The organism is Cyclobacterium qasimii M12-11B, from assembly GCF_000427295.1.
Lineage (GTDB): Bacteria > Bacteroidota > Bacteroidia > Cytophagales > Cyclobacteriaceae > Cyclobacterium > Cyclobacterium qasimii.
Genome location: NZ_ATNM01000064.1, coordinates 1 through 57,671 on the forward strand (window position 1 = coordinate 1; position 57,671 = coordinate 57,671).

At 38.6% G+C, this 57,671-nt stretch carries 50 protein-coding genes and 3 pseudogenes (1 of these 53 running past the window's edge); 13 read left to right on the forward strand and 40 right to left on the reverse strand.

Annotated elements, in window-relative coordinates:
* The 4 genes from ADICYQ_RS05370 to gpmI all read right to left on the reverse strand — a co-directional run.
* Positions 1-396, reverse strand: a 396-nt coding sequence (locus tag ADICYQ_RS05370) for a helix-turn-helix domain-containing protein (RefSeq protein ID WP_040414692.1), incomplete at its 3' end; no start/stop codon positions are given.
* A 112-nt stretch (positions 397-508) separates the two neighbouring features.
* The gene (locus tag ADICYQ_RS05375; protein WP_020888999.1) at positions 509-844 is read right to left on the reverse strand and encodes a hypothetical protein; all 336 of its coding nucleotides are present in this window, start codon (positions 842-844) and stop codon (positions 509-511) included.
* Positions 805-1,074: a hypothetical protein gene (locus ADICYQ_RS05380; RefSeq protein WP_152520466.1), complete on the reverse strand. Its 270-nt coding sequence runs from the start codon at positions 1,072-1,074 to the stop codon at positions 805-807. Before ADICYQ_RS05380 ends, ADICYQ_RS05375 begins: the two co-directional genes overlap by 40 nt.
* Before the next feature lie 5 nt (positions 1,075-1,079).
* Positions 1,080-2,609, reverse strand: coding sequence for a 2,3-bisphosphoglycerate-independent phosphoglycerate mutase (gene gpmI, locus ADICYQ_RS05385; RefSeq protein WP_020889001.1), 1,530 nt, complete (start codon positions 2,607-2,609; stop codon positions 1,080-1,082).
* A gap of 249 nt (positions 2,610-2,858) precedes the next feature.
* On the opposite strand from gpmI, the gene ADICYQ_RS05390 reads away from it, so the two are divergent.
* Both ADICYQ_RS05390 and nadC read left to right on the forward strand, forming a co-directional pair.
* Positions 2,859-3,260, forward strand: coding sequence for a DUF4783 domain-containing protein (locus tag ADICYQ_RS05390; protein WP_040414695.1), 402 nt, complete (start codon positions 2,859-2,861; stop codon positions 3,258-3,260).
* Positions 3,261-3,303: 43 nt separating this feature from the next.
* Entirely contained in the window at positions 3,304-4,158 is an 855-nt protein-coding gene (nadC, locus tag ADICYQ_RS05395; RefSeq protein ID WP_020889003.1) for a carboxylating nicotinate-nucleotide diphosphorylase, read from the forward strand.
* Here the strand turns inward: nadC and ADICYQ_RS05400 are convergent.
* The 7 genes and pseudogenes from ADICYQ_RS05400 to ADICYQ_RS25785 form a co-directional block, all read right to left on the reverse strand.
* Positions 4,139-5,949: pseudogene (locus ADICYQ_RS05400) on the reverse strand (ABC transporter ATP-binding protein). The gene nadC and the pseudogene ADICYQ_RS05400 overlap by 20 nt on opposite strands.
* A 13-nt stretch (positions 5,950-5,962) precedes the next feature.
* Complete coding sequence (locus ADICYQ_RS05405; RefSeq protein WP_020889006.1) at positions 5,963-6,322, reverse strand: DUF6787 family protein; 360 nt, start codon at positions 6,320-6,322, stop codon at positions 5,963-5,965.
* Positions 6,323-6,324: 2 nt separating this feature from the next.
* Positions 6,325-7,650 (reverse strand): aspartate kinase, encoded by a 1,326-nt coding sequence (locus tag ADICYQ_RS05410; protein ID WP_020889007.1) that lies wholly within the window; start codon positions 7,648-7,650, stop codon positions 6,325-6,327.
* Between the two features lie 41 nt (positions 7,651-7,691).
* Positions 7,692-8,168 (reverse strand): 6,7-dimethyl-8-ribityllumazine synthase, encoded by a 477-nt coding sequence (ribH, locus tag ADICYQ_RS05415; RefSeq protein ID WP_020889008.1) that lies wholly within the window; start codon positions 8,166-8,168, stop codon positions 7,692-7,694.
* Between the two features lie 76 nt (positions 8,169-8,244).
* A complete protein-coding gene (locus ADICYQ_RS05420; protein WP_020889009.1) occupies positions 8,245-8,967 on the reverse strand; it encodes a tetratricopeptide repeat protein in 723 nt (240 codons plus the stop codon).
* A 354-nt stretch (positions 8,968-9,321) separates the two neighbouring features.
* Complete coding sequence (locus ADICYQ_RS05425) at positions 9,322-10,731, reverse strand: alkaline phosphatase PhoX (protein WP_020889011.1); 1,410 nt, start codon at positions 10,729-10,731, stop codon at positions 9,322-9,324.
* 352 nt (positions 10,732-11,083) lie between these two features.
* Complete coding sequence (locus tag ADICYQ_RS25785; protein WP_020889012.1) at positions 11,084-11,365, reverse strand: exonuclease/endonuclease/phosphatase family protein; 282 nt, start codon at positions 11,363-11,365, stop codon at positions 11,084-11,086.
* 759 nt (positions 11,366-12,124) lie between these two features.
* Between ADICYQ_RS25785 and ADICYQ_RS25790 the strand changes: the two genes are divergently transcribed.
* Together ADICYQ_RS25790 and ADICYQ_RS05440 are read left to right on the forward strand one after the other, a co-directional pair.
* Complete coding sequence (locus tag ADICYQ_RS25790; RefSeq protein ID WP_020889014.1) at positions 12,125-13,240, forward strand: hypothetical protein; 1,116 nt, start codon at positions 12,125-12,127, stop codon at positions 13,238-13,240.
* Between the two features lie 319 nt (positions 13,241-13,559).
* Positions 13,560-14,492, forward strand: a complete 933-nt coding sequence (locus ADICYQ_RS05440) for an SGNH/GDSL hydrolase family protein (RefSeq protein ID WP_020889015.1) — start codon at positions 13,560-13,562, stop codon at positions 14,490-14,492.
* Positions 14,493-14,530: 38 nt separating this feature from the next.
* On the opposite strand, the gene selD is transcribed toward ADICYQ_RS05440, so the two are convergent.
* The 12 genes from selD to ADICYQ_RS05495 all read right to left on the reverse strand — a co-directional run bounded on the left by selD (position 14,531) and on the right by ADICYQ_RS05495 (position 23,754).
* Positions 14,531-15,571, reverse strand: a complete 1,041-nt coding sequence (selD, locus tag ADICYQ_RS05445) for a selenide, water dikinase SelD (RefSeq protein ID WP_020889016.1) — start codon at positions 15,569-15,571, stop codon at positions 14,531-14,533.
* 14 nt (positions 15,572-15,585) lie between these two features.
* Positions 15,586-16,587 (reverse strand): tRNA 2-selenouridine(34) synthase MnmH, encoded by a 1,002-nt coding sequence (gene mnmH / locus ADICYQ_RS05450; protein ID WP_020889017.1) that lies wholly within the window; start codon positions 16,585-16,587, stop codon positions 15,586-15,588.
* Positions 16,588-16,808: 221 nt separating this feature from the next.
* Positions 16,809-17,681: an ATP synthase F1 subunit gamma gene (gene atpG / locus ADICYQ_RS05455; protein ID WP_020889018.1), complete on the reverse strand. Its 873-nt coding sequence runs from the start codon at positions 17,679-17,681 to the stop codon at positions 16,809-16,811.
* A 45-nt stretch (positions 17,682-17,726) separates the two neighbouring features.
* A complete protein-coding gene (atpA, locus tag ADICYQ_RS05460; RefSeq protein WP_020889019.1) occupies positions 17,727-19,304 on the reverse strand; it encodes a F0F1 ATP synthase subunit alpha in 1,578 nt (525 codons plus the stop codon).
* A gap of 34 nt (positions 19,305-19,338) precedes the next feature.
* Positions 19,339-19,902: an ATP synthase F1 subunit delta gene (gene atpH / locus ADICYQ_RS05465; protein WP_020889020.1), complete on the reverse strand. Its 564-nt coding sequence runs from the start codon at positions 19,900-19,902 to the stop codon at positions 19,339-19,341.
* Between the two features lie 9 nt (positions 19,903-19,911).
* Positions 19,912-20,406, reverse strand: coding sequence for a F0F1 ATP synthase subunit B (locus ADICYQ_RS05470; RefSeq protein WP_020889021.1), 495 nt, complete (start codon positions 20,404-20,406; stop codon positions 19,912-19,914).
* A gap of 81 nt (positions 20,407-20,487) precedes the next feature.
* A complete protein-coding gene (gene atpE / locus ADICYQ_RS05475) occupies positions 20,488-20,745 on the reverse strand; it encodes an ATP synthase F0 subunit C (RefSeq protein ID WP_010854327.1) in 258 nt (85 codons plus the stop codon).
* Between the two features lie 41 nt (positions 20,746-20,786).
* Positions 20,787-21,812, reverse strand: a complete 1,026-nt coding sequence (gene atpB / locus ADICYQ_RS05480; RefSeq protein WP_040414698.1) for a F0F1 ATP synthase subunit A — start codon at positions 21,810-21,812, stop codon at positions 20,787-20,789.
* Between the two features lie 18 nt (positions 21,813-21,830).
* On the reverse strand, positions 21,831-22,220 hold the full coding sequence (locus ADICYQ_RS05485; protein WP_051160125.1) for a hypothetical protein: 390 nt from the start codon (positions 22,218-22,220) through the stop codon (positions 21,831-21,833).
* A gap of 46 nt (positions 22,221-22,266) precedes the next feature.
* A complete protein-coding gene (locus ADICYQ_RS26640; RefSeq protein ID WP_081652297.1) occupies positions 22,267-22,500 on the reverse strand; it encodes an AtpZ/AtpI family protein in 234 nt (77 codons plus the stop codon).
* A complete protein-coding gene (locus ADICYQ_RS05490) occupies positions 22,466-22,885 on the reverse strand; it encodes a bactofilin family protein (protein ID WP_020889024.1) in 420 nt (139 codons plus the stop codon). Before ADICYQ_RS05490 ends, ADICYQ_RS26640 begins: the two co-directional genes overlap by 35 nt.
* 2 nt (positions 22,886-22,887) lie before the next feature.
* Positions 22,888-23,754, reverse strand: coding sequence for a M23 family metallopeptidase (locus tag ADICYQ_RS05495; RefSeq protein WP_020889025.1), 867 nt, complete (start codon positions 23,752-23,754; stop codon positions 22,888-22,890).
* A gap of 110 nt (positions 23,755-23,864) precedes the next feature.
* Here ADICYQ_RS05495 and porW point away from each other — a divergent pair, with 110 nt between their 5' ends.
* The 4 genes and pseudogenes from porW (at position 23,865) to uvrC (ending at position 30,825) form a co-directional block, all read left to right on the forward strand.
* Entirely contained in the window at positions 23,865-25,250 is a 1,386-nt protein-coding gene (gene porW, locus ADICYQ_RS29555) for a type IX secretion system periplasmic lipoprotein PorW/SprE (protein WP_316929266.1), read from the forward strand.
* Positions 25,175-26,497 carry a tetratricopeptide repeat protein gene (locus tag ADICYQ_RS29560; RefSeq protein ID WP_316929267.1) on the forward strand — a complete coding sequence of 441 codons (1,323 nt, stop codon included), beginning with the start codon at positions 25,175-25,177 and terminating at the stop codon, positions 26,495-26,497. Before porW ends, ADICYQ_RS29560 begins: the two co-directional genes overlap by 76 nt.
* 8 nt (positions 26,498-26,505) lie before the next feature.
* Positions 26,506-28,815, forward strand: a complete 2,310-nt coding sequence (locus ADICYQ_RS05505; RefSeq protein ID WP_020889029.1) for a penicillin-binding protein 1A — start codon at positions 26,506-26,508, stop codon at positions 28,813-28,815.
* A 215-nt stretch (positions 28,816-29,030) separates the two neighbouring features.
* Positions 29,031-30,825 (forward strand): annotated as a pseudogene (gene uvrC, locus ADICYQ_RS05510) (excinuclease ABC subunit UvrC).
* 55 nt (positions 30,826-30,880) lie between these two features.
* Here uvrC and porN read toward each other — a convergent pair.
* From porN to ADICYQ_RS05560, 9 genes and pseudogenes are all read right to left on the reverse strand, one after another.
* Positions 30,881-31,705 carry a type IX secretion system ring subunit PorN/GldN gene (porN, locus tag ADICYQ_RS05515; protein WP_020889033.1) on the reverse strand — a complete coding sequence of 275 codons (825 nt, stop codon included), beginning with the start codon at positions 31,703-31,705 and terminating at the stop codon, positions 30,881-30,883.
* Between the two features lie 43 nt (positions 31,706-31,748).
* A complete protein-coding gene (porM, locus tag ADICYQ_RS05520) occupies positions 31,749-33,350 on the reverse strand; it encodes a type IX secretion system motor protein PorM/GldM (protein ID WP_020889034.1) in 1,602 nt (533 codons plus the stop codon).
* Positions 33,351-33,408: 58 nt separating this feature from the next.
* The gene (porL, locus tag ADICYQ_RS05525; protein WP_020889035.1) at positions 33,409-34,215 is read right to left on the reverse strand and encodes a type IX secretion system motor protein PorL/GldL; all 807 of its coding nucleotides are present in this window, start codon (positions 34,213-34,215) and stop codon (positions 33,409-33,411) included.
* Between the two features lie 62 nt (positions 34,216-34,277).
* Complete coding sequence (gene porK / locus ADICYQ_RS05530) at positions 34,278-35,372, reverse strand: T9SS ring complex lipoprotein PorK/GldK (protein ID WP_040414780.1); 1,095 nt, start codon at positions 35,370-35,372, stop codon at positions 34,278-34,280.
* A 114-nt stretch (positions 35,373-35,486) separates the two neighbouring features.
* A complete protein-coding gene (locus ADICYQ_RS05535; RefSeq protein WP_040414700.1) occupies positions 35,487-36,461 on the reverse strand; it encodes a PorP/SprF family type IX secretion system membrane protein in 975 nt (324 codons plus the stop codon).
* Between the two features lie 77 nt (positions 36,462-36,538).
* The gene (locus ADICYQ_RS05540) at positions 36,539-37,312 is read right to left on the reverse strand and encodes a uroporphyrinogen-III synthase (RefSeq protein ID WP_040414702.1); all 774 of its coding nucleotides are present in this window, start codon (positions 37,310-37,312) and stop codon (positions 36,539-36,541) included.
* Positions 37,313-37,326: 14 nt separating this feature from the next.
* Positions 37,327-38,438, reverse strand: a pseudogene (locus ADICYQ_RS05550) (DUF4271 domain-containing protein).
* Positions 38,438-40,174 carry a BamA/TamA family outer membrane protein gene (locus ADICYQ_RS05555; RefSeq protein ID WP_020889040.1) on the reverse strand — a complete coding sequence of 579 codons (1,737 nt, stop codon included), beginning with the start codon at positions 40,172-40,174 and terminating at the stop codon, positions 38,438-38,440. Before ADICYQ_RS05555 ends, ADICYQ_RS05550 begins: the two are co-directional and overlap by 1 nt.
* Positions 40,168-41,082: an SMP-30/gluconolactonase/LRE family protein gene (locus ADICYQ_RS05560; protein WP_040414709.1), complete on the reverse strand. Its 915-nt coding sequence runs from the start codon at positions 41,080-41,082 to the stop codon at positions 40,168-40,170. The genes ADICYQ_RS05555 and ADICYQ_RS05560 overlap by 7 nt, the downstream gene beginning before the upstream one ends.
* Before the next feature lie 280 nt (positions 41,083-41,362).
* Between ADICYQ_RS05560 and hemW the strand changes: the two genes are divergently transcribed.
* Both hemW and ADICYQ_RS29565 read left to right on the forward strand, forming a co-directional pair.
* A complete protein-coding gene (gene hemW, locus ADICYQ_RS05565; RefSeq protein ID WP_040414711.1) occupies positions 41,363-42,487 on the forward strand; it encodes a radical SAM family heme chaperone HemW in 1,125 nt (374 codons plus the stop codon).
* A 136-nt stretch (positions 42,488-42,623) separates the two neighbouring features.
* Positions 42,624-42,824, forward strand: coding sequence for a DciA family protein (locus ADICYQ_RS29565; RefSeq protein WP_316929268.1), 201 nt, complete (start codon positions 42,624-42,626; stop codon positions 42,822-42,824).
* Positions 42,825-42,964: 140 nt separating this feature from the next.
* On the opposite strand, the gene ADICYQ_RS28255 is transcribed toward ADICYQ_RS29565, so the two are convergent.
* The 3 genes from ADICYQ_RS28255 to ADICYQ_RS05580 all read right to left on the reverse strand — a co-directional run bounded on the left by ADICYQ_RS28255 (position 42,965) and on the right by ADICYQ_RS05580 (position 45,961).
* Positions 42,965-43,609 (reverse strand): aldehyde dehydrogenase family protein, encoded by a 645-nt coding sequence (locus ADICYQ_RS28255; protein WP_020889045.1) that lies wholly within the window; start codon positions 43,607-43,609, stop codon positions 42,965-42,967.
* Positions 43,593-44,414, reverse strand: a complete 822-nt coding sequence (locus ADICYQ_RS28260; RefSeq protein WP_020889046.1) for an aldehyde dehydrogenase family protein — start codon at positions 44,412-44,414, stop codon at positions 43,593-43,595. The genes ADICYQ_RS28255 and ADICYQ_RS28260 overlap by 17 nt, the downstream gene beginning before the upstream one ends.
* A gap of 293 nt (positions 44,415-44,707) precedes the next feature.
* Positions 44,708-45,961 carry a dipeptidase gene (locus ADICYQ_RS05580; RefSeq protein WP_020889047.1) on the reverse strand — a complete coding sequence of 418 codons (1,254 nt, stop codon included), beginning with the start codon at positions 45,959-45,961 and terminating at the stop codon, positions 44,708-44,710.
* Positions 45,962-46,123: 162 nt separating this feature from the next.
* On the opposite strand from ADICYQ_RS05580, the gene ADICYQ_RS05585 reads away from it, so the two are divergent.
* Entirely contained in the window at positions 46,124-47,020 is an 897-nt protein-coding gene (locus ADICYQ_RS05585; protein ID WP_020889048.1) for an NHL repeat-containing protein, read from the forward strand.
* Positions 47,021-47,227: 207 nt separating this feature from the next.
* Positions 47,228-48,232, forward strand: a complete 1,005-nt coding sequence (locus tag ADICYQ_RS05590) for an acyl-ACP desaturase (RefSeq protein ID WP_020889049.1) — start codon at positions 47,228-47,230, stop codon at positions 48,230-48,232.
* 210 nt (positions 48,233-48,442) lie between these two features.
* Here the strand turns inward: ADICYQ_RS05590 and ADICYQ_RS05595 are convergent, their stop codons facing one another.
* The 4 genes from ADICYQ_RS05595 to rho form a co-directional block, all read right to left on the reverse strand.
* Positions 48,443-48,802: a hypothetical protein gene (locus ADICYQ_RS05595; RefSeq protein WP_040414713.1), complete on the reverse strand. Its 360-nt coding sequence runs from the start codon at positions 48,800-48,802 to the stop codon at positions 48,443-48,445.
* Between the two features lie 424 nt (positions 48,803-49,226).
* The gene (gene recQ, locus ADICYQ_RS05600) at positions 49,227-51,350 is read right to left on the reverse strand and encodes a DNA helicase RecQ (RefSeq protein WP_020889051.1); all 2,124 of its coding nucleotides are present in this window, start codon (positions 51,348-51,350) and stop codon (positions 49,227-49,229) included.
* 342 nt (positions 51,351-51,692) lie between these two features.
* The gene (locus ADICYQ_RS05605; RefSeq protein ID WP_040414715.1) at positions 51,693-53,417 is read right to left on the reverse strand and encodes a fibronectin type III domain-containing protein; all 1,725 of its coding nucleotides are present in this window, start codon (positions 53,415-53,417) and stop codon (positions 51,693-51,695) included.
* 249 nt (positions 53,418-53,666) lie between these two features.
* Positions 53,667-55,505, reverse strand: a complete 1,839-nt coding sequence (gene rho / locus ADICYQ_RS05610; RefSeq protein ID WP_020889053.1) for a transcription termination factor Rho — start codon at positions 55,503-55,505, stop codon at positions 53,667-53,669.
* Between the two features lie 275 nt (positions 55,506-55,780).
* Here rho and ADICYQ_RS05615 point away from each other — a divergent pair, with 275 nt between their 5' ends.
* Positions 55,781-56,875 (forward strand): AI-2E family transporter, encoded by a 1,095-nt coding sequence (locus ADICYQ_RS05615; RefSeq protein ID WP_020889054.1) that lies wholly within the window; start codon positions 55,781-55,783, stop codon positions 56,873-56,875.
* A 563-nt stretch (positions 56,876-57,438) separates the two neighbouring features.
* On the opposite strand, the gene ADICYQ_RS05625 is transcribed toward ADICYQ_RS05615, so the two are convergent.
* Positions 57,439-57,671, reverse strand: partial view of a glycoside hydrolase family 43 protein gene (locus ADICYQ_RS05625; protein WP_020889056.1) — the end only. It continues 730 nt past the right edge of the window; only the last 233 of its 963 coding nucleotides appear in the window; its start codon lies off the right edge, out of view; the stop codon is at positions 57,439-57,441.

Sequence of the window (57,671 nt, forward strand, 5' to 3'; positions counted from 1 at the left end):
TCCGGGTAAAGACTTTTTTCTGATAGGAATTTTAAATTCTTCTTCAGCAATATCAATCATCATATCAAAGAAGATGGCTTTCTTGTCTGCTGTATGGACCTGCCTTTCAAGCTCCTTCTTCTGCTTTTCTAATAGAAGGACTTTCTGCTCGAGTTCTAACAGTTTCTGATCCTTAGTTTTAGGCATCTTTATAGTGGATTTGTTAATCCAATCAAAGTTACCATATTTTCTTAACCAGTTGGTAACTGTAGAATGTGACTGTATACCATACTTGCGAGCGGCGGCTTTAATTCCCAATTCCCCACATTCTATCTCAGATATTACTGACATTTTAAAAGCATAACTGTAATCGCGTTGGGTACGCTTAACATACTTACTCTCTTGGTCTTCTTTCATAGCTTTACTTTTTGTGTAACGCTATTTCAGGACGGGACATTTGTACCAAAAGAAAAAGCCAGGTAAGAATATCTTACCTGGCTTTTTTATTGCTTATTTTCTTAAGAACATGTCATTTTACTTTTCCTTCTACATGAAGTTTAGTACCTGATAAAAACCAAACTTTTTGATCTCCTGACATTTCATAGGAACTTACTTCCTCATTGTCATCCAGTGTTATCATGCCTTCAACAGTAGAATTGTAAAACATATTACTAATCACTGAAAGGATGGTAATACTAACCACCTTACCAGATTGTTTCCTGACCTTAATCGACTTAATGTTCCCTTTTTCATTGGGCTTAAGCTGATGTATCAATAGTCCAGCTTCCTCCTTGGTCTCATAAGATGTGGCCAAAGCCGCTTTGTTTATATCCGACTGAAAAAGAAATCCAATTCTTGCCTCCATGTTAAACTATCGAGGCTGAAGTCCACTATCTCAGTGTCGTCATTGAAATGAATTTCCTTTACTACCTCTGCAAATTCCAATTTCTCGATACTTTTTTGTAAGAAATCAGAAAGTGGGAAGTAGAGATCAATCTGAGTAGGATTAGCAATTGCTAATTTCTCATCCTTTTTACAGGAAACAAAGGTCCCTACCATAAGCAGCAGGCAAATAACTTTTTGGCACCTGCCCATTTTATTTAAGCTTTCAGAAGGACATTACCTGTCATTTCGACTGGCTTATCCACACCAATAAGCTTTAAGATTGTTGGTGCAAGGTCTCCTAGTTTTCCATCATTTACTTCAAGCCGATCATGTTTATCCACCATAATGCAAGGCACTAAATTGGTAGAATGCGCAGTATTCGGCGAACCGTCAGGATTGATCATAACATCACTGTTACCATGATCTGCAATCACTATAATCGTATAGTCATTGGCCAAGGCCACTTCAATAACTGAATTAGCACATGCATCAACCGCTTCACAAGCTTTCACTGCAGCGTCAAAAACCCCTGTATGTCCCACCATATCTGCGTTAGCGAAATTTAAGCAAATAAAATCAGCTTCCTTTTTAGGAAGTTCTTGATTGATCTTCTTCGCAATTTCAAAAGCAGACATTTCAGGCTGAAGGTCATAAGTAGCTACCTTAGGACTGTTACACAATATCCTGTTCTCCCCTTCAAAAGGCTTTTCCCTTCCTCCAGAAAAGAAGAAAGTAACGTGTGGATATTTTTCAGTTTCAGCAATTCGTATCTGATTCTTATGATTTCTTTCCAACACCTCACCTAAGGTGTTTTTTAGATTATCTTTCTCAAAAACTACTGCGATATCCTTGTATTTCTCGTCATATCGACTGAAAGTGACGTAGTCGAGATCAAGTTTTTTCATGTTGTAATCAGGGAAATCCCTTTGTGTCAACACTTCTGTAATCTCTCTACCTCTATCTGTCCTAAAATTAAAACAGATCACAGTATCTCCTTCTTCTATGGTTGCCAAAGGCTTGCCATCTTCGTCCACCTGTATTATTGGCCGAATGAATTCATCTGTAACTCCATTGGTATAGGATTTCCGAATAGCTGAAAGCATGTCCTTAGACTTTTCACCTTCACCTTTAACCATGGCATCATAAGCCAACTTGACTCTTTCCCATCGGTTATCTCTATCCATGGCATAATACCTACCTACTATAGAGGCCACTTTACCAGTTGAACCTTCACAGTGGCTTTTAAGATCTTCTAAATACCTTAAACCACCTTTAGGGTCAGTATCTCTTCCGTCAGTAAACGCATGAATGAACACATTGTCATCCAATCCATTTGCTTTTGCGGCATCACAAAGACCTTTCAAATGATAAATATGTGCATGGACGCCTCCATCTGAAACCAAACCTACGAGATGTACTTTCTTTCCATTCAATTTGGCATTAGAAAAAGCTTTCTTTAACACAGGGTGATCATTGAGATCACCTTCTTTTACTGCCTTATTAATTTTAACCAAATCCTGATAAACCACTCTACCGGCTCCGATGTTCATATGACCAACCTCTGAATTGCCCATTTGGCCTTCTGGAAGACCAACGGCCAAACCTGAGGCCTCTAATTTAGAGTGAGGATACTTTTCAAATAAACTGTCGATAAAAGGCGTTTTGGCTTTATCAATAGCAGAAACTTCGGGATTTGAGGCTATGCCCCAACCGTCCAGTATCATCAATAAAACTTTTTTATTCATGTCTTTTTCTATTGGTTTCTATCAAATAAAAATTCTGAGGAAATTGCTGTTTTAGTTTCGGGAATCTTTGCGAAATAAACATCCCAGCATTTTATCCATTATCACACAAATATAAGACAATTAAAGATAGGCCTCAGTAAATTGGAAAATAATCTACTCTTGTGATTGGCAAAAGTAAAACCATGGAATTTCATGAAATAAAACTTAAAAATTTTAATATATTGGTCTGGAATTTGATAGAGAATTAATATGTTACGCATTATTACTACATTTCTTTTGGCTGGTATTTTTATATTTTCAAAACCCATAGTGGGTCAGGCCCAAGACAAAGAAACACCCATTATTGTTGCACTTCAGCATGGTTCAAGTAAGGCTGTATCATCATTTTTGGGTGATATGGTAGAAATTCGTTTTGACAATGACAAAAGAGATTTTTCTAAAAATCAAGCTGAAATAGTCTTGGCCAATTTTTTCAAAGGAAATCCAGTAAGTAGTTTTGAACTACTAAAACACCAAAAAATTGATTCTGAAACCAGCTACCTCATAGGCACCTACACCTCCTTAAGCAATAGTTTTAAAGTATTTATTAAAGGCAAGGAATTAAATGACAAAAAATGGTTGGTCTACAGTATGGATTTTGTCAGGGAATAATTATTGCTGTTCGAAGCAAATAATTCATTAATTTTGGTTTATCATGATAGACTATATAACAGAAGATCGGTTAAGCCAATTTATGAAATCAGCGTTTATTGAAGACGTTGGCGAAGGCGATCACTCCACATTGGCGTCCGTACCTGCAAATCAACAAGGGAATGCAAAACTATTGATTAAGGAAAAAGGAATTATAGCCGGGCTAGAGATGGCCAAGAATATTTTCAATTTTTACGATCCTACACTAGAAGTAACCTTGCTATTGAATGATGGAGATGCAGTAAACCCAGGAGACATAGGCCTTACTGTTGCAGGAAGTGCTCAATCTATATTGACTACTGAAAGATTGGTTTTGAACTGCATGCAAAGAATGAGTGGAATAGCCACCAAAACCCACCACATCAATGAGTTAATCAAGCATACAGAAGCAAAATTATTGGATACTCGTAAAACTACGCCAAACTTCCGCATGATGGAAAAATGGGCTGTAGCCATTGGAGGTGGACAAAACCACCGTTATGCTTTGTACGACATGATTATGCTCAAGGACAATCATATCGACTTTGCTGGAGGAATAGCCGAAGCGATAAAAGCCACTCGTTCCTATCTGGAAGATAATCAGTTAGACTTAAAGATAGAGATTGAGACAAGAAATTTGGAAGAAGTTAAAACGGTCCTTGCTATTGGTGGTGTTGACATCATTATGTTAGACAATATGTCTCCTGCCGAAATGAAGGAAGCCGTATTATTGATTAACAATAAATATGTAACTGAAGCCTCCGGAGGGATTGATGAATCCACAATAGCCGCCGTTGCTGAATCAGGGGTAGATTTTATCTCAGTTGGTGCCCTAACCCATCAGGTTCAAAGCCTTGACATCAGTCTAAAGGCTGTTTAGTATCATCAGCAAATTGTAGTTTAACCAAGTGGGCATAATGTCCTCCTTCTTTAGCAGAAAGAGATTCATGATTGCCCTCTTCTATTACTTTACCATCCTTGATCACATAGATTCTATCCACTTTTCTAATTGTGGACAATCTATGTGCTATAATAATGGTGGTCCTCCCTTTCATTAATTTATCCAGCGCTTCCTGCACCAATGATTCCGTTTCAGCATCCAGGGATGAGGTAGCCTCATCCAATATAAGTATGGCTGGGTCTTTTAGTATTGCTCTTGCTATTGCTATCCTTTGTCTTTGTCCTCCAGAAAGCTTAATCCCTCTTTCTCCCACTAAAGTATCCAAACCTTCAGGGAATTTGTCTATAAATTCCAAAGCATTGGCCTGCCTGGCAGCTTCCAGCAATTCTTCGTCAGTAGCATCATGCTTGGCATAGCGAATGTTTTCTCGAATAGATCCTCCAAATAAAAGCACTTCCTGAGGGACCATGCCAATATTGTTTCTCAAAGCCTGAGGATCCCAATCTGCTATAGACTTACCATCCAATAATATGTCACCACTCCCTACATCGTAAAATTTCAGTAGTAGCTGAATAATGGTAGATTTCCCTGCACCACTGTGACCAGCAAGAGCGATTTTCTCTCCTGGTTCCGCATGTATAGAAAGACCATCCAATACCCTATACTCAGGCCTTGTTGGGTAATGGAATAAAACCTGGTCAAACTGAACAGATCCTTTCATTCGGTCGATAGAACTGCCTTTGATTTGTTTCTCTGTAGTCTCATTTAAAATCTCCAAAACCCTTTCTGAAGAACCTATAGCTTTCTGTACCTGACCATAAATATCTCCCAATCCAGCGATGGAGCCTCCTATAAATGTGGTATATAAAACAAAAGAAATAAGATCCCCTACACTCATATCTCCGGCACTTACTAAAGTGGCACCATACCAGATAACAGCAACGATACCTCCAAAGAGCGCGAATATTATAAAGGAAATAAACGCACCTCGGTATCCAGCAGCTTTCAATGCTACCTCTACTACACTGTTCAATTTGTTTCGGTAACGGTTGATCTCATAGGATTCTCCCGTAAAAGATTTCACCGTCACTATGGACTGCAACGTTTCTTCAACTACCACATTGGCTGCGGCGAGATAATCTTGCGTTTTCTTAGATAACTTCCTGATAAATTTCCCGAAAACCATGGCAATCACCACAAGTACAGGAATAGTAATTAACATAAACAGCGTTAACCTTGGAGTGGTATAGAACAAAAAGATTATCCCTGCAAACAAGGTAATGATTTGGCGAAATAGCTCTGCCAAGGTGATGGAAAAGGTGTCTTGCAACATGGTAACGTCAGAGGTGATCCTGCTGATCAATTCTCCTGTTCTACGTTGATCGAAGAATGTCATCGGTAAGCGCACCAATCGCTCATACAAAGCAACCCTAATATCCCGCATTGATTTTTCACTGACTTTGGCAAATAGCCAAACCCTGAAAAAAGAGAAGATACTTTGAATAAAGAGGATGCCAATAAGGATAAAGGCTATACCATTGATGTCGTTTACAATCCAATCCTTCCCAGAAGCTGCATCAATTAATTTCCCAGCTACATAAGGGAAAGTTAAAAGCATCAGGCTCGAAAAAAACAAAAAACCATCCCAATGATAAAAGGCACTTTGTAGGGTATGGCAAACTTGAAAATCCCAAAAAGCTTTTCAAAATTCTTTTTGTTCATTTTTCTTTTGTCACTTTCTTCTATAGGTAAACCTCTTTGCTTGGCCATTTATTAATATTTTTTACCTGTCAACAATTTTAGTATTACTTTTATTTTGGGAGAAAAGCCGTGCCATCCGGCGGAAAAATTGCTTTTCTTTTTCCCAAAAGAAAGCAAACTGCCCAAAAATAAAACCATATATCAAAAGGAATACCTGATATAAAGGCAATACCAACAATAGGTAAAGCATCGTTTTCAAGAAACTACTCTCAGTGGTATCCAGGCCTAAAAAATCAAATATTGGCTGCTTAATAAACAAGATGGTGAAACCTGTACAAGCAAATACCACTAAAACTAAAACAACCTGCCAGAGACTTTTCAGTTTCCATTTGGTTTGTAGCCTTTTCAGAAAATTGGTTTTATTTGTTTCAGGCTCAGCCATTGTTAATTGAAATCAAACAAACCTTTATTCAAGCTTTGCAAGGCTTCGTTTTTATGTTTCCCATCAATTAAAAGAGACACATTGTGCTTGCTTCCACCATAAGAAACCATTCTTAGTGGAAAATCTTCCACACTGGCCATGATTTTATTGAGCACATTTCGCTCTTGCATGATGGAATTACCAACGATACAGATAATAGAAAGGAAATGATCGACTTCCACTTTTCCCAATTTCTGTAATTCTGAAGTTATTTCTTTCAAGTGAGTGGTGTCATCCAAAGTCAGCGAAATGGCCACTTCAGAAGTAGTGATCATGTCAATGGAAGTTTTGTAATTTTCGAATATCTCGAAAACCTTTCTTAAGAACCCATGGGCCAAAAGCATTCGGCTAGACTTGATCTTTACAGCGGTAATCCCATCTTTAGCAGCTATGGCTTTTACGCCAACTGAACCTTCGCCAGCTCCAGTAATGGTAGTCCCAGGAGCGCTGGGTTCCATAGTATTGAGCAGCTTTACAGGAACATTGTGCAATTGGGCAGGCCAAATAGAGGCGGGGTGTAAAATTTTAGCGCCAAAATAAGCCAACTCAGCAGCCTCATCAAAGGACAATTGAGCAATAGGCCTTGTGTGTTCTACTATTCTAGGATCATTGTTATGCATCCCATCTATATCCGTCCATATTTCAACCACCGAAGCATAGATGACTGAGCCAATTAAAGAGGCTGTGTAATCACTTCCGCCTCTTTTTAGGTTATCAACTTCATTCAGGTGATTTTTGCAAATGTATCCTTGAGTAACAAAAATGCTCTCATCAGGATAACCTGCCAATATAGCCTCAAGGTTTTCACCTATTTTGGCAAGATTCGGTTCATTGTTTTCATCTATACACATGAATTCCAATGCAGGAAGAAATACTGCTGCAATCCCCTGCTCTTGAAGAAAGGTATAGAAAAGCTTGGTAGAAAGTAATTCTCCCTGAGCCAGAATATCCTTATTGATCGCTTCGTTGAAGGATATCTTAAGAATTATGGTCAAGAACTCAAAATGTTCGTTGATTATTTGTAATGCTTTAGCTCTTCCTCCATCTGAGGTCAACAATTCCTGGTAAAACTGAAGATAATGCTCGCGAAGGCTTTCTATCTTTTCTTTGGCCTCGTCCTTTTTACCAGCAGATAAGGCGTCACCTATCGCTACCAATACATTGGTAGTACCTGACAATGCAGACAATACCACGATTTTCTTTTCATCATCAAATGTGATCAGGTCCTTTACCTGATGCATTCTTTCCGGTCTTCCTACTGAAGTACCGCCAAATTTCATGATTTTCATTAGAATACCAGATTTATTGTAATATGTTGATTTGTATTGGCTTAAAAGCCTAGCATTTTAATTGCCGTAATGGCTGCTTCATCTCCCTTGTTCCCGTGTTTCCCACCTGCTCTATCCAAAGCTTGCTGTTGATTATCTGGTGTCAACACACCAAAAATAACAGGTTTATCATACTTTAAGCCTACTTGGGTAATTCCATTGGCCACAGCATCACAAATAAAATCAAAATGACGTGTTTCTCCTTGGATGACACAACCTAAGCAAATCACTGCATCGATTTCGTCTAGCTTTGCTAGCCATTGTGCACCAAGGGTAAGTTCAAAAGAACCCGGAACGTTTTTCCTGTAAATATTCTCCTTTTTTGCACCATAGCGCAAAAGGGTCTCAACAGCACCACTGTAAAGGGAGGATGTAATTTCATCATTCCATTCAGCCACTACCAAAGCGAATTTTTTATCACTTATATCCGTTACATTTTCTTGGGTATGCTGACTTAGATTTTTTAATGAAGTAGCCATAAGTTTAAAATTAATTCACAAAAAAAGAGTAAAACCTTTCGGGTCTTACTCTTTAGTATCAATGATTAAATTCATATCAATTAGAAGAAGCCAGACCTTCAAGGCGGGCCTTTTGCTTTCGAGCCTCACTGAATTCATAAGCATCAGAATACTTATTTTCTATTTCTTCGTATGTAGCTATTGCTTGCTTTAATTCACCTGCTTCTTCATAAGCAATGGCAAGTTTGGTCAAATACTTAGGCGTAAAAAACTCATTGGATTTGTAACCCGCAGCGTCTTTATAATAGCTAATAGCATCGTCCAATTGACCAAGCTCCAAATAAGCATCTCCTGTTAGTGCATAAGCATGCGCCTGTACCAGGAAGTCAGATGAAGAAAACTCTTTCAAGTGATCTACAGCAGACTGGAATTCTCCTTTAGAAAGGTAAATAGATCCAGCATAAAAATTTGACAAGTTAGCTGCATCCGTTCCGCCATATTCATCTATGATTTCAAGGAAGCCAGGTTCAACACCATCTCCATTGAGCGCAAAGTCTACACTATCCTGTTCGAAATAGTATACTGCTTGAAACATTTCACCTTGAGCCGTCTTATTCTGATTGGCTTTATGTATTTGAAATCCAACAATCCCTACAATGAGTAATATCCCGAATCCAATGATCCCACCAACTAATTTGGTGTTCTCTTTTAAGAAAGTTTCACCTCTACCAAGACGATCAGCTATTGCTTCAGGATTCTCTAGAAGTTCATTGGATGTATCAGGAGTTGGACTCCCTTTTTTGGTCTTTTGAGTGGCCATCATTTTTAATTTTGAGTGGCAAATATAGATTATGTTTTAATGAATAACAAAACTATTGTGGACTGAGCAGTAAAAAAGAGAAAAGTGACCACATGGGGCTGGTGTTTTTCAAGATTTTATTGCAGATTATCCTTTAGCCTAAAGGTGTGGAAACAATTCTACTTGGCATTTACCAAGCGCTATTTGAATACCTGTGGAATAAAGTCAATAGCCTGTTAATCATTACTATCTCTCTGATTTCACAATTGAAACTCAAAGAGAATAGTTTCCCAAGGTAAGGAACCAAGGGTTAAAATAACAATTCCCCCTCTTCAAACCATGCTGAAGAGGGGGAATTCCTAAGAACTTCTGTTATCAAGTTTTCCAAGGGCCAGTTATGGCCACAGTTATTCCAGGTCCCTGAATATTCACGAAATAGGTTTTTCCAGAGGGTGAAAATACGCCACCAGCTAATTCGGATTCAAAACCTACATTCTCAGCAAGATGGTACAACTCCCCTTTTGGCGTTACTCCCACAAGGAATGGATGCTTGTGATCCTCACACAAAATCACATCGCCCCATGGAGCAACAGCAAGGTTGTCACAACTTTTTAATATTTCTCTGTCAATTGACTCCACAAAAAGGGTCAACTCTCCAGGATTATTCTTTTCTTCAGGTTTACCCTCATTCACACTTGGAGTATAACGAAACACCTGTCCTGCTCCTATCTTGCCTCCATTGGTACAAGCAAAATAAACTTCCTTGTTACCATACCAAATTCCTTCACCTCTAGCAAATACAGCTGCCCCTTTGTCAAAACCTTGAAATCTCAAGTCATCCTCTGGACTATCTACATTTTCAATGTCTATCCAGGTTACTTTATGGCTTTTCATCAATGGAAACTCAGGTCCTTCACTGTCTTCCCAATTTCTGGTGTCCCTGCTTTTTTCTCCCAAAATAACAAGTGCCTGTAATTTCCCTCCTTTGTGTAATTTACCTGGGGTATTAGGAATGTACCGGTAAAAAATACCATCTCCCCTGTCCTCTGTAAGGTACACCACTCCTGATGCGGGGTCAACTGCTACTGCTTCATGATTGAATCTACCCATGGCTTTGATAGGTAGTGGCTTTGCTATTTCAATTTTCTCCGTAGCTGGCACCTCAAATACATAGCCATGGTCTTTCTCAAGACGCCCTTCATATCCGCCCTTTTTCAAGGTACTTTCTTCACAGGTCAACCAACTACCCCAAGGCGTAATGCCACCGGCACAGTTTCTGACAGTTCCAGCCAGGCTAATGAATTGCTTTTCCAAAACGCCTGTGTCTTCGTTATAAACAAAGGTAGACGTTCCACCAAGGCATGGTAACAATCCTTTCCCGAAATCATAAAAATCCTTAGAGGCAAGCTTATCAAGCAATTCATTGTTTTTTCCAAAGCCGGAGTTTTCTAACGAATCCGGGCTAAGCTCATGGTTACGGACTACTATCGTCCTTCCATTCTTACCTTGAAAAGCGCCCATTCCATCTGAGGCTCCGGGTAAATAAAACCCATCGTCCATCTTATCTCCTTTTTTAGTAAGCAGTTTATAAGAAAACCCTTCAGGCAAATTTAATATCCCTGCTGGATCTTTTTTGAGTGGGCCATATCCTAGAACCGCTGGAGCCATTGTGCGACCTAAGGCTTTTCCAGGATTAATTAATTGATAAAGCCCCATAAAGCCAAGTGTGGCCATTCCTGAGGTCTTTATAAAACTTCTTCGAGTGTCTTTGTTGGATGAATTCATATCAGGTTTACAATTGATTACTACAAGCTATACGCTTAAATTCTAAATCATACCAAGTTTTTGATTAAGGATTCCTATTACCTTCAAAAACAGTAAGCAGTTTATTAAAAATCAAAACTAAATCCTAAACCTTATCCGTAAGCGGTTAGAAACTTGGATTATGCCTTAGGATTCGCTTTGATTTGTATAAATCAAAGCGAATCAATGGATTTGGTTACTGGATGGTAGCTACAGGGTACCAACAGCTTGATTTTTGCGTAATTTTAATTCATTACAAAACCTTAAATCCAAACTACATGTTAATTATATATTAATTCAAGGCTACCACATTCATAGTGTGCCAAGCTTCAGTTTAAAATCTTTCACAGTAATGTTGATTCTGAATACTTTCCACCATTGCACCTAGTGGCCAGATAAGAAAAAATAGCCAAGCAATCACTCCCATTACGGGAAAGTGATCCGATGGAAAACAGTTGTAATAGGCTTCTGTAAGTAATCCGTATTTTTTCACCTCAAGTGAATCGCTGACAAAAATAGGATCAATTATCCTGTCATGGCTTTTTGTCAGGTCAAACCCATTGGTGCTTCCGTTGTTTGCATTAACAAAATCGGCCGCTTCATAGGTATCTTTCATACCCGGTGCAACTTTTTAGCAATTGATAAGCCTCAGTAGCTTGGTCGACATTAAAATCTCCCATTAAAAATACTGGCAATTTAGGGGTATTAATAGTTTTGATCTTGTCGAGAATCAGTGGCGCACTTTTGTTTCATGCTTCTACACCGCGATGATCAAAATATGTATGAAAACATAAAAACTTTTCCCGGATCCTATTTCAAGCATTTTGGCCCAAGTAAAAATCCTAGGCAAAGCTGCGCCCCAACTTTTATTTAGAATCGATTTAAATCAAACAATGCCCAAGAAAGATCCTGGGCATTGTCCTACAAATTAATTGTTAATTCTATCCGTTGCGCTTCTTGTCCAACTCTTTGGCTTTCTTATCCGCCCTCTTTTCCATCAGGCTTTTTCCTGCTTTCTTTTTTGGGTCCTTTTTTTCTCCTTTGTCTTTGCTCATTTTAATAGTCTTTGTTGAAAATTTACCAAGTTTTTTTGACAAAAACAAAGCAAAGACCTTTTCTCAATCAATATTTTTTTCACTGGAAGTCTTCTATATAAAAACCATGGAGGCATTTATATAACCACAAATATTTCAGCCACTTACATGAAAATTACTTCCAGAGTATCAAACTCAAAAGTAAAATCACCCTTATTGGCTAGAAGCAGTCACCATTTACAATGTGCCAACTTTTAAATATATAGTACAAAATCTCTGCAAAATCATTAAACTTTGGCTTACCAGCCTAAGCAATTACCTTTGTCATTCAATCCACTATTATGAATCAAATCTCTGATGAAAAAAAGGCAGCCTTAATTTCAGCCATTGACCAATCTGAGAATCCTTTTGTCATTGCCCAAATAGAAGCTCTTTTGAAAAGAGAGCAGTTACTAACCCCTATAGGTGTGCTTTCCAAGGATTACCCGCTTGTGCTCCAGGTTCAATCAACAAGGGATATTTCTTTACAAACAAATCTTTCGATTAAGGCGGTGAATGCCCTCAGCAGGTACCAGGAATTAATCGTTTGGCCAAAATTTCTTGTTTCGCTGACCATGCTATTTATTTCAGCAGCCATCATTAATAATTTCTCCTATGATGAAGGCCATTTACAGTACTCAGCTTTCATTTCCAGCCTGGCTGTTATTTACGGCATATTATGGGTGCTTTTCTTAATGGATGCATTACTCGTTGCACGTCTGGCACATACAAGCAAAGTCAGAATAGCCCAAAGTTCATTTGTTAGAAAAATATTGTCTTTGATTTTTCCTCCCATGGCAATCGGGCAACGCCACCTACTTGAACCGGAAAAGATATGGTTGCCTTTTTATGGATGGTCAAAGTGCAATGAAGGCCTTTTCAATCACCTGAAAAAGCAATTTTCTATTCCCATGATAGTAATTGCCCTTTTAATAATCCCCGTACTGTTGATAGAATGGCAGTTTTATGAAGAAGTAGAAACCTTTTTAAACACAGACTTATCCTTGGTACTTGGATTAGTTCAGGGTTTTATCTGGCTTGCCTTTACTTTTGAATTCCTCCTTCTGATCGCTATTACCGATGATGAATTCACCTACATCAAAAAAAACTGGATAGATCTACTTATCATTCTCCTGCCTTTTGTTTCTTTTGTCAGGTCACTAAGACTGGTAAAAGTGGCCAGGTTATCCCAATTGTCACGTGGGTATAAGTTACGGGCATTGTTGATGAAAGCACGTGAAGGATTTATATTTGCCAGCTTCTTTTACCGATTGATGGCTGTGAAACCAGATTACCAACTTAAGAAGTTGATGAAAAAACTGAATGAGAATCAAAAGGAACGGGAAATAATCGAAGAAGACCTTGCGAAATTATCCGATTGGCTACTTAAAAAGGAGGCCAAGGAAAAAGTCCAATAAACTCAAAATACACATACAATAATAAGAACGCCACCTTTATAGATTAAGAATTTTAATCGCCTGATTTAGGGCGTATTACCTATAAAAAAACCATTCCCCAAGTTTCATTAGGTAAAACAATATGGTCCATAAGCGTTAACCGAAAATTAGGGAAATAAAGCAAAGTTTCTCTAGCGGCATTTTGTCATTCCCCCTAGTAATACTTGGTTAAGCACCGACAATAATAGGCTTATTAAAGCTACTTATTTATATCATCGAATCCGCTTTAAACTAATTTTAAGTATATTGAGGGGAATATTTGATCACTTAATTTTGTCTAATGATGCTTAAATCTATCCTCGGATTTCTCCTATGGGGAATGCTGACCACAAACCTTATCGCCCAAGAAACTTATGATATTCCACCTTCCGCAAAAAAGATTCTTTTTCTCGGCAATAGCATTACTTATGCGGGGCAATATGTAGACTATGTTGAGGCATACCTTAGGCTATCCCACCCTGATAGAGACTGGGACTTTATCAATGTAGGCTTACCTAGTGAAACGGTTTCTGGACTTTCTGAAGAAGGCCATGCTGGCGGCAAATTCCCCAGACCTGACTTGCACGAAAGATTAGATAGGATATTGGATGAAATAAAACCAGATCTTATTTTCTCCAATTATGGAATGAACGATGGTATTTATCTTCCATTTGATGAGGAACGATTTGAGGCGTATAAACAGGGGCAGAGAAAATTACATCAAAAAGCTTTGGCCATAGGTGCTAAAATAATACACAGTACTCCTCCTGTTTATGACGAAAACAAAGGAGCCGCTTACGCCAATGTTCTAGACATCTATTCCTCCTGGCTGGTAAGCCAGCGATATACTGAAAAATGGGAAGTAATTGACTTGCATTGGCCGATGCGCAAATACCAAGAAGACAAAAGACAAAATGACCCTTCTTTTGAATTGGCAAAAGATGGCGTTCATCCCGCTGACCTGGGGCATTGGCTCATGGCAAGAAGCGTACTCCTGGGAATTGGTGAGGTGAAAAACCTGACTGAAGACAACCCTCAAGTGGTTTTTAGTAGTTGGAATCAAGGCTTAGAAGTCCTTGCGCTTGTTAAAGAAAGACAATCCATCACAAAAGACGCCCTACTAAACCTAATCGGTCATAAAAGGCCAGGCATGAAAAAAGGGCTCCCATGGGAAGAAGCGAGTATAAAAAGAGCCGCTATTTTAGATAAAATCAACGCTCTTATTAGAAAATAAGAGCGAAATAACGGCTCTTCTTAATGGATCATAATTTCTTAATTAATATATATGATTTTATCCTTCTTCGGGATAATTTCACCGAAGGAGACCAAGCTATAGCCTTCTTCTTTCATTTTTCTTTCAAATAAATCTGTTTTATTAGGGTCCACGGCCATCAATAACCCACCACTTGTTTGTGGATCTGCTAATATTAGTTTATCCCTGTCCGAGGTTATAACTATGCCATTACCGTAGCTATCCCAGTTTCTATGTGTTCCACCTGGGATACAGTCTAAGTCGATGTACTTTTGTACAAAGCCAAAACATGGGATTTTATCCAGCTCAAGTTGCGCTGAAAATGAAGCCCCCTTGCACATTTCGGTCAGGTGTCCTCCTAAGCCAAAGCCTGTAACATCTGTCATCGCATGAACTTCTGACCAGCCTGCTGCCAATGCACCAATGTCATTTAGCTTAAGCATTGATGTTTTAGCCAGAAGGACATCCGCTTTGTCTGCCAGTTCCTTTTTCTCGGCGGTGGTTACCATCCCAACCCCAATTGGTTTGGTCAAGTACAAACGATCTCCTACTTTTGCGGTACTGTTTCTTTTAACCTGGTTGACAGCTATACTCCCTGTCACAGCCAAACCAAAGATAGGCTCTGGCGCATCTATACTATGGCCTCCTGCTAATGGAATACCTGCTTTATGGCATACTGACCTTCCTCCCTCCAAAACCTTACTAGCCACCGCCGCAGGCAATTTGGAAATAGGCCAGCCCAAAATAGCAATGGCCATTAACGGTTTGGCGCCCATCGCATATATATCACTTAAAGCATTGGTAGCTGCTATGGCTCCAAAGTCAAAAGGATCATCCACTATTGGCATGAAGAAGTCTGTAGTGCTTACGATGGCTGTTTCACCATCTAAACTGATTACTGCTGCATCGTCACTTTCCTCATTCCCTACCAGTAGATTAGGGAAACTTACTTTCCCTGAATCCTCACTTTGGAGGATCTCACTTAAAACTGCTGGAGATATTTTACATCCACAGCCTGCGCCATGACTGTACTTGGTGAGTTTTATTTCCTGATTTTCCATATATTTATTCTACATTAATAAGGGAAGCAGCTACCTCCGATAGGTTCTTTAAACTCATAGGGATTTCCCGTACGATGGTTTTTAGATTTTTTATTAAGCCCTTTGCCATAAGCTTTGTCGTAATAACCTAAAATAATGCTTGCTGCTTGGCTCATCTCTCCATTTTCAATATGACCAATGGCAAGTTCGCAGTTCTCCTTACCCAATTTTTTAGCAATATCATGGGTAGATTGTATCAATTTATCTTTAGGTAAACTCCCATAACCCTTAACCAATACTTCAAGTCTTTGTTCTTTTGGCACAACTATATGGAAGCGAGGAGATTCTTGCATTAGTTGGTACAATGGGGCTATAAGGTGTGCTTTTCCTATTATGAATGACTCATCTTCCAACCAAATGGGTTGTTCAAGAGAGAAACTAAGGAATTTCTCCAAAATATCATTTTGAAATTGTTCAGAAGTTGGCTGCATCTCCTCCATGTGACTTCCAAAGGCTGAGCCCTGATGATGCGCCAACCCTTCGAGATCTACAATCTGAGCACCATTTTTCTCCATTTCCTGAAGTAGGCGGGTTTTCATAGATCCAGTTGTCCCTGCAACAATTTTAAGTTTCAGTGGCTGGTCAAAAAAGGAAAGCAAATAGTTCCTGTAGGACTTGTATCCACCTTTCAAAACATGGATATCAAAACCATAAAGTTCGAGCAACCAGGCAAGACTTGAGGACCGCATACCTCCTCTCCAACAATGGATGAGCAACTTTTTGGAACCTAAGGATTCCGCAATTTCAATAAAGTCCACCAGTTTTGGACCGATCAATTTTAGACCAGCTTTAATTGCCTTCTCTCTACCTTCTTCTTTGTAAATGGTGCCAATTATAGCCCTTTGATCATTGTTAAACAATGGTAAATTTATTGCGCCGGGCATATGACCTGATTCGTACTCTCCAGGAGAACGTGTATCCAAAACAGGAAATTCATTCTTATTTTTTAAAAATTGATCAATTTCAATTACATGCATAAGAAGCGGGCCATTATATCAGGGCAATATTGCGATTTTTCAGTTTGTCTAAACCAAGGTAAGTATCAATAACCACTTAATAAACAGACACAAATGGATTTTCTTTACTTAGGTCAAGTTAACAATAAAAGTGCAGAATACGCAAAATGAATCCATTCTGCTAAAACCAAAAAACCGGTTGTTTTCACAACCGGTTTCATTTAATAAAAGTTTATTTTTTACTATTTACCTTCTAAGGCATTCGCACCAGCAACGATTTCTAAAATCTCGTTGGTAATGGCTGCTTGCCTTGTTCTATTGTAAACTAGTTTTAAATCTTTCAATAGATCTCCAGCATTGTCAGTCGCCTTACTCATCGCTGTCATTCTGGCGCCATGCTCTGAAGCATTACTGTCCAAAATGGCTTTGTAAAATTGTATTTTCAAAGAATTAGGCACTAGCTCCTCAATGATATAATCTCTGGAAGGTTCCACGATATAATCTTGTTGAGCCTTGTTTTCCTCTCCGTCTGCATCCAGTTTGCTTATTGGAAGAAACTGTTCTTTAACAACAACTTGAGTAGCTACATTTTTAAACTGGTTGTATACCAGAATCACCTGATCAAATTCTCCACCAACGAAGGACTCCATCACAAACTCAGCAGCCTCTTTTATTGGTTGGAAAGCAATTTTTTCAAACAATCCAGCGTAGTCAGAAACCAATGGAAAGTTTTGCTTCTTAAAGAAGTCCATTGCCTTTTTCCCTACAGGCATTACCGTGATTTTCTTATCCGGATTTTCTAAGAAAACTGCATTAGTTGCTTTAATAACATTAGAATTAAAAGCACCACACAGGCCTTTATCGGATGTAATAGGAATAACCAGTAAGTTGCTTACACTACGTTCCTGAGCATACACGATATCTGCTACTCCTTCTGCTCCTGAAGAAATATTATTTAGGATGGAAGTCAGTTTTTGAGAATAGGGTCTCATCTGCACAATTTTCTCTTGTGCCCTTCTCAATTTAGCAGCAGCCACCATTTTCATGGCTTTGGTAATCTGCTGGGTAGAGCTTACCGAATTGATCCTTTCTTTTACTTCCTTTAGATTCGCCATAATTATTCTATATCCTTCTTATATACTATTTAAGACCAGTGCTAATTAAGCTTTGTATTTAGGAGCTAACTCCTCAATCGCTTTCTTAAGCAAATTGCCTGTAGTATCCAGATCTCCCTTATTGATAGCAGTAAGTGCTTCAGGATATTGAGCAATAATAAGATTATAAAAATCTTTTTCGAATTCTCTAACTCTATTTACAGGTATACTATCTAATAAACCTCTAGAAGAAGCAAAGATAATGGCTACCTGAAGGTCTACTCTTACAGGAGAATATTGTCCTTGTTTTAGTATTTCCTGATTTCTTCTACCTCTTTCGATCGTTCTTTTAGTAGTAGGGTCAAGATCTGATCCAAACTTAGAGAAGGCTTCCAATTCACGGAAAGCTGCCTGATCTAGTTTCAAAGTACCGGCCACTTTTTTCATGGCTTTGATCTGAGCGTTACCACCAACACGTGATACAGAAATACCTACGTTAATTGCAGGACGAATACCAGCATTGAAAAGGTTAGTTTCCAAGAATATCTGTCCGTCTGTAATTGAAATAACGTTGGTAGGGATGTAGGCAGAAACGTCACCAGCTTGTGTTTCGATAATAGGCAAAGCAGTAAGAGAACCGCCTCCTTTTACCAATGGAACCAAGGATGGTGGCAAATCATTCATTTGCCTTGCTATCTCATCAGAAGAGTTAATCTTCGCCGCTCTTTCTAATAATCTGGAGTGAAGGTAAAATACATCACCAGGGTATGCTTCACGTCCTGGAGGTCTTCTCAACAACAAAGAAACCTCACGGTAAGCAACAGCTTGCTTGGAAAGATCATCATAAACTACCAATGCTGGCTTTCCAGTATCTCTGAAAAATTCACCAATAGTAGCTCCCGTAAATGGGGCAAAGAATTGCATAGGTGCAGGATCTGCAGCAGATGCACTTACGATGACAGTATATGGCAAAGCACCACCTTTTTCAAGAGCAGCAACCACGTTAGCAACGGTAGAAGCTTTTTGGCCTATCGCTACATAAATACAGAATACAGGCTCTCCTTTATCGTAAAATTCCTTTTGGTTAAGGATAGTATCAATCGCAACAGCAGTTTTACCTGTTTGTCTGTCACCAATGATCAATTCCCTTTGTCCTCTACCAATAGGAATCATAGCATCAATAGATTTGATACCAGTTTGTAAAGGCTCAGTTACCGGCTGACGGTAAATTACACCTGGAGCTTTTCTTTCAAGAGGCATTTCATAGAGATCTCCTTGGAGTTCACCTTTACCATCAATAGGAACTCCCAAGGTGTTTACCACCCTACCCAACATACCATTACCAACTTTAATGGAGGCAATCCTTTTAGTTCTCTTAACGGTATCGCCTTCTCTTACGGATTTAGCTTCTCCAAAGAGTACAGCACCTACATTGTCTTCTTCTAAATTAAGAACCATGGCTCTTAAGCCATTGTCAAATTCGATCAACTCTCCAGCTTGCACTTTAGAAAGTCCATAAATTCGGGCTACACCGTCACCGACTTGGAGCACAGTACCCACTTCTTCCAATTCTGCTTGTGTTTTGGCTTCCGAGAGTTGTTCTTTCAATATTGCCGAAACTTCATCAGGTCTTACATCTGCCATTGTTGTATAGTATTATTGATTACAGCTTAATTTCTTAATAATATTTTTTCTCATACAAGTTCTGGGTGAAATCCAGACGCAATTGTTGCAACTTACTCTTGATGGATTCATCAAGTTGTTTGTCACCGATTCTAAGAACAAAACCACCAATAAGGTTTGGATTGATCTTCTCTATGAGTTTCACTTTATCTTTGCCAGAAACTTCCTTGACGATCTCTTTAAAAGAATTTCGCAATTCATCATCTAGCTGAATGGTACTTACCACTTCTGCAGTTTGTATTCCAAGGTGTTCATTGTATAACCTGAAAAACGCACTGGCCATTTCTGGAAGAAATGCTGTTCTGCCTTTCTCACCAACTAATTCAAAAAACTTTATCGTCAATGCAGAGGCTTTTTTCCCAGCAAGTAACTTTAAAATATTTAATTTTTTCTCAGAACTTATGACAGGACTTTTAACCATGTCTGAAAAAGATGAATCTTCGGTACTCAAAGACAGGACAGTTGCCATATCTAAATGCACTTGTTCCAATTCATTTCTCTCTACTGCCAGTTCCAGCAGTGATTTTGCGTAACGAGAAGCTACTCTGTATGCTGACATTCCTGTAGGTTAGTTTAATTTTATATCCTTAACAAATTCTTCTACTAGTTCTTTTTGCGAAGCTTCACTAGAGAGATTTTTTCTCATTAGTTTTTCAGCTACGTCTAAAGAAAGTTCAGCTACCTGAATTTTAACATCCGTTAAGGCTGCTTGCTTTTCAGTTTCTATTATAGCTTTGGCATCTTCGATCATTTTCGCACCTGCTTTGGCCGCTTCATCCTTTGCGATTTCCATCGTTTGGGAGGCAAATTCATTTGCTGATTTCAAAATTTCATCTCTTTCAACTCTGGCTTCTTGAAGAAGACGTTCATTGTCAGAAACAAGATTTTCCATTTCAAGCCTTGCATTTTCAGCTTCACTTAAGGATGCTTCAATAGTACCCTCTCGTTCATCAAGCGCTGAAAGAATTGGCTTCCAAGCAAATTTGGCTAAAATGAAAAATAAGATGGCAAAGCCTATCAGTTGCCAAATAATCAAACCTAAATCAGGAGTAATCAGATCCATTTCTTGTATTTTTTAAGCTAAATATCAGTTTTGTTCAATAATTAAGAAAGGACCGGCCTAACGCCGGTCCAATTTCTGTTTCTAGAAAGTAAGATTTCCGTTAAGTGCGATAAGTAGACAAACTACTACAGCAAACAAGGAAACTACTTCAATAAGGGCAGCGATGATCAACATTGCAGTCTGGATTTTACCAGCAGCCTCAGGCTGACGTGCAATACCTTCCATGGCTTGTCCACCAATTCTACCAATACCTAGACCTGCGCCTATCGCAACAATTCCAGCACCGATACCAGCACCCATAAGTGCAAAACCGGCAGTCAATAATAATGAAGTTAACATACTCGTTTTTTATTTAATTTAATTGAACAAAGAATTCATAATTAATGCTCATGTCCGTGCTCAGCTACAGCTGAACCAATGTACATGGCAGAGAATAAAGTAAATACATAAGCCTGAATAGTGGCTACCAGTAATTCGATCACATTAATGAATACTATCATCAATGTGGAAGCTACGCCTACTGCGTAGGATTCAAATACGAAGATCAATCCTATGAAACTAAGGATAACAATATGACCTGCGGTAATGGCAACAAAAAGTCGGACCATCAAGGCTGCTGGCTTGGTAACAAAAGCACCTAAAATTTCCACTGGAACCAAAATAGGCAAAATGGCCTTAGGTACACCCGGAGTAGCAAATATGTGCTTCCAATACTCTTTATTCCCGTTTAAATTGGTAATGAAGAAGGTTATCATGGCCAAAGTAGCCGTCACCGCTATATTTCCTGTAAGGTTGGCTGCACCTGGCAATAATCCCAAAAGATTTCCTATCCAGATAAAGAAGAATAAGGTCAAAAGGTAGGGAGTGAATTTTTTGTATTTAGGGCCAATGTTTGGGCGTGCTATTTCGTCTCTAACAAAGATAACGATAGGCTCTATAAATGAGGCGATACCTTTTGGCGCTTTGTTCGGATGCTTTTTATAGTAACTAGAAGCAGAAAGCATAAGGTAAAAAATTACTGCCAATACCAAAATCAGCATGGCAACATTCTTTGTGATACTCAAATCAGTAAAAGACCTACTTTCATCTACTGACTGAAGCTTGTCATGCTCATCTATATAGTATCCGTTATGCTCCACCCCAAAATGGTGGGTATCCGGATCTACAAAAGCAGAAGAGGAATAAAACTCAACACCTCTGTCAGATGAATAGACAATGACAGGAAGAGAGAGTGTTACATGAGTATGCCCCACAGTGGCAAAATGCCATTCATGAGAATCCTTAATGTGGTGCATAATGAAGCTCGTTTTGTCTTCATCTTCACCTGAGGCAGCCATAACTGCTGCAGAAAATGTCAGTAAAACTACTGACATTAAGATACTTAATTTAATAACTTTGCGGACCATCAAAACAATTTTTATCCCCTATTTCGAATGAAGGCGCAAATTAGTTATTAAGCCGTACATATCAAACAATAAGTACAACAAATAAATGATAAAGAAATCCACGACAAACCAAAGTAAATTTTCATGACCAAGCCATAAAATGAAAAAAACGAAGACAATACAACAAAGAAGTCTTATAATGGTGGTTCCCAAAATGACTGAAACACTAGTAAATGTTTCTAATTTCATCAATTTACCTGCTAAAAAACCTGTTACTCCAGTAAGCACAGCAAAGAAAAATAGTATTGGATAAATCAAGATATGCAACCAAGGTCCAGGCAATAATTGCTCGAAAAGCCATATTACTACCGCCAGAAGCAATGTAAAAAAAAGTAAACTTAGAAATGGGTTTTTAAATAGCGCCTTCATTTGATATGTTTTTTTCTTGGGGCATAATGAAAGGCGAAACCTGACTTTATTTATTATTCTTGGGAGAGATCGACTTGAAAAGCTGATAAAAAGCTATGGCTGTAGAAAGAAAGCAACCCAGCAACAAGTAAAGTGGGAACTCCATGTTGCTTCTTAAATGTAACCTGTATCCCAGATAGCTACCAAGTCCTATAATGGTACACATCTGAAAGGCCAATCCAAAGTATTTCACATATACTGGAGGATCAGTTTGAGGAGGCTTGTTTTTTGGTGTCGCCATCTTTTCTTTCCACTTTTAATTGGCTATTGTTACCCATGTTGCATTTACCGTTAAACTCTGCGCCGTTTTCTATGATCAATTTTTTGGTGTAAATATCACCATAGATCAACGCTGATTTTTTCAGGAAAAGGGATTCAGAACAATAGATGTCTCCTTTGATCTGACCTGAAATTTCCACATCCTCGGCCCTAACGTCTCCATTTACCTTAGCAGACTCTCCGATAATAATCTTTTTTTGAGAATCCAAAGATCCGTCCACGGTGCCTTCTACCCGGATATTTCCTTGAGAACCAATATTTCCTACTATAACTGTTCCTAATGCCACCAAATTACTGGAGGTAACCAGTTCTGTGGTGTTTTTTCTATCATCAGTATTTTTTGCCATATCTAATCAAATGTAATAAATTCTTGGGGATCGAGTGGATTTCCTCTGTACCACAGCTCAAGGTGCAAGTGCTGCCCCGTAGTTTGCTCACCGGTATTTCCGATTATTGATAATATCTCCCCACCACGGATAGGGTCTCCAATGGATTTCAATATTACAGAATTATGTTTATAAATCGAAATCAATTCATTCGAATGCTGTACTGCTACTACATAGCCGGTCTCTAACGTCCAGCTGGAGAAAATCACTGTACCATCTGCAATCGCTTTAACAGGCTCATTCTCTGCCGCAACTACATCCACTCCAAAATGATTTTGACTTAGAGAAAAGGCGCTTGTCACAACCCCTTTTACAGGAGGGAAAAAATAATTGTCCGAAAATGAACCGCTACTTATTCTTCCAAAACTGGTCTCTTCTAAAGGAAGTGATTCAAACTCACCAATAATTTGCTTGGTAGCATCACTGCTTTTATAAAGGTCTATTGCATCCCTGTTTACCAATTTGTTTGCCGTATCAGGCCTAACAGGCCTATCGTTTTCAAATTCACCAGAAATGACACTCTGAATGTTCTTGACATATTGATCCTTTGCATCTACCTCCATGATAAGAGAATCAATCGTTTCAGATAGGGTATGGATTTTTACCATGTTTTCTGTTTCTATATAGACCGGGTCAAACCACCTAGCCAATAAGCTTTTGGATAAAAACAAAGAAATCACAAAACAGGTCATAAATACCAGAACCAACAATAATCCAACCCTGATCTTCGTAATATTAAATGAGGTAATGACCGAGAAGTCCTCTTCCTTTCTAATTACTATCAGGAACTTGGTTTCTATCCAGTCGTTTATTTTCTGTTTAAGGCTCAATGGACACTTGTTTTAGATATTTATTTTTTACAAAAATAGAATTTAATTCCTTTCGTTTAAATATTTATTCCAAAAGAACTAATTTGGACAAGAATTCAAACATAAAAACATTGCAAAGGAACATTTTATTTTTCTTTTTGGCTATCGCCTTGAATCTGCTACCTTCCTGCTCCTCGCAGAAAGACACATTTACCAACCGTTTGTATCATAACACAACGGCCAAATTCAATGCCTATTATTATGCCAAAGAAAAAATTCTTGAATTAGAAGATGAAATAGAAAATGAATACCAGGAAGACTTCTCTCAAGTACTCCCTGTTTTTTATACCATAGACAGTGCGACCATTGAATCCAAGGAAGAACTTCTGAAAGAAGCGAGAGAGATGGCTTCAAAAGCAGTGGATTGGCATAAAATAAGCAAATGGGTTGACCCTTCCTATTACCTGATCGGCAAGGTAGATTACTACCGAGGCCAGTATGAAGAAGCCCAAAACACTTTCAAATTCTTAAATGTTAATAGTGAGCAAGACGATGTAAGGCATATTGCATTGATTCAACTTTTAAGGTCTTTCATTGACCACAGACAATTTGAAGACGCTAGCTTTGTTATTGACTTCCTTTCCAAGGAAGAAAATATCATCGATGAAAACAAACAATACCTGTACAAGACTTTGGCTTATTACTATGAAGCTAGAGGAGAAATGGACTTGATGGCTCCTTCCTTATTCAAATCACTTGAATATACCACAGACAATTCAGAAGCTTCAAGAATTAATTTCATACTGGCACAGCTTTATCAAAAAGCAGGTTTAGATGCATTTGCCTACGAATATTACCAGAAATCAGTTTCTGGAAGTCCAAACTACGAACGCATCTTTTTTGCACAGCTATATTCCCAACAAGTAGCGGAACTTGAGCGAAGCAAGGACCTGAAACGCGTACGGGATTATTATGATGACCTTTATAAAGACAATAAAAACGTTGATTTTCGAGATGTCATTCTTTTTGAAAAAGGCCGTTTTGAAAAAAAACAAGGGAACCTGGATGAAGCCATTCGGTTATATTCCCTTGCCACCAAAGAGATCACAGAGAACGACAGGCAAAAGGGATACATTTACGAAGCACTCTCCGATTTATTCCTTAACGAAAAGGAAGATTTTCTGAAAACTAAATACTATCTGGACAGTGCCCTAACCAAATTTAAAGAAACAGATAAAAATTATGGCGTACTGGCTGCCAAAAAAATTGTTTTCGATCAGTACGCTTTAAATTATGAATTGTTAACCACCAATGATAGTCTCATTCAACTTAGCCAACTAAGTCCAGAAGCGCAAGAAAAATTTATTGATGAATTTTTAGCGCAAGAGGAAGAAAGGTTAATCAGGGAAGCTGAGATGAACAAAGAAAAAAGACGCAAGGCGTGTTTGAAAACCTATTGGCTTTCGGAAGTAGCGGAGGAGGTTCAGGGGCGACTTTTTATTGGGACAATACGGTAGCCATTCAAAAAGGAGCTTTGGAATTTACCCAAATGTGGGGAAACAGACCTCTGACAGACAACTGGAGAAGTAGCGACAGGGGATTTCAAGAAGCCGCCAATTCGGAGGGAAGCAATTCTATCGATGAAAAAACTGCTCCAGAGGATGAAAACACACCCGCCAGTATCACTACAAACCTACCCGATAGAGCAACTTTGTTGAACCAAATCCCAAATTCTCCTGAAATCCGTAAGGAGATGCTAGTAGAGATGGAAGAAGCCTACTTTAACTTGGGTAAGTTGCTATACTTTGATCTTAAACAGCCAGAAAAATCGATTGAATACCTGCAAGCTTTAATTGAAAAATATCCTGAAACACTAAAAAAACCAGAAGCTTACTACACTTTATTTCTGGCCACTAAAGATTTAAATAAAAACGCTGGGAAATACGCCCTGTTATTAAATCAAGAATTCCCGGATTCTCAATTCACCAAGTCCATTAACAATCCCGAAAAGGTATCAGGATCTCAGGCGAATCTTGCCTCTGGAGAAAATTATAAGATTGCCTATGGTTACTTTCAGGAGAGAAGGTATGAAGAGGCAAAAAATATAGTAAGACAGACTCTCAATGAATATCCTTTAACAAAAAATACGGATCGATTATTGTTACTCGACATAATGATTACTGGCCAGTTAGAACCATTGGATACGTATAAAACCCGTCTTAGAACTTATTTACAGCAAACAAAGGAAGAGGAACTATTGGATTTTGCAGAAAAACTATTGAAAGCTGTAAGCGAAGATGAGGGCAATGCTCCGGTTCCAAATACTGAGGCCACTGATAAAAAAGAAGTTGCCTCAGATATTTCAGTAGATTTACCCGATGATCCTAATGTTCAATCCCCCTACAAAGAGAACCTCAATCAAACCCATATATTCATCTTACCAATGAACACCACTGTGGCTGAAAAAGCAAGTGACCTCACGGCTGCACTTGAGAGTTTTCATAATTCAAACTTCTCCAGTGAGCGTTTGAGAACGGGAACAATTTCACTTGGAAGGGATACAACCATTTTGATCATTAGTCCATTTTCAAATTCTGAGAAGTCACTTGCATATAAAGAGACCTTTTTGAATAGTTTTAATAATGATTCCTTAACTGAGGAAATAAAAAATAGTAGTTTTGTAATTTCAATTGAGAATTTTCAACAACTCAATAAAAGGAAAGACATTGAGGAATACAGGTCTTTCTATAAGAAAGCTTATTGACATCCAATATGAGTAAAATTAAGAATAAAAATGCCAAGCCTCTTTATGCTAAAATAATTAGGTACATGTGGCTTGTTTTCATTTTAGGGTTGGCCGGTTTCGTCCTATTTGTAGTATCAGTAAATGCCAATTTCTTAGGTCTATTCGGAGAAATGCCCGAATTTGAATCCCTGGAAAATCCTGATAGTGAGTTGGCTTCAGAACTTTACTCTGCAGATGGTATCTTACTTGGTAAATACTTTAGAGAAAATAGAACTCCCGTCACCTATAATGAACTCTCTCCAAATTTAATCAATGCATTAATTTCGACTGAGGATGTTAGGTTTGAGGATCATTCGGGGATTGACCCACGAGCCTTGGCGAGGGTTTTTGTTAAATCCATTATTTTGATGCAGAAAAATGCTGGGGGAGGAAGTACCCTTAGCCAGCAAACTGCTAAAAATCTATTTAAAACTCGAACAGGAGATTCTCAGGGATTATTAAGTAAAATCCCTGTATTGAGAATGATCATCATTAAGACCAAGGAATGGATTGTGGCCACTAAATTGGAAAGTGCTTATACCAAAGATGAAATATTGACCATGTATCTCAATACTTCTGATTTTGGAAGCAATTCATTCGGTGTAAAGACCGCCTCAAAAACATTTTTCAATAAAGACACCAGAGACCTTAATGTACAAGAATCCGCTACTTTGGTAGGTTTACTGAAAGCTCCCTCTTATTACAGCCCAGTTTACAACACGGAGAATTCTACCAGAAGGAGAAATACTGTGTTGGCTCAAATGAAAAATGGAGATTTTATTTCTCAGGCTCAATTTGACTCCATAGCCTCCATACCAATGGAGCTAGAATATCAAGTGGAAAGTCATAATGAAGGCCTCGCTACTTACTTTAGAGAGGCTGTTAAGGCCGATTTGATCAAATGGACCAAAGAAAACTTACAGCCTGATGGAAGTAACTACGACCTATTTGGAGATGGCCTAAAAATATTCACGACAATAGATAGTCGCCTCCAAAAATATGCTGAAGAAGCTGTTCAGGAACACATGTCGGAATTACAAAAGAAATTTGAAGCAGAAATGGGTGATAGAGACCCTTGGATTGACAGTCGCCATAGGGTCATACCAGAATTCATTGAAAACGCAGTAAAGAGAACTGAGGCTTATAGAAATCTAAAGTCCCGCTATGGAGACAATAAAGACAGCATTGATTTTCAACTTAATGTAAAGAAAAAAATGAAGGTCTTTTCTTACGAAGGGAACATTGATACGTTAATGAGTACCATGGACTCTATGCGGTATTATAAGAAGTTTCTGCAAACTGGGTTTGTTTCTATGGACCCTCATTCAGGACACATCAAAGCCTGGGTAGGAGGAACCAACCATTCCCACTTTAAGTACGATCACGTAAAACAGGGTAAAAGACAACCTGGTTCCACTTTTAAACCTTTTGTATATGCTGCTGCCATAGAAAATGGATATGGCCCATGTTATACGGTAATAGATCAGCCTGTAGAAATTAACATTCCCAATCAACCCACTTGGAGGCCTCAAAATGCAGATGGGAAATTCACTCATGAGCGGATGACAATCAGGTCTGCCATGTCACAATCTGTCAACTCCATCACTGCCTACATGATGAAAAAACTCAGTCCGGCTGTGGTAGTAGAAACAGCTCATCGAATTGGGATCACGAGTGAGTTGGAGGCAGTACCAGCACTTGCCCTGGGAACAGTTGATGTCTCAATCATGGAAATGGTAGGTGCCTTTAGCACCTTTGTCAATAAAGGAGAACACATTACCCCTATCTACATAGACAGAATTGAAGATAAAAATGGCAATGTTCTACATCAATTCATTCCCAGGAAAAGAACTGCTATGAGTGAGGAACATGCCTACATCATGGTCTATATGCTTAGAGGTGGTACGGAAGAAGAAGGTGGAACAAGTCAAGGCTTACCCTGGAGTATAAGAGACCAAGGAAATGAAATAGGCGGTAAAACCGGGACTACTCAAAATGCCTCTGATGGCTGGTACATGGGCATCACAAAAGATTTGGTAAGTGGTGTATGGGTAGGTGGTGATGACAGAGCCATCCACTTTAGAAGCTGGATAAATGGTCAAGGATCGAGAACGGCCAGACCAATTTGGTCAAAATACATGAGCAAAGTGTACGAAGACACCTCTCTGGGCATTACAAAAGGGCCATTCGCTAAACCAGAAAGACCTATTAGCATAGAAATTGATTGCTCTAAATATGACTTGGAAACTGAGGAATACCAGGAATTTGACTACGACGCAACTTCAACTGATTTTTAATCCCATGTTAAGTGTCAGGTTTCTTTATGAAGCCTGACGCTTAACAAAGGGTCAATGCTACTCAAGTAAGGAGAATTAGGTAAAAGTCTTGACCGCAATCATCTGAATAGATTTCAGAATCGATTAGCGCTATTGAATACCTTCTTTTGCTTAGATCCATTTCCAAAAAATTCGATTAATAAGAATAAATAAAGATTACTACTGTCTATATGGACATGCAATCCCCATCCTATTTACCTGAGAATCATAACCAGCTGCCTGAATTGCCAGGAGTTTACAGGTATTACAATGCGGAGGATAAACTTATCTATGTAGGAAAAGCCAAAACCTAAAAAAAAGGGTTAGCAGCTATTTTAATAAAAACACCGGAATTAATCAAAAGACCAAAAAAATGGTAAAGGAGATCCGAAAGATCGAAATTACCATGGTCAATTCTGAATTTGATGCCTTATTACTCGAAAATAATTTAATTAAAAAAACCCAGCCCAAATACAACATCCTTCTTAAGGATGACAAGACGTATCCCTACCTTCTACTCACAAACGAACATTTCCCAAGGATCTACAGCACCCGACGGGTAATCCCCTCCATGGGTACCTATTTCGGGCCTTTCGCTAGCGTTAAGTCCATGAACAATGTCTTAGAGCTCATTCATAGTTTGTTTACATTGAGGACATGCAGATTGGACCTATCTCCTGAAAAAATTTCTGCTTCGAAATACAAAGTTTGTCTGGAATACCATTTGGGCAATTGTAAGGGACCTTGCGAAGGATACCAGATAGAAAAAGATTACCTGGCAGACATAGAACTGGCTAAAAACATCCTCAAGGGGAACATGGGTTTGGCCAAAAGTTACTTTAAGGAAAAAATGCAAGAAAGTGCAGCCTCATTGGACTTCGAAGGTGCTCAGAGTTTCAAAGACAAATTTGATTCACTAATAAACTACCACGCAAAATCGCTTGTCATCAACCCGAACACAGATAGCCTGGATGTCTTTACCATAGTAAGTGAAGAGAAATTTGCTTTCGTGAATTACCTACGGATAAAAAATGGTGCGATCACATTAAGCAAAACGGTAGAATTAAAAAAGAAGCTGGATGAGTCAGATCAGGAGTTGCTTTTAACAGCAATAGTCAGACTAAGAGATCAATTCATGAGCGATGCCAAGGAAGTCTTGGTAAACATTGACTTTGTAGAAAGTCCGGAAGGATTATCATTAATTCAGCCCAAAATAGGCGACAAAAGAAAACTAATAGAGCTAAGTCTTAAAAATGCACTCTACTATAAAAAAGAGAAACTGTCCTTTGCTGATGAAGGCAAGGACAAAAAAACAGGGTATTGCTTCAATTAAAGAAAGACCTTTCTTTAAGCGAGTTGCCTAATCATATTGAGTGCTTTGACAACTCCAATATTCAAGGGACTAACCCTGTGGCCAGCATGGTTTGTTTTAAAAATGGCATACCAGCAAAAAAAGAATACCGCCATTATCACATAAAAACGGTGGTAGGACCCGATGATTTTGCAAGTATGGAAGAAGTGGTGTTCAGAAGGTATAAAAGGCTTGTAGCGGAAGAAAAACCACTCCCTAAGCTAATTGTTATTGATGGAGGCAAAGGTCAGTTGTCCTCTGCTGTTGCGGCATTAAGAGACTTAGAGCTTTATGGAAAGATTCCAATAATAGGTATTGCCAAGCGATTGGAGGAAATCTATTCCCCACTTGACCAATACCCTATTTATATAGACAAGAAATCAGAATCTCTTCGATTAATTCAAAGGATTAGGGATGAAGCGCACCGCTTTGCTATTACTTTTCACCGGGACCTTAGGAGTAAAGGAGCTTTAAATAGTAAATTGCTAAACGTTGAAGGGATAGGTGACCTTACAGCCCAGAAGTTATTGAAGCATTTTAAATCTTACAAAAAAATAGAAGCTGCAAGTAAAGAAGAAATAATTGCCCTCATTGGGCAGGGCAAAGGCTTAAAACTTTGGGAAACCATCTCCCAAAAATAAAAGCAGGTACATAAGTACCTGCTTTCTATTAATTTTTATAAGTGTCTTTTTCTAATTACCACTCCCAAAGGTTGTTTTCCCACTCGAGAAGTTCATATTCAAATTCCACAGATTTCAAATACGCTTGAAGGTCCTTATTGGGATCATCTGAATCTACCATATCTACTAACAAAGCATTGTCAGGGTTGGTATATTTCCTTACTACCGAACGGAATAACCTCAAATCAAAAGCCTGGCTGTAAGATAAGTTTTTAGAGGTATTTTTAAAATTCATCCACTGCCCATGTTCTTGGGTAGCAAAGTAATTGTAAAAATCCCTAAACCTTATAAAAGCGATGGTTTTTTGCCCCACATCATAATTGGTTGGTGATGGCATTACTAGCTCAATGTATTTAACATCAAATCTCACCTCAGAACGGTGTTTATCGAAAACAAAATCCTCTCTAAAATCCAAGTAATACAAATCTTTGACAAAAATAGAATCTCCATTTTCAGCGGTCAAAAATTTTGTCTGGAAATCTGTGATAGACAGTCTTTCGTTAAATTCCTCATCGGCGAATACTTCAATGGAATTATCAATCACAGCATCGTAAATATTCATCATGATGCCATCCAACTTCAAACCGCCTGTACCATAAAAAGGCAGGTTATACTTTTCTCTAAGATCAATCCTTCTCCACACACCGATTTGGTACATTTTGTCAGAATCTCTTATAGGAAGTACAGAATAAATCGTATCCATAGCAAACCCTCCATCACCTACATCTACTCCTGGGTTTCCAGAATTAGCATTGTTTTGGGAAAAAGCAGGTAGTGCAAAAAAGCAACATGCAATAACACAAACTGTCAGCAGCCCAAGACCTTTTCTTAATTCTTTCATGACTTCTTTCATTTAAATATAGAACGATTCAATTTCCAGGATATTATTTAATCGGAATTGAAAAGACTTCGTTCACAGTACTTTTGATTTTATTTCCTCTGAAGTTGGTTCTAGTAACTTCTCTTGCAATAATTACCAAACGATCACCGGATTGTGCTTGAGCAAGTAAATTTCTGGAAGCTACATTTTGCCCGGAAATCGATACACTTTCTCTTGGCACGTCATTTCTAACTAGCCTAACTTCTCCAGCCGTTACTTCAAAATTGGCATCTTTTGTCATTGTTCTACCGAAGGTAGGTTCAGGTATGGCCCTTATTTGAAGATTAGTCAAACCGTTTGCAGTGGTAGGATTTTGAAGATCTATTTGAGTATTTCCATTAAAAGGACGTATAGTAGGCGCGGGTACAGGTTTGATATCATAATCCACAGAACCTATTTTATTACCCCCACTAGAGACCCCAATCACAACTTTCCCTGAAGCTGCTGGGATAATCGTAACATCAGAAGGCTTAGAGCCTTTGATGGACTGTCCACCGGTCACAGCAAAAGAAGGTGCATAGCTATTGCCCAAAGCAGGAACCTCTATAACCAAATCATTGGCGCATTCAGCATAAAGCTGGTTGACCACTTCAGAACTTACTTTAATAACAGGTTGGGCAACAAAATATTCATAATCTATGGTAAATACACTGTCTACACCCCCTATTGGAACCCTGATTTCACCTTTAAGTGATCTGGCAGCAAGCCCCCTGTCATCATAACTTGAGGCTGGCGGTACAGGGAAATTAATTTTACCAAAACCCTCTTCTACAGGTATTGCGCGGCCACCGGCAGTCATATTTATCTCAGTAGAGGAAGAAGAGGAAGCCAAAAACATTTCAGCTTCGAAAGTAGTACCCGCAGCCACTACGTTGGAATTGGCAGCAATTCTTGCTTTCAATTTATCCGCTTCAAATATAAAAGACCCCAGTGAATTAGTGATTTCAGTCAAGGCTTCACTTTCGATATTCAGTACTTCGTTTTGGTGCTGACTAATAATAGCTAGAACCGCACCAATTGGTGATTTGACATAATTAAGGTTTACATAATCCTTAAAATTGACGTCCACATCATTCTTAAAGAGATCAATTTCATTAGCATCTTTTGCGATCTTTTCAAATGACTTGTTGATTTTCAAATCACCAAGAATTTGGGTAATCTCATCAGGGAAATTATTCAACTTCTCCTGCATTTCATAACCCAGGCGATTGTTGTTGAAAATATTGCCAGGAATATCTACATTTTTCAATGCAGAGGTTCTGAAGTTGCCTTGATCATCAATTGCGTTAGACTCTTCTATCAACCTGGTTTTTGCTTCTTCCAAATAACTAACTAACTCAGAACTTCTTTGTCTAATTTCATTAGCAGCCTCCACTTTTGGAATATCGACCTTATTATTGCCTTGCTGCTCTACCGTTGTAGAGATAATATTAACAGAAAACAGGTTTTTCTGCACATAATTTTTTGAAGTTCTTTCCAACCCATCGTTGATCAATACAAATTTTTGTAGGATTTGATTACTTACCTGTAAAGCCAGCAGAGCGGTCAATACTAAGTACATCATCCCGATCATCCGCTGTCTTGGTGTTTCTTTACCACCGGCCATAAGCTATTTTACTTTATCTTAATTATAGGAATAAAAAATTGATTGGAATAATGAGTTATTAACCCTTCATGGCTGACAACATGCCACCATAGACATTGTTAAGTGAGTGGACATTTTTGTTAAGTTTTGCCAACTCTGTTTTAAACGTTTCAGTTTCCTTACCAGCTTCCTGAATGCCATCCATGGCCACAGAAATATTGGAATAGAATTTATTGATGGTTTTCGCATGCATATTTGAATCCTTCAATTCTTCTTCATACACATTGTTCAAGGCAGAAAGGCTTCTGGTCACACTTACCAACTGGTCTCTGTATGCTTTTGCACCTTCAGAAGCAGAGGACATCTCAGCAAGGGCACTAGCTGTTTTGGTATAAGACTCATTGATCTCAAGCATGGATTTTGATGCTTTTTTAACATTCTGTGCATAATCGTTAGTAGCTACAGCAGCGTCAGAGATATTGCCTAACTTCTCAGTAGTGCTAGCAAGGTTTTGCATGCCTTTGCCTAAACTTTCTATTAACTCGGGTCCGATTTTAGCTTTGGACAACATTTCGTCCATTTTTTGAGCAGTTTGGTCGGTACTTTGAGCAACAGCAGCTCTTCTTGGAGTAGCACCAGCATTCTGACCTTCTAATTCAGGATATACTTTTGCCCAATCCAGCTCTTCATTTTTTGGTTCGAAGGCAGAAAGAAAAAATATGATTGCCTCTGTGGTCAAACCCACACCAATCATCAAAGAAGAAAACGGCCAGTCCAAAATTTTGAACATTGCCCCTAGTATTACAACAGAGGCTCCAATACCGTATATTTTAGGCATTATAGAACCGTAGAACTTATAAGCGAAAGTGTTGTTTTTTGTAGACATATTATGTAAAAATAAAAATTTATAACGGTTTGCTAGTATGGTGTTTACTTAATTAATACAAATTATCGGCGACTTCTTTTATTAGAGTTTGAACTCATAGATCCGGACCTTCCAATATAAGTCATTGTTGTTCTGAAGCCAATATGAGCTGTCTGAACAAATTGGTACTCAAAATTCCTTGAACTCGTTTCTAAAAAATACCCAACATCTTTCCAAGATCCACCTCTAACCACTTTACGGCTTTCTGTAGAATCCATATAAGTTGGGTTCATGTCCCAGATCAAGGAATTGGCAGCAGGATTGTACGCATCCTCTACCCACTCCGACACATTTCCCGCCATATTATAAAGACCATAGCCATTCGGTGCAAAGGCATCCACAGGAGCCGTATACGCAAAGCCATCGTCTATATAGTTACCTCTACCAGGTTTAAAATTAGCCATCAAGCAGCCTCTACGATTTTTTAAATAAGGGCCACCCCAAGGAAACTTAGCAATATCTTTTCCCCCTTTGGATGCATATTCCCATTCTGCCTCCAATGGCAAACGAAACTTAGGCATGTCAAATTCAGACTCATCATTGGCATTCATGTGATATGATTTCCACTCACAAAATTTCTTTGCCTGATCCCAGCTAACTCCCACTACTGGGTAGTCATCAAAAGCAGGGTGATCAAAATAGTACTCCATCAATGGGTCTCCATAATGGTGGGTAAAACTTTGTGACCAAATAGTCGTATCAGGTAGTAACTCTTCCAAAACAAATTCAGGTGGATTAGCCTGAGTGGTAGGGGTGCCTAAGGCTAGTTCACCCATTCTAACCGCATCAAGAAATTGTCTGTACTTGTTGTTAGACACCTCATATTTATCCATAAAAAATTCAGAGATAGTCACTTGCTTATTAGTAGATGCTCTGCTTACGCCAATGTCTTCATCAGCCTGGCCCATCCAGAAAGTTCCGGCCTTTACAGGTACCATTTCGAAAGGCAACGATTGCTGCCATCCTGCTCTCTTGGGAACACCCGTAACTTCTCCTCTTCTATTGAGCTTTTCACTAGCTGTGCCTTTATTTCCGAAAAGCCCACAACCTTGAAGTAGTGTCATTATTAATAACCCTGAAACCAGGGTCAAAAAGCTATGATTCATTTTTCTTAACATAAATGACAATAAAGTAACTACATTCATTTTCAACCATTTAAACAATCAACTAATTCGAAATTTAACAGATTTTATTAGAAAATCGCAAGGTTTTCTTTAATAAAATTCTTTAATCTAGAACCTGAATCTCGGAGTCCTTTGAATAATTCTGTCAATTTGCTTCGATACCTGAGGTATATTATAAGTAAGCATGAACTCATGGGAGGATGGTCTTTTAGCTTGAACACCACCAACTACCAAGTCAAATGCGTACCCTAATCTAAGAGAGTTATCTTTTAATAAGCTGTACCCTAACAAAACTGATGCCGATTCCTCTACCCTATAAGCCATGCCAAGGCTAATCCTTTTATTATACGTGCCTATAACGCTAAAGTCATAAGAAAAAGTATTTAAAGACACTGATTTCACCAACATACTAGGTTCAACACTAAACTGCGCAAAAGTGTTTATTTTGTACCCAACTAGTAGATAATTGTGATTCTCAAGTTGATTGGCCAAACTACCACTTCCAAAATCAAAAGCTGGCTCATTAAGACTTCGGCTACTTAAACCTAAGTAAAAATTTCCTCTATCATACAATAAACCCACAGATGCCGTTGGCCTTAACTGGTTTTCATCACCAGTGGAAGGTATGCTGGGATCTGGATTTACAGGTGAAAATTCCCCAAATCTAATCGTACTGGAGAAAAAACCACCTGAAGCACCTACTCTCAAATTGCCTCTACCTAAGCGAAGGTGATAAGCAAGTGAAAGATCTACTTCCTGGTTATTAAAAGGTCCAATCTGATCATTCACCGCTACTAACCCAAAGCCAAGTGGCAACCCTTTCATCCTTCCGGAGAAAGAAATAAGTTGCGTTGTTGGTGCTCCACCCGTTCCTGAGCTGGTACTATAATTTAACCATTGACTTCTGTGAAGCGCTGTTATTGAATACCCTTCCTCTTTTCCTGCAAAAGCAGCATTATAAAAAATGCCGTTGTGCATATATTGAGTGAATTGTGCATCCTGCTGAGCAATGACTTTCGGAGATTCCAGAAAATAAGCCATGCCAAACAACACAAAGGTCAACAGGTAAATTCTTTTGTTCATGCGTACAAGATATTTTGCAATTTGAAATCTATTCTACACATTTAAACTGAAATTACCAGTAAAAAGATTAAAAGAAATCAGATTTTATTTGCTTTTTTTATATACAACTCCAATGCTCCAGTCATACTTGGGGCATTTGGTAGTGGCGCTTCAATGTCCATGATAAGGTTCATATCCTTCACAGCTTGAGCTGTAGTAGGGCCAAATGCAGCTATTCTGGTTTTCCCTTGTTCAAAATCTGGAAAATTATCTAACAAAGATTTTATTCCAGAAGGACTGTAAAAAGCCAAAATATCATATTTAATATCCTTAAGGTCCGATAAATCTGCCGCTACTGTATGATAGATAATCGCCTCTGTGAAATCAATATTGTTCTTACTTAAGAATTGAGGAATATCGTCTTTCCTTATATCAGAACAAGGAAAAATATATTTCTCAGACTTGTGCTTCTTAAAGAAGTCAAATAAATCAGCTGCCGTACGAGTACCTACGAATAATTTCCTTTTTCGGATCACAATGTATTTCTGGAGGTAATGGGCTGTCTGCTCAGAAATACAGAAGTATTTCATATCGGCAGGCATCTCAATTTTCAACTCCTGACAAATTCCGAAATAATGATCAATCGCATTCCTACTTGTGAATATGACTGCTGTATGTTTAAGAATTTCTATTTTTTGCTTCCTAAAATCTTTTACAGATACTGGCTCAACCTGTATAAAAGGCCTAAAGTCAATTTTGATCTTGTATTTTTCAGTCAAGTGAAAATAGGGGGACCGCTCATCGGTAGGTTTAGGTTGTGACACCAAGATGCTCCTAACTCGATTTAGTCTGTTTTTTGTTGCTTGCGTCATTTTTATTTTTTTCCTTATCCTAGGAGTAATTTACAAATAACCAAAAAGGGGATCAATTCAGAGGTGCAAAGGTAAGAAAATAAATGATAATTATTAAATCCGTTTTTTTTATACAACCATATTGCTAATCCTATTAAACCCAAAGAATATATTATAAAAAAAGTATAATACATATAGGAGAAATGCTCGTACAAGGAAACCCAATTGTTTGCGTAAACCACTATAAGCATACAAATGATAATGAAAAGAGCAAATCCCCTAACCTTTAATAAATAAAAGAAATGGGGGAAAGCAATCTTTTTAGGTTGAATAAAAAGGCACCCGTACCCAACCATAAAAACTTCAAAAATGTGATAATTGTCAACATTAATGAAAAAATCAGCCAGCCATAGGTCAGTTTTTCAACTTCACCATCCAATCCCATACCAAAAAAATCTATGCCCAATCCGTGGATGACCAGGATCACAAGTAAGCCTGTACACATATTGATAAGCACAAGGTAAAACAACAACTCAGCAGAATAAATTTTCGAAAAACTACCAGACTCCCAAATGTCCTCTATAGAAAAAACACTCTTAGGGTTCCAGAAAATACCGAAAATTGCAGGAAAAAAGGCCCTGAAAATGGCAATCAAAAACAATACGGCAATAAGCGCTATAAAGAAAAAATTCTTTATTTCATCTTTATCACGTTTGACCAAAACATTCTCTGAAGGGCTAACTTCATTTAAGGTTTTAAAATATCCCTTTTTTATTGAAAATTCCTCAACAGAGATCCCTCGCTTTAAAGCTGTAACTTCTAATTTCCCCTCGTTATTTTTAAATGGAGCAATGGCATTGTTGCTGATCACCAAAATGGTGTCACTTGGGTAATACTCCCATAAGGCATCGTTGAAAAACAATCCTGTGCCCTTAGGCAAACGAATCCGCCAGGAAGCATCAGGGAATTGATTCACATCCACCGTAACAGCAACAGACTCTTTTTGCTTGAGCCAACTATCAGAAAAATTCTCATGTAGGGCGGAATCATAATTTATCAATACCTGGGCCAGCGACTTTGAAGGAAAGCTGGACAACATCAATAAAAGCAATCCCTGAAACAACATTATTCGACCAATCCACCTCATTAAAAACGACCTGTAAAACCAAAATGAATTCTAGAATAATTAAAACCTAAAGGCTGACTACCGGCCTGGCCCAACGCGTACACGAATTTAAATATCCCACCGCTAGTTTCCAAGTTTAATCCGCCTCCAAAAGAAAAAGGCCATTCTCCGGGAGCATTATTCACCTTATTCTCTACCCTTCCAAAATCTGTAAATAATAAAAAATAAGAATAAGTCCCAAAATAAAACCTTGGCTCTGCATTTAGATATAAATACCTGTTGGTATAAAAATAATTCTCATTAAACCCGCGAATGGATTGCAAGCCCCCAAGCCTGAATAAATCATTCAACAAAAGGTTGGAGTTGTTCATTTCTCCCGCGCTCAAAGCAAGTTTTAAACCTAAGTTTTGCTGCCACCTGTGGTAGTATGCCATTTTAGCCTTTATATAATATTGCAGGGATGTCTTTTTCAATCCTTCATACAGTTCTGCCGGGAGACCGGTATTTTCAATTAATCGCTTATTCCCCAATCCAAACGTTGCCATGGATTGCCATCCTCGCTTTGGCAAAATAATATCATCCACACGGTTAACAGCAAAAGTAGCCCCATAACTATTGTATCTGAAATCTGCAATTTCAGGTAAGCTGGTGGCTTGCTCATAATTGCTAATCGCCAAAAGATCTCCGGCCTGTCTTTTTCCAAAAAAACTTAAATAAGCAGATGGGCTTAATTGATACCCAATGTTAAGTTCAAAAGCCCTGTTAAGAAAGGTAGTGTCTTCTTTGAGTAAGTTAAAAGAAACGCTTACATCTAAATCCGTCCCCAGTACAAAGGGTTCTTTCGCTTCGATATCTAAATTCTGAGAATATTGACTTAGGCGCTGCCAAATAAGCACATAATCTCTACCTCGCCCGGCCACATTGTACAACTGCAAATCAAATTGACCAGTTACCAGCCACTTGTTGGCCTCGATTTCATTCGGTAACAAGCCTATGATTCCATCCAGACTATTGACTTTCCTGTCATTTACGGGCAGGTAGATAGTGGCTTCCTCGTTTTGGAAAGACAATTCAGGATTACTGACAACACTGATATAAGGAATATTCTTTATGGCTCTAGTTGCCTCCATTACCTTCTTTTGGGAGAATGGCTCTCCAGGCCTGACCCCTAGCTTCCTGGCAAGATATAGCGCTTGGGTTCTGGAGTTTCCTGTTACTTGTAGGGTATCAAAGGTGATAAATGGCCCCTTATCCATATTAATACTGGCTGAAACGCCATTGTTTTCTTGCCGGACACTATCAAGTCTGACAGAGATAAAGGGATAGCCATTGTTTTGCCCAATATCCAGAATCTTCTCCATCAATTTTTTCAATTCCTTGTATCGAAAGGGCTTATTGTCAGCAGAAAGCAGGGGGCTATTCAACCTGTACATCAGCCATGGCTCCAGGTTACCTTTCCTTAGGTCAAGCCATTTGGTTTGCACACCTGTTTCAATATTAAGGGTTAATTGTCGCTCACTTAAAAAATCCAACTTTAGCTCAGGGGTAAAGTAACCTTCGAGCTGCAAAGAATCTTCAACAGCCTTAGAATAATTAATTACCCCAAGACTGTCCGAAAATGACTCCGTCATTTCTTTCACATTCTCCCCCTGACTAATTAGCTTAATTTTTAGTGTATAAGCAGTGTCCTGGGCCGATCCTGTAAGCGCTGTAAATGACAAAACAGCAAAAAAAATATAAGCCAGCGTTTTTACCAAACACCCCTCACCTTCATTTGAAGTGTATATACAGCTTCTGAAGCGGTGATGAACAACGTTTTCCTATCCCCTGCTCCGAAACATACATTTGCAGTCCATTTTTCATCAACTGGGATATGACCAATTTTATCTCCTTTATTGTTAAATATCGTCACTCCATCACCTGTTAAGTACAAGTTTCCTCTATTGTCTATGGTCATTCCGTCGGAACCCATTTCAACAAAAACTTGTCTGTTGGTTAGATAGCCATCTTCCTCAATGTCATAAACATAGGTTTTCTTAGCGCCTATATCAGCAACATAGAGCTTTGTCCCATCTGGAGAGCCTACTATTCCATTAGGCTTTACCAGGTTTTCATCTACTCTGAAAAACTGAAATCCATCACTCCCTAAATAATATAAGTGATTCCCATCTTGTTGCATGGCTGGATCTCTTTCCCAATATTTCCTTTCATACAAAGGATCGGTTAAATAAATACCACCCCTTGGATTAACCCACAAATCATTGGGGCCATTAAGTTTATTGCCTTTGAAACTTTCAATCAACACTTTTGATTTACCTTCTTTATCAAATGACCAAAGTTGGTTGTCCATATCGGCACATGCGAGTAAATCGCCCTCTCGGGTAAAGTACAATCCATTGGCCCTTCCTGAGGCATCTGTAAATTCAATAATCTCACCAGTCCCAAATTTCCACTGGTAAATTTTATTATTAGGTTGATCTGTAAAAAAAATATTTCCTTCCCTGTCCACAGCAGGACCTTCTGTAAAGCCATATCCATCACCGACTTTGACTAATTCAACATTTTTAGCCACCAGACTTTTTTTAACATCCATCTGGGCAAATGCAGGAGTGAACAAAATAAGAAACGACAAACAAAGCAAGGAAAATATTCGATTCATATTCATCTATAGTATTGGTTAGGGTTCTTTTTTTCTGAGAGTTACAAAATTAAGGCAATTATCACCAAAAACTAAAACCTAAACCCAATTATCTTTAACTTTGTAAAAAGAGTAATCTGAAACATCCCACAACAACCAGATTGAGCAAAACTTGAAATAGCCAGTACTGGTACTTCACAAATTTGCTTCATTTGCAAGAAAATCAGAAAGACTATTGTCCTACTCTTTACCAAGAAATTAATCCGGTGTAGCAATTGGGGCATCACACATTCTCTAAATCCATTTTATGTCGGGTATATACATACATATTCCATATTGCCTTCAAGCCTGTCGCTATTGTGATTTTCATTTTAGCACCAACAGATTGAATCTTAATGAAATGGTAGACATGATTTGTCTGGAATTGGTAAAAAGAAAAGATTACTTAGCCAAGGAGGATCCTATTGAGACCATTTATTTTGGAGGAGGAACGCCCTCTATCCTACCCGTCACTCAGCTCCAGAAAATCTGGCAAACCATTCAAGACAATTTTGATTGTAAGCTTAAAGAGGCAACACTTGAAGCCAACCCTGATGACCTGGACGACAAGAAATTATCGGAACTTTTAAACCTGGGAATAGATCGGTTGAGTATAGGGATTCAGAGTTTTCATGATTCCGTTTTGAAATTTTATAATCGGTCCCACAATGCCGAAGAATCCCTTAATGTTATAAATAAGGCCAGAAATGCGGGTTTCAAAACACTTTCTATGGACCTTATATATGGGTTTCCTCATGAAGACCATGGTTTGTGGAAAAAAGACTTAGAAGCTACACTAGAACAAAACCCTGAGCATATCAGCAGTTACTGCCTGACGGTGGAACCTAAGACGGTGTTAGGTGCGTGGGAAAAGAAGGGCAAATTCAAGGAGTCGTCTGAGGAATTTCAGGCAGAGCAATTCGAAATTTTGCAGCAATACCTGAAAGAGGCTGGTTATATTCAGTATGAAATATCCAATTTCGCAAAAGAGGGTGCTTTCTCTATGCATAACAGCAATTATTGGAAAGGTATCCCCTACCTTGGCGTTGGTCCAGGAGCACATTCCTATGATGGGCAGCATCGTGGCCATAACCTGAGTAACAATGGCAAATACATAAACCTACTCAGCTCTGGAAAGCAGGCTTTTCAGGAAGATTACCTTTCAGAAGAAGACAGAATCAATGAGTACATCCTTACTTCTTTGCGTACCATTTGGGGGGTAGACACCACATGGTTAAAGAGCAAATACCGCCATGACTTACTGCTTCAGCAAGTAGATAGGCTAAAATCATTCGAAGAACAAGGTGTGATTCAAATTGAGAATGGATTCATCAAATTAAGTGACAAAGGGAAACTTCTGGCAGATTACATCGCTTCAAAATTATTTATCTAAGCTATTACCCGTATCTTTATTTTATGAAAAAATATTCATTTGAGCCATCCAGAAATAGGCACACTTCTCCATTAAAGGAAGTGTTTGAAGAGCTTTTGGAAGCCTACCGGCTCAAGGATAAATTTTCAGAAAAACAGTGATTCAGGAATGGGGCCAACTGATGGGTAAAACTGTCGCTTCACGCACCCAAAGTCTCTCAGTGAGACAAAAAATTCTTTATGTAAAAATAACATCTGGTCCTTTGAAAAAGGAAATCATGATGAATAAATCAAAGGTGCTGACTCTCATAGCTGAAAAATACGGCAAGGGTGTTATCAACGACATTGTGATTTTATAAATAAAGATACCTAATCCTTTCAACTTAGCTTTCACACCAAGTTCAGTAGCCTTTTTTCGGTATAAAAACAACCAAAAAAGCTGATTCATAGGGCACCAATACCCTTACAAATCAGCTTTAATATTTGTCCTTGTACTTTTTTATCTGATAAATACGCCGTCAACTTTCCTTAGTATGCGGAGTGGGTTTTTTTCCATAAGTTCTTCAGGCAATAATTCTTCCGGCATGTCCTGAAAGGCTACTGGTCTAACAAAACGACTGATTGCAGAACTCCCAACTGAAGTACTTCTACTGTCTGTTGTAGATGGGAAAGGACCTCCATGTTGCATGGCATGTCCTACTTCCACCCCTGTAGGTACACCACTAAATAGCAACCGACCACATTTCTCTTCCACCAAGTTCAGAAAATCTTTATTGGTTGATAATTCAGTCGAATCGCCCCATACGGTACAGGTAAGTTGGCCTTTTAATTTAACAGTCGCTTTTTCAAGCTCTTCTATAGACTCGTACACAACCATTATGGCGAAAGGTCCGAATACTTCCTCTTGAAACGCGTCTTCACTTAACCAATCACTGGCTTTTACTTTGGCCAGAGAAGGATTTCCTGTAAGCACTTGAGAAGCTTCCGTGGTCAAAAGCCACTCAATCTTATCTGATGCTGCAAGCTCTTTCAATGCTTGATGGTAAGTATTGCAAATCCCTTCATGAAGCATCGGCGCCCCAGCGACTTCCTTTAACTGACTCACGACTTGGTTTCCAAAAGCTTTTTCATGTGCTTTTGGCACGAAGATTAATCCAGGGTTGGTACAAAATTGCCCAACTCCTAGCACCAAAGATCCTGCATAAGTATTTGCAGCAGCCACTAAGTTCTCGTTCAAATAGGCTTCCATTGCAAAAAACTGGATTGACACTACCCATCTCAGCATACACTGGAATAGGTGTTTCCCTTTTATTACAAGCATCAAACAAGGCCTTACCGCCCTTAAAGGATCCAGTGAAAGCAACTGCTTTAGCCAAAGGATGAGCAGCCAATTCCTGTCCGGTATCAATTCCTCCTTCGATATGATGAAAAGTTCCCTCGGGCATTCCACATACAGTAACGGCCGCTTTTATTGCATTGGCAACCATTCTCGATGTTTCAGGATGTGCAGGGTGGGCCTTGTACAATACAGGACATCCTGAAGCCAAAGCGGAAACCGTATCCCCACCAGCTGTGGAGAATGCCAATGGAAAATTACTGGCTCCAAACACCACTACAGGCCCCAATGGTCTTAACATTTTACGAATATCCGGTTTTGGCGCAGGTTTTCTATCCGGATCTGAATGGTCGATTATAGCATCAACCCAGCTTCCCTCTTCTACTAAATTAGCAAAAAGCATAATTTGCCCCAGCGTCCTCCCTAACTCGCCGGTGATTCGCCCAACAGGAAGATGAGATTCTCTGGCCGCAACAGGAATTAAATCTTCCCGTAAAAGCTCGATTTGATTGGCTATTTCTTTTAAAAATGCCACTCTCTTCTGGCTTCCTTGCTGCTTTAATATTAAAAAGGCTTTCTGTGCTTCTTGAAAACTATTTGCTATTTGACTCATATTGATTTTTATCTTTTACTCTTTTTAACCCAAAATATGCAATAGACAATCCATTTAAAATCACTTTCAAAAAAGGAACCGGAACACCTATTGCATAGGCAAATGGTAGCCTGGCCTTGCCTATTTTATAATAAGTGAAGTTAATAGTTATTCATGGCACATACAACTTATTCAAGTTGAACCAATCCTCCCTATTTAGGTGAAAGTCCTTTTGCCTATTGAGGGCTTAAACTGAACACATAAACAATCGACTTGTACACTTATAACAAGTTGCTAAAAAACCAGTTCCCTTTTTAGTTGGCTTCTGAAAATTCTATCACTTTATTCCAAACACGGAATATGTTTTGATAACAAATTTTCTCAATGTCTTCTATACTATAACCTCTTTTGAGCAATTCTGCAATAAGGTTAGGGTACATCGACACATCTTTAAGACCTATAGGGAGGGTGTCTCCTACTCCATCAAAATCAGAACCCAAACCGATATGACCTATTCCTGCCAGACTTCGCACATGATCTATGTGATCCGCCACCTTTTCCACAGATGGAAAGGGGTTGTTCTCCTTAACATACTTTTCAATATATGCTTCGGCTTCAGGATCATTTCTTTCAAAACCATTTTCGGCTAGCCAATTCACAATATGCTCATTAACTTTATTGTTCTTCTCATCAAAAGACTGATCAATAAAACTACCACCAAAATTTATCATGATTACACCTCCGTTTTCGCCCAGCTTTTTAATCATTTCGTCGTCCATATTTCTCTCAAAACCAGGTGTAAAATGACGTGCAGAGGAATGGGAAGCGATCACTGGCACTTTACTTGTTTCCATAACATCGTAAAAGGTCGCATCAGAGACATGCGAGATGTCTACCATTATTCCCAAACGATTCATCTCCTTGACTACCAAAACACCAAACTCACTTAATCCGTCATGAATATAAGTAGTGTCATAGGAGGAATCTCCTATCTGATTATCTTTGCCATGGGTAAGCGTGATGTACCTGATTCCCTGATCATAAAAGTATTTTAAATTTTCAATATCCCCTTCAATAGGCGCTCCATTTTCCATACCCAGCGGAAGGGATATCATTCCCTTTTCAAAATTATGCTGTATATCCTTCGGACTGTAAGCCATGGCAAATTTTTCCGGCCAGGTAATCGCAATACTTTTGGTCATCTGTATAAGTGAGTCTGCCAGCATCTTCGCTCCTCCTGTTTCCTGGTGCCTGGCGGGAATGTATATGGACATGAAAGGAGCGTCTAAACCTCCTTCTTTGGACCGAGGGTAATCGAAATCGCCTCCTTCGGTTCGATCTGCAACATTTAAAATTTCTTGTTGTTGGGTAGCCCTCTCTACTCTCATCCGGTAGGGCAAGTCTACATGGCCATCAACAATAATGGTGTTGTGGGCAATTTGTTTGGCTAATTCAAACCTTTCCTCTTCGGATAAGTTTTGATAATCCTCACTGTTAGTTGCTGATGGTGAACAAGAAAGACACGTTGCCGTGATTAAGTAGCATATAAGGGCTTTTAAACTTTTCATTTATCACAATTTTAAGAGTTATTGCCAGCTTTACAGATCAAGCTTCACTAAAGATAAGGATCTACGACATTATAACTAAGCACAAAAACATCATTTTTTAATGAACATTAAGTTTTCACCAAAAAATTATCGAAATTTGATGTTCAACCAAAAACCACAGCAATGAAACCTTCTAACAAATTTGTATTCTATAGTTTTATATTAAGTGTTTTTGTATTTTGGAGTTGCGGGTCAAACAATTCAGATACTTCCACAGAAGAGGCTACTCATGAGGAAGAGGCTGACCAGGCAGTAACTGCATCATTAGAAATGGTGTGGGAAACACCAGCAGAGTTGACAACCAATGAGTCTGCGCATTACGAAGAAAGTGACGGCATGATTTATGTTGCCAATATTGAAGGTGGTCCTACTGAAAAAGACGGTGTTGGCTCAATTTCAAAGTTAAGCACCAAAGGAGAAATAGTTGAAAGAAATTGGGTTAGTGGATTGAATGCTCCAAAAGGAATGACTGTAATGGGAGATTACCTTTATGTTACTGATGTAGACAGGTTATTGGAGATAGAATTGGCGACCGGTAAAATCAACAAAGCCTATACCGTTGAGGATGCGGTGTTTTTGAATGACGCGGACAATGACGGGGAAAAGGTCTATTTTACAGACATGAAAGCCAATAAGATTCTATACCTGGAAAATGGTGAGATCAAAACCTTTGCAGAAAACCAGCCAAACATCAATGGTTTACGTATAGGGAACGGAAACACCTTGTATGGTCTTGATGCTGATGGCTTCAAAAAATACAATAGTGACGGAAGTTTTGAAATCATCAACGATACGGTTACTGGAGGTGATGGATTAATTATTCTAAACGAGGATACCTTTATCGCCAGTAAGTGGGGAGGGGAAATATTCCTTATTCAAAATGGTGAAGCAGTAAAACTTCTGGACACCACTGCTGAGGAATCAAATACTGCTGACATTGGCTATGTTCCTGAGGAGAAATTGGTGATAGTCCCGACCTTTTTTAAGGACAAAGTTGTAGCCTATAAGCTCTCCTACTAAGCGTAGAGCAATTGTTTGTGTGAAATTGAATGAATTTTCCGGTGCATTCGTTATATTATAAATGCATTCGTTATATTATAAAATAATATGTCAGATTTAAACCTATAAATGGTTCTAATTTGCCAGTATTGTTAGTTAAATTGTAGCTAGGTGTTAATATTTTGGATAATCCCAACTAATTGGCATCATAATGCGAAAGCCTAATTTATGAAGAAGTCAGAAAATATTAATTACGAACTTGAAAAGAACGCCGAAGTTATCAGCCAGCTGAATGACTTTGTGACAGAAACCGTAGGGACAACCCTTATGGATCCAGATGATTGTTGGCAACCAACTGATTTTCTTCCTGACATGACACAACCTGATGCATTGGATCAGGTGAAAGAATTACGGGAGAGAGCAAGTGTAATCCCTGACACCATCATCACTTCACTGATCGGAAACATGATCACAGAAGAAGCATTGCCTAGTTATCAAACCTATTTCAATATGCTCGAAGGGGTAAATGAAGATGGATCCCTTTTAAGTGATCAAGGTTGGGTACAATGGACCAAGGCATGGACAGCAGAGGAAAATCGTCATGGTGACCTCCTAAACAAATACTTGTATTTGTCAGGAAGGGCTGATATGAGGGAAGTGGAGCAAACCATTCACAGGTTAATTTACAATGGATTTGATCCCAGGTCTGAGAAAGACCCTTACCAAGCAATCGTCTACACCTCCTTTCAGGAAAGAGCAACCAAAATCTCCCATATGAATACTGGAAAACTAGCTGACAAGGCTGGTGATCAGGTATTGGGCAGGATTTGCAAGCAGATAGCTGGTGATGAGGCCAGACATGAAAAAGCTTATAAAAGCTTTATGTCAGAAATCATCAAAATTGACCCTAGTGGAGCAGTACTTGCATTTGAGAAAATGATGCGCAAGCAAATTGTTATGCCTGCGGTATTAATGGCCAAGGGAAATAGGAACCCAAGTATTTTTGACCAGTTCTCAGCAATTACTCAAAAAGTTGGCATTTATACTGGCTGGGATTATGCCCGTATAATTGATCACTTGGTTAAACTATGGGAAATAGAAACTGTAACTGGTTTAAATGAAGCAGCCACTAAAGCGCAAGAATATCTTTCTGGATTGTCTTCCAGGTACATGAGATTGGCTGACCGAATGAAAACACCAGATGAAATCAGTTTGGCATGGATAAAGAAATAAAAGGGCTAAAAAAATATATAAAAATGCCCTTTTTAAGTATTAAGTAAAATAAAAAGTTTAAAAAGTTGCTTAATCACCCATGACAAATGTACTAAATAAGCCTTCTTCAAAAAATACCCCTATTGGGGTATTTTTTTTGCATTTATGCCTCAAGTAATACTATTAAATACCACGTAAACAATTGTGAGTCAACTTATAGAAATAAAGAAATCACCTTTTAGGCTTAGTATTTAAGGAATAACACTGTAGTTTTTTTTCCTGATAGCCAAAGCGACCATCCCTAGAAATCGCTTCAATTATCAGTACATGTTCTCCTGTCACATCCCCATTAAAAAAGTCGACGGAAGCGACACCCTCATCATTAACATTAAGGTTTGAATCCCAGTGAATAAGCGTCCGTAAATCAGGCTTTTGATTTCCCTGGGCATCTGTGCTTTCATATTTTGAAGAATAAAACTCCTTAATTCGCGATAAGACAGGCAAAGTAGTATCAAGTGTTCCAGGTGAAGGTTTTTCTGATCCGAATAATCCAATTCCACCTTTTGTATATACAGAAATGATATGCCCCATATATGGGCTTCTAGGGGGTGAGTTTCGGGAAATACCGTTAGGCACTGCTTTTTAAAAAATTTAGCATGTTTTATTAACTTAACCTGTTCAATAATACCAGGGGACATATGCGGAACCAACTCGTATAACTCTTTTTCAAGCAATTCCCCATCAATTACCAGCAATGTAGACTCGTCTTTTCCGCCAATAAAATGTGCCAGCATAAACCCATCAGGAAACCGCTCAACATGTACCTGATCTGAAAAGTTGAACATGAGAATACTGTATAAACAATAGGACCACTTTTCTTCTTTTTAACAAATGGCTACCCCCGGAATAATTACATCAGGAAGTTGAAAAAATAAACCTAAGAATTTACCAAAGCTGAGAAAACAAAAACATAAAAATACCGCCATCCTCAGTGGATTTTCACCCCCTAAATAGTTTATTTTTTCTCCCCTGCTAAGGCTACTTTCAATTGAAAATAGGTGTATTTTTCACCAAAATGGTCCTTCAAATTTTTAAGTCCATAACTTTCAAGTGTATTGGCATAATCTAAAATGATTTGGGTATTTTCTTTATCCAATATCGTTTTTTTATCAATTTTATTCTCCTCAATAAGCTGTACCATATGCCCCTCTATAGTAGTATTGGCAAGGCTACGAACTTGAGCAATTTGAAAAACAGACTTGCCTTCCTGATAGAGTTCAAAGGTCTGAAGAACGGAAGCAGAAGGAGCGCTTTTGACTTTTCTTACTACGGGAGCCCCTAAGCTTTTGGGAGGGACAATATTATTCTCTTTGACATGATTTTTTATCTCTTTTAAAAAGGCCTCTCCATACCTTTCTAATTTAAGTTGACCGACTCCACCAATTCTAATCAATTCCTTTTCACTTTGAGGATAACGCTGGCTCAATTCCACAAGTGTAGCATCAGAAAAAACAATATAAGGGGGAACATTCTGCTTGTCTGCCAGCTCTTTACGAATCACTCTAAGTTTATCGAAAAGGGCTTCATCCTTTTCAGAGCTTGTCTCGGCCCGCTTGAACACCTCTTCTTCCATGGCCAAGAGAAATTTCTCCTTGCGTTTCAATTTCTCCCATCCTGATTCACTCAATTTCAAAATTGGCATTTTCGGGTCCTCCTGAGTGAGGTATCCTTCTGATATAAGCTGAAAGCCCAGTCTTTTCCAAAAGTCATCACTTCTATCCTTACCTATTCCGTATACGGATAATTCTTTTTGGCTTTCGGTTACTTTCGCTGCCTGTGATCCTCTTAAAACTAAAATAACATGCCCCAATCCAAATTGTTGTCCCAACCGAACTACCGCTGAAAGTAGCATTTGGGAAAAAACAGTCATATCTGACTTATTGTTTTTATGAAAACAGACATCACAATTGCCACAGTCCTGCGGATATTGTTCTCCAAAATAGTTAAGCAAATATCGCCGTCTGCAGGATTTCGTTTGACAAAACTCAACCATTGTGTTCATCTTGGCCTTCATGTGCTTTACATAATCCTCGTTGTCAGCACTTTCTATCATCCTTCTCAGGGTAATACTGTCCCCCAGACTATAAAACAACAAAGCTTCTCCAGGCAAACCATCTCGTCCTGCTCGTCCCGTCTCCTGATAGTAACTCTCAATGTTTTGAGGCATGTTGGTATGCACCACAAACCGCACATTGGACTTGTCTATTCCCATTCCAAAAGCAATTGTGGCCACCATAATTTTGACCTCATCCTTTATAAACTTCTCTTGATTTTCCTGTCTGGTATCTTTACTTAGACCTGCGTGGTAAGGCAAGGCTGAAAATCCATTTGCATTTAATTTTGCAGCTGTAGCCTCAACCGACTTTCTAGATAGGCAATAAACAATTCCTGAATCCTTCGATCTCATTTGAAGGAAATCAACCAATTTAACAAATGCATCAGACCTTAAGGCAACCCTATAAGTAATATTAGGTCGATCAAAAGAAGAGATAAACCATTCGGGCTTTTTTAAACCTAGTCTGGCAGCAATATCCTGTCGGGTTTGATTGTCAGCCGTAGCTGTTAATGCCAAAAAGGGTGTATCTGAAAAGGCTTTCCTTAATGCACCTAACTTCAAATATTCAGGTCTAAAGTCATGGCCCCATTGAGACACGCAATGCGCTTCATCTACAGCCACCAGGGAAAGATTCATTTCTTTAAGCGCATTTACCAAGGGATGATTTCCTGAAAAAAGTCGCTCGGGAGCTACATACAATAATTTTAATTTCCCATTCATGGCCTGATCAGACACATGTCTTTGCTCAGAGATATCCATGGTTGAATTCAAAAAAGCTGCCGGAATCCCGATTTCATTCATCGCATCCACCTGATCTTTCATCAATGCGATTAAAGGGGAAATAACAAGGGTAAGACCAGGCAAAACCATCGCTGGAACCTGATAACAAACTGATTTACCAGCCCCAGTAGGCATCAGTGCAATGCAATCTTTCTTCTTAAGCACTTGACTGATAATTGATTCCTGCTGACCTCTAAAAGAATCATAGCCATAAAACTTTTTTAATACTTCTAATGGTTGCATGCCTGGGGAATTAACGCGAATAGTAAAGAGAAGTCTAAATTTAATACAATTAGATGTCCTTTTCAACTTCCAATCAAACCATTGCCTCTTGCCAGTAAGCCGATTTACCTCAATTGCAATTTAGCAACCCTTAACCCAAGTTAAAATAAACACTAAGGGTTAGCATCTTAGCCACTCACCCATCACCAATATTCAACTAATAGGACCTAAGTACAAGCAATTAATTTAGGCTTAAGAAATTGAATAGTACTTGAAAGTTAAAAAGGAGCCCTCCGACATGGAAAGCTCCTTTCATTTTAAAAAAATTAAATAAATACAATCATCCAAAAAATGGGCGATAAACTAAATCTTCATTATTTTAATTCTATGTGCCTCTCCTTCGTGAATAATTTCCAAGACAGCTACTCCTCTAGTGGCATTTTTCACTGCTGACTGCAACCACTGGTCAAGTGCAATTCCAACTTCACCTTCAAAGTTAACTGCGGACGAAGCTTGCAATAACCTTACATACACAGCACCTGTTATATTTCCTGATGACAATTTAATATTCAAAGAGGAACCATCTGTCGGATTTGGATAAGCTGTCCATTGAACAGTATCAGGGGTAGGTACAGAACCAGCAGCTTTGATGGAGACTACATCACTTACCATTTGGTTTCCATCAAAATCAACTTGTCTGATTCTGTAATAAATCATTCCTGTTAATTCTTCCAATTGCTCATCTTCAAAAGAATATTTACTTACAGTATTGGTCCATCCAGAAGCGTTGATTTCTGCGATTTTTTCAAAGTTGGCAATACCTCCGATAGAACGCTCTACTTCAAAATGACTATTGCCATCTTCAGAGGCTGTCTCCCAAACCAACTGAGAGACGCTATTATTCGTAACGTTTACATCAAAAGACTTCCAAACCACTGGTAGTGAGAAAAATCCATATCCATAAAAAGCACCCCCACTAAAGTTTATATGATAAGTATTTTCTTTGGTGGAGTTCGCATAATCACTGATATACATCGCACTGTTGTTACTCCCGTTAATTTTAGCTCCACCACTGGCGGTTAGTTTCTCGCCTACTGTTACCTCAGAATCATTTTTTAGAGTAATTGTACCATTGGTCATGATAAGATCATTATGAATAAATCCATTGGCATTATCATTCATCTTGATATTTGCTCCTCCACTTGTAGTAAAATTAGATTCAAAAGAAAATTCAGTGTTATCATTCAACGTCATTGACCCACCACGCCCCATGTCCACATCTCCTATGAAACGGGCACTCGCCTGATCATTCAAATTGATTGATCCACTGTTACCTGTGGAAGAGGTTCCTTCTACCAAGATGGTACTGCTATTGAACATATTTAAAGAACCATTTCCAATAACCATATCACCTGAGACAGAAACTGATCCAGCCTCAGTGGCAGAACCTACATTGATTATTCCTCCTGAAGAGTAATTCAATTCAGCCGTCTGAAAGTCCCCATAAACATTCAAGGTACTTCTACTTGCCATGTTGGTTTCTTCATTTACGACCAACATTCCACCTTCTTCTACTGTAATCAAAGGACTATTGTCTCCTATTTCGAAATTTTGAATGGTCATTTTCGCATTGTTAGGAATTACGATGGTAACTTTTCTATCAATATCAAACTTTCCATTTACTACGATCTCTGCACCCTCAGCCAAAGTTATCGTTGGAACAGAACCTCCACCATTTATGGTAATATCGTCTTCGAAGATTAATTTTCCATTGGGGCCAATTACAAGGCTTGTGAAAACACCGCTACCGAATCCATTTATATCACCTTTATAGGTAACCTCATGATTAATAGTTACTGTGACCGGGCAACCCCAGCTTTTAGATACAGGTGGCTGACCATCACTAGTATTGCTCCATTGTGAACAGCTAGTAGTGCTTTCCCAGGTATTGTCTTTTTTCCATTCCCCATCTTCTTTACTCGTGAAATCCTGAGAGAAGGCAGTTTCAGAAACAAAACCGAAGGCAGTCATGAAGATTATGACTAAAAAAATATTAAGAGGCTGAGAAGAATTAAAAATGGCTTTCATAGCTGTTTGTTTTAATTAACAGTATAAAAGTACTTGTTAAACTTGTGCTATGGGGGCTTTTTCGATTAACGCAGGTTTTTAGGGGTTAAATAGATGAAAAGCGCAGGTGAATTTTTCAAGCAATGCTAAATTATGTATTCAAAGTGATGTTAACATGGTATGAAAAGCAAAAAACCCGTATAAAACGGGTTTTTTGACTATTACTTTTTTGCTTTGCCACTTTCGTAAAGCGTGGCAATTGGCCAAATCCTAACTATTCATGCTAATCAAAAACTCAGCATTGTCTTTCGTACCTTTCATTCGTTGAAGAAGGAACTCCATGGCTTCTTGAGAAGTCATGTCTGACATGATTTTTCGAAGGATCCATACACGTTGCATTTCCTCTTTGTCCATCAAAAGATCTTCTCTTCTTGTACCTGAACCTGGGACATCTATGGCTGGATAAATTCTCCTGTTAGAAAGCTTCCTATCAAGAGAGAGCTCCATATTACCAGTACCCTTAAATTCTTCAAATATAACCTCATCCATTTTAGAACCTGTTTCTACAAGTGCTGTAGCAATGATGGTTAATGAACCACCGTTCTCAACATTCCTTGCAGCTCCGAAGAATCGCTTTGGTTTGTGTAAAGCGTTGGCATCTACACCACCGGACAAGATTTTCCCTGAAGAAGGAACTACCGTATTGTGTGCTCTGGCAAGTCGGGTAATGGAGTCAAGTAAAATAACTACATCATGACCACATTCTACCATTCTCTTGGCTTTCTCTAAAACAAGTGCAGCCACTTTAACATGTCTTTCAGCTTGTTCATCAAAAGTTGAAGAGATCACTTCAGCTTTAACTGAACGTGCCATGTCTGTCACCTCTTCTGGTCTTTCATCGATCAAGAGGATCATCAAGTGTACTTCTGGGTGATTTTCAGCAATTGCGTTTGCAATTCTCTGTAAAAGCACCGTTTTACCAGTCTTAGGCTGCGCCACGATCATCCCTCTTTGTCCTTTACCAATAGGAGCAAAAAGATCAACTATACGCGTAGACAAGTTATCCTTAGTGGTGGTCAGTCTCAAACGCTCCTCTGGAAACAAAGGTGTTAGGTATTCAAATGGAATCCTATCTCTAATTTCGTCTGTGGTTTTTCCATTGACAGTCCCTACTTTCAATAAAGCGAAATATTTCTCCCCTTCTTTAGGAGGTCTGATCTGACCCTGGATACTGTCACCTGTTTTCAGGCCAAAAAGTTTTATTTGTGAAGGAGATACATAAATATCATCGGGAGAGGCGAGATAATTATAATCTAATGAGCGTAAAAAGCCATACCCATCAGACATGATCTCAAGCACTCCTGAATTTTCAATAATCCCATCAAAATCTTTGATCGTTACTGAAGGTTTCCTTTTTGAAGCATAAGGTTTCTCTTGAGCAGGTTGCTCTTCGGTCACCTCTTTTGCAGGCTTTCTCTTTTGGAATTCAGGCTCATTACCTGAAGGACTTGGAGCCTCCTGATTTGTTTTAGACTCTTCAACATCTACTACAGCTCTTCGCCTAGGTCTAAAACTTCTACCTTTACCATCCTCTTCTTTGGAAGGATCATTAGGTTTTTTATTGATTGCCTTATCTCTGATTGGTTTGTCACCACCCTCAGCTTTTTTTACTTCAGGCTTGGCTGGTCTCTCCTCGGATTTAGGTTGCCTTTCATCCTGTTTGGGAGTTCTATCTTCAGCCTTTGCAGGCCTTTCTTTAGGCTTTATTACTTTCGAAGGCCTATTGTCTTTTACCGGTTCATCATTATTTTCATTCTGAATCTTGGTGACATTCTGCCTTTTAAATTTTGGCTTTTCTTCACTTACCGTTTCATTTTCTTTTATATCGGTAACTGGTGCTTGTATATCTTGGTCCACCTCCACTTCCACTTCTACTTTTGAAGGTTTTTTTCTTGGTAGGGATTTCTCTGGAGTGATAGCTTGTTGGTCTAAAATGGCATAAACCAAATCTTCTTTCTTTAAAGATTTAAAATTTTTTACCCCCAACTCCTCGGCTATCTCTTTTAATTCAGACAGTAGCCTGATTCTTAATTCTTCTATGTTATACATAAAAAACGCGTGAATGTAATTCTAGACTGTGTAAATGATAAAATGGTATGTATCTTGATAAGTATAAAAAGGTATACAGACAATTCTGAAACTGCCAGGGTGGCAATCTTCTGCTTTTCGATGCTACAATATTACATCAATCACCAGTAATACGCAAATTTTTATGAAATAGTTATTAAAATAGTGAAAACCAAGCATCTCTGTATTAAGAATTGATTTATTGGTTTACTGTTTTACTAATCCTTAATTTTAATGCTCTAATCATTTGCATTGCTATGTCCACAACCAAACTCCATCCTGTTCAGTTTTTAGCTTATTCTCTTGTTTCCATTTCGCTATTATTGTGGCTGATGAATATAGGGGCCTTTATATTAGTTCCTTTGGTCTGGGGAGCCTTTTTTGCCTTTGCATTGCACCCTATTAGTAAATGGCTAGAGTCCAGGTATATTCCAAGACCATTTGCAATTGCTATAAGCATTCTATTCGTGACAGTTATAGGCGCAGCAATAATCTACATTCTTATCAATCAAATGGTTTTATTGCTTAGCGATATCCCTGAAATGAATACCTTATTACATGAAAAAACAAATAGGTATTGGTCAGAATTAGAAACTACTTTCGGTATAAATAATTACTTCAACAAAGAAGAATGGCAATCGATCCAATGGTTTCCTAATGATAACCTGAATGAAACCCTTTTCAACACAGGCAAATCCATTGCCTTAATAGGTATAATTCCCTTGTATATATTTCTGCTATTGTATTATAGAGATTTTTTCGTGGCTTTCTTATTAAAGGTATCTGCCAATAGAAATGAGTCCATTTTAAAATGGGTGGCAGATGCTGGTCGCGTGATAAATGCCTACCTGGTCGGAATGGTGAAAGTCACCTTATTTGTTGCCCTATTATCAGGCTTGTATTTTTATTTCTTTGGTATCAAGTATTACCTACTCTTTGCCCTATTTATAGCCATATTAAATCTTATACCTTATATAGGTGTGGCCATTAGCTCGGTTTTAGTTATTTTCTATGTCTTCCTCACTTCTGACACAATTCTGGCTCCGGCCCTCACACTAGCCGTACTCTGGGCAATTCAGCTTATCGAGAACAATTTGATCACGCCACTGGTAGTGGGAGCGAAAGTAAAAGTAAATGTACTGGTAGTATTGCTTGCAGTGCTAATCGGAGGTGCAGTCTGGGGAATATCGGGCATGGTACTGTTCATCCCCTTGGTTGGAATATTGAAAATCACTTTCGACAGGATTCCCTCTCTGCAACCGTATGGCTATCTTTTGGGAGATGATTTTCCGATTGTTGAAGAAAACCAATCCTTACTTAAGCTCTTTAAAAACAAGTTTAATAAAAAATAATTAGACAAGTGAAAATGATTTAACCTTTAAAGGCAGAGTAGTTAGCTGACTATATTTACTCAACCCAATTCTCTCAATAAGGCTTCTAATAAAGCATACCGAACTACAACAACCTCATCACAAGTCTAACTACCAGCAGCACTTGAAGGTGAGGCTCAAAGTATTTTGGAAAGATATATGGATAGCATTTAGCCGGTTTTTAGAGAGGTATCAAACAGAATCATTGCGCTTTGAATTCAACCCATATTTCAATAAAAGAAACAATCCTTTGATTCTGGGCCTTATCATACCTGGCAAACTAATAACCATTGATGCAAAAAACCTCCTACGCCTCAAATAGCTTTTCGGCATACTAAATTGCCTCCGTTGACGAGATGAAATTGTACTCATGTTGTAAGGTTTTAATAGTGAGAATAGAAGCTAGAAGATTTTTTCCAGCCCACCCTTACTACTAACTTATTAATAAAGAATAGATTATCCTAATTTTAAGCCTCATTTTTAATATTGGTTTTTGTCTTCATTTTCAGCACACACTACTAAAAAAATGAGCTTTAAACGAAATCCTACTTTACTTTTATAAGCAATTCATCCATAAAGGATCGATCGACTTTAAAAACAGTACCATGCCTGGTGCCTTCCGGGAAACTGATTTTTTCTGATACATCTGTCCAGTTTTCTAAATCAGGAGACATCACTGCGCCCATTTTATGTTCGGTGTATTTATCAAAATAAACAATCCATTTTCCCTCCACTTTGGTGACTGTCGGCCCCTCTGCCCAATAGTCCCCCGTAATTG

Bases quoted from the DNA above. Each gene is read 5' to 3' on its own strand.
- ADICYQ_RS05375 (WP_020888999.1), bottom strand. From the start codon at position 844: ATGGAGGCAAGAATTGGATTTCTTTTTCAGTCGGATATAAACAAAGCG.
- ADICYQ_RS05380 (WP_152520466.1), bottom strand. From the start codon at position 1,074: ATGGGCAGGTGCCAAAAAGTTATTTGCCTGCTGCTTATGGTAGGGACC.
- gpmI (WP_020889001.1), bottom strand. From the start codon at position 2,609: ATGAATAAAAAAGTTTTATTGATGATACTGGACGGTTGGGGCATAGCC.
- ADICYQ_RS05390 (WP_040414695.1), top strand. From the start codon at position 2,859: ATGTTACGCATTATTACTACATTTCTTTTGGCTGGTATTTTTATATTT.
- nadC (WP_020889003.1), top strand. From the start codon at position 3,304: ATGATAGACTATATAACAGAAGATCGGTTAAGCCAATTTATGAAATCA.
- ADICYQ_RS05405 (WP_020889006.1), bottom strand. From the start codon at position 6,322: ATGGCTGAGCCTGAAACAAATAAAACCAATTTTCTGAAAAGGCTACAA.
- ADICYQ_RS05410 (WP_020889007.1), bottom strand. From the start codon at position 7,650: ATGAAAATCATGAAATTTGGCGGTACTTCAGTAGGAAGACCGGAAAGA.
- ribH (WP_020889008.1), bottom strand. From the start codon at position 8,168: ATGGCTACTTCATTAAAAAATCTAAGTCAGCATACCCAAGAAAATGTA.
- ADICYQ_RS05420 (WP_020889009.1), bottom strand. From the start codon at position 8,967: ATGGCCACTCAAAAGACCAAAAAAGGGAGTCCAACTCCTGATACATCC.
- ADICYQ_RS05425 (WP_020889011.1), bottom strand. From the start codon at position 10,731: ATGAATTCATCCAACAAAGACACTCGAAGAAGTTTTATAAAGACCTCA.
- ADICYQ_RS25785 (WP_020889012.1), bottom strand. From the start codon at position 11,365: ATGAAAGATACCTATGAAGCGGCCGATTTTGTTAATGCAAACAACGGA.
- ADICYQ_RS25790 (WP_020889014.1), top strand. From the start codon at position 12,125: ATGAATCAAATCTCTGATGAAAAAAAGGCAGCCTTAATTTCAGCCATT.
- ADICYQ_RS05440 (WP_020889015.1), top strand. From the start codon at position 13,560: ATGATGCTTAAATCTATCCTCGGATTTCTCCTATGGGGAATGCTGACC.
- selD (WP_020889016.1), bottom strand. From the start codon at position 15,571: ATGGAAAATCAGGAAATAAAACTCACCAAGTACAGTCATGGCGCAGGC.
- mnmH (WP_020889017.1), bottom strand. From the start codon at position 16,587: ATGCATGTAATTGAAATTGATCAATTTTTAAAAAATAAGAATGAATTT.
- atpG (WP_020889018.1), bottom strand. From the start codon at position 17,681: ATGGCGAATCTAAAGGAAGTAAAAGAAAGGATCAATTCGGTAAGCTCT.
- atpA (WP_020889019.1), bottom strand. From the start codon at position 19,304: ATGGCAGATGTAAGACCTGATGAAGTTTCGGCAATATTGAAAGAACAA.
- atpH (WP_020889020.1), bottom strand. From the start codon at position 19,902: ATGTCAGCATACAGAGTAGCTTCTCGTTACGCAAAATCACTGCTGGAA.
- ADICYQ_RS05470 (WP_020889021.1), bottom strand. From the start codon at position 20,406: ATGGATCTGATTACTCCTGATTTAGGTTTGATTATTTGGCAACTGATA.
- atpE (WP_010854327.1), bottom strand. From the start codon at position 20,745: ATGTTAACTTCATTATTATTGACTGCCGGTTTTGCACTTATGGGTGCT.
- atpB (WP_040414698.1), bottom strand. From the start codon at position 21,812: ATGGTCCGCAAAGTTATTAAATTAAGTATCTTAATGTCAGTAGTTTTA.
- ADICYQ_RS05485 (WP_051160125.1), bottom strand. From the start codon at position 22,220: ATGAAGGCGCTATTTAAAAACCCATTTCTAAGTTTACTTTTTTTTACA.
- ADICYQ_RS26640 (WP_081652297.1), bottom strand. From the start codon at position 22,500: ATGGCGACACCAAAAAACAAGCCTCCTCAAACTGATCCTCCAGTATAT.
- ADICYQ_RS05490 (WP_020889024.1), bottom strand. From the start codon at position 22,885: ATGGCAAAAAATACTGATGATAGAAAAAACACCACAGAACTGGTTACC.
- ADICYQ_RS05505 (WP_020889029.1), top strand. From the start codon at position 26,506: ATGAGTAAAATTAAGAATAAAAATGCCAAGCCTCTTTATGCTAAAATA.
- porN (WP_020889033.1), bottom strand. From the start codon at position 31,705: ATGAAAGAATTAAGAAAAGGTCTTGGGCTGCTGACAGTTTGTGTTATT.
- porM (WP_020889034.1), bottom strand. From the start codon at position 33,350: ATGGCCGGTGGTAAAGAAACACCAAGACAGCGGATGATCGGGATGATG.
- porL (WP_020889035.1), bottom strand. From the start codon at position 34,215: ATGTCTACAAAAAACAACACTTTCGCTTATAAGTTCTACGGTTCTATA.
- porK (WP_040414780.1), bottom strand. From the start codon at position 35,372: ATGTTAAGAAAAATGAATCATAGCTTTTTGACCCTGGTTTCAGGGTTA.
- ADICYQ_RS05535 (WP_040414700.1), bottom strand. From the start codon at position 36,461: ATGAACAAAAGAATTTACCTGTTGACCTTTGTGTTGTTTGGCATGGCT.
- ADICYQ_RS05540 (WP_040414702.1), bottom strand. From the start codon at position 37,312: ATGACGCAAGCAACAAAAAACAGACTAAATCGAGTTAGGAGCATCTTG.
- ADICYQ_RS05560 (WP_040414709.1), bottom strand. From the start codon at position 41,082: ATGAATATGAATCGAATATTTTCCTTGCTTTGTTTGTCGTTTCTTATT.
- hemW (WP_040414711.1), top strand. From the start codon at position 41,363: ATGTCGGGTATATACATACATATTCCATATTGCCTTCAAGCCTGTCGC.
- ADICYQ_RS28260 (WP_020889046.1), bottom strand. From the start codon at position 44,414: ATGAGTCAAATAGCAAATAGTTTTCAAGAAGCACAGAAAGCCTTTTTA.
- ADICYQ_RS05580 (WP_020889047.1), bottom strand. From the start codon at position 45,961: ATGAAAAGTTTAAAAGCCCTTATATGCTACTTAATCACGGCAACGTGT.
- ADICYQ_RS05585 (WP_020889048.1), top strand. From the start codon at position 46,124: ATGAAACCTTCTAACAAATTTGTATTCTATAGTTTTATATTAAGTGTT.
- ADICYQ_RS05590 (WP_020889049.1), top strand. From the start codon at position 47,228: ATGAAGAAGTCAGAAAATATTAATTACGAACTTGAAAAGAACGCCGAA.
- ADICYQ_RS05595 (WP_040414713.1), bottom strand. From the start codon at position 48,802: ATGGGGCATATCATTTCTGTATATACAAAAGGTGGAATTGGATTATTC.
- recQ (WP_020889051.1), bottom strand. From the start codon at position 51,350: ATGCAACCATTAGAAGTATTAAAAAAGTTTTATGGCTATGATTCTTTT.
- ADICYQ_RS05605 (WP_040414715.1), bottom strand. From the start codon at position 53,417: ATGAAAGCCATTTTTAATTCTTCTCAGCCTCTTAATATTTTTTTAGTC.
- rho (WP_020889053.1), bottom strand. From the start codon at position 55,505: ATGTATAACATAGAAGAATTAAGAATCAGGCTACTGTCTGAATTAAAA.
- ADICYQ_RS05615 (WP_020889054.1), top strand. From the start codon at position 55,781: ATGTCCACAACCAAACTCCATCCTGTTCAGTTTTTAGCTTATTCTCTT.